Origin of the sequence: Actinomyces sp. S6-Spd3, from assembly GCF_000758755.1 — a bacterium.
GTDB lineage: Bacteria > Actinomycetota > Actinomycetes > Actinomycetales > Actinomycetaceae > Pauljensenia.
Window position 1 is genome coordinate 574160 of sequence record NZ_JRMV01000281.1, and the last position, 48116, is coordinate 622275.

Genomic DNA, 48116 nt, shown 5'->3' on the forward strand with positions numbered 1-48116 from the left:
GAATCCTTCAGCGCCTCGGCACGAGCAATAATTTCTTCCTTCACGCGCTTGGCCTGGCCTTGGCGCTCATCAAGTTCAGAGAAGTACTGACGGCGACGGCGGTCAAACTGCGTACGGGTTGCCGAGAAACGCTTCCAGAGCTCGTCCTCAGTGCTTTTATCGAGGCGCGGACCCCTGCGCTGCATCTGCTTCCACTCTTCGAGGAGATCTCGAAGCAGCTGACCTGATTGCTTCCAATGAATCTTCGAAGATTCCTTTGCCAAAATCGCTTCAGCACGCTCGACCAGAGAGATACGTTCGGCAAGTGCCTGTTCCTTTGCGAGGCGACGCTCTTCCTTTGCCTCTTCCTTACGTGCCTGGGCACGTTCTTCGACAGCGGCTACGCGCGCACGCAATGCCGGCAAATCGCCAATTGCGTTAGGAAGGGCAACTGCCTCCTTGAGGGTTGCTAAAGTCTGGTCAATTTCCTTGGGACCAAGTGAAGCGAGTCGATCTTCGAAAAGCTTGATCGTAGCTTCAAGATCTGCGTAACGACGCGTATACAGAGCAAAGGGATCTGCGGGCAGGCCTTCGGGGAAAGAGCCAATCATGCGCTCTTCTTCGCCGTCCTTAACCCACACATTTCCCTGCGAGTCAATCCGACCAAAATCGGTCGACATTTCCTGGGTTCCTGGTTGTTCGACAGTACGTGCAGCGGCAACTTCAGGCTCAACGGCCTGCGGTTCAGGCGAAGTGGTCACGATATTCCTTAGAGGTTGGGACAGTTTCCCATCCGACGCGGTGCGTGGGGGCTCCACACAGGCATACCATCAACGGTACGCATCCATCCTAAATGAAATAGCCGCCAAACTCATAAAAAAAGGTGTGACGTTTCACTAGGATTCCACGAAGCGATACGCACTTACTGCGCCGCAGAGGTCGATACTCGCACCGCTTCGAAAACCCCGTCAACCCGACGCAAAGCAGATAGCACAGCATTGAGGTGACTGATCTCTGCCAATTCAAAGCTGAAACGCGCCGTCGCAACTTGATCACGCGTCGACACCGTCGATGCCGAAAGAATGTTCACGCGATAATCGGTCATCACCTTCGTCATATCAGCCAAGAGTCCTGGCCTATCCAAGGCTTTCGTCTGAATCTGAACGAGATACTGGGCATGTGAGTGCTCACCGCTCCACGACACGTCCACGAAACGCTCCGGATGTAGTCCCTGGAGACGGATCGCATTGGGGCATGAACTCTGATGAACTGACACACCCTGGCCGCGGGTAATAAAACCGATGATCTCATCGCCCGGCACAGGCGTGCAGCAACGTGCAAGCTTGACCCAAACGTCATTGGCATTCATACCCGCGACAGAGACGCCCTGTCCCTTCGCACTGTACTCGCCAATTGTCGCTCGATGGCTTCCGGGGGTAATCGCTTCGGAGAGAGTTTCCTCTGTTCCGTCTCCCCCACCGAGGTTTTCAACGAGCTTCGTGACGATGCTTTGCGCGGAAATATGACCGTCACCAACGGCTGCATACAGTCCAGAAATGTCGGGATATCCCAAAGAGGTAGCAACAGAGAGCAGTGAGTCGTGACTCATCAAACGCTGCAGAGGCAAGTTCTGCTTACGCATAGCACGCGCAATGTGTTCCTTGCCCGCTTCGACGGCCTCTTCCTTACGTTCGCGCGAGAACCAGCCCTTGATCTTTGAGCGCGCTCGTGGCGATGCAACAAAGGCCAACCAGTCTCGCGACGGACCCGCTTTATCAGATTTCGAAGTGACAACTTCAACGGTCTGGCCCGATTCAAGTCGCGTATCAAGAGGCACGAGGCGCCCATTGACCTTCGCGCCGACCGTATGGTGACCGACTTCGGTGTGCACCGTGTAAGCGAAATCAACCGGCGTTGCCCCTCGCGGAAGGACAACGACCTCGCCTTTGGGGGTGAAGACATAAACCTCTTCACCGGAAATCTCGTAGCGAAGAGAATCTAAGAATTCTTCGGGATCGCCGGTTTCCCGTTCCATATCGACGAGCGCACGAAGCCAGTTCATCTGTTCGTCAGCACTCATTCGATCCGACTCAAGCGAATTCGCGTTCGGATTCTGCTTGTACTTCCAGTGTGCGGCGACGCCGTGCTCGGCGTGCTCGTGCATCTCGTAGGTGCGGATCTGAATCTCAACCGGACGCCCGCCGGGACCAATCACCGTCGTATGCAGCGACTGATAGAAGTTGAACTTCGGCATGGCGATATAGTCTTTGAAGCGCCCGGGAATCGGGTTCCATCGACCGTGGAGCGCTCCCAAAACCGCATAACAGTCGCGAACTGTCTCAACCAGCACGCGCACCGCGACCAGATCAAAGATCTCATCGAAGGCTTTATTACGAACGATCATCTTTTGATAGATCGAATAGTGGTTTTTAGGTCGCCCGCTCACGGTACCTTGAGTTCCGGACCTGCGTAGATCTTCTTCAATCTGGGTGATTACTTCGCGTAGGTAAACGTCTCGCTCGGGAGCGCGCTCGGCAACGAGATGATCGATTTCCTCGTAGATTTCGGGATAGAGGACCTTGAAGGAGCGTTCTTCAAGCTCCCATTTGATCATGTTCATTCCGAGGCGGTGTGCCAGCGGAGCGTAAATCTCAAGCGTTTCGCGCGCCTTCTTCTTTGCAGATTCGACCGGTACGAAACGCCAGGTACGAGCATTGTGGAGGCGATCAGCAAGTTTGATGAGCAAAACACGGATGTCACGACTCATCGCGATAATCATTTTGCGCAGAGTCTCCGACTGGGCGTTTGCTCCGTAACGGATTTTGTCGAGCTTTGTCACGCCGTCGACGAGCTGTGCGATTGCGGGACCAAAATCCGCGGTGAGCTGTTCCAAGCTGTAGTCGGTGTCTTCAACGGTGTCGTGCAAAAGAGCGGCAGCAAGCGTTGGCGAGGTCATACCAACCTCAGCCAAAATCGTGGCGACGGCGACCGGGTGAGTAATGTAGGGTTCCCCGCTCTTACGCATTTGCCCGCGATGGGCTTTTTCTGCCGTACGATACGCTCGCTCGATCAGTGAAATATCGGCTTTCGGGTGATTTGCACGGAGGGCGCGGATCAGAGGTTCAATCTCGGGTGTCGTCGTCTTTGAACGAGCACCGAACCATACAAGTCCTGAACGCACACGTGACCCGGCCGCGGGCGGCCGGGTCACATCGTCTTTTTGCTCACTCATTCCTCAATGATACAAGTGATCTGCGGGAATGAAAGGCCCGAATTAGAAAACGACAGCAGTTTCAACCTTCACGTGAGGCTCCAGCTTTGTACGTCCCTTCAACGCCTCAAGCTCAAGCAAAATAGCAACGGCTTCAATCTTCGCGCCACACTGCTCAAGCAGTTTCACAGATGCCGCTGCAGTTCCACCCGTCGCCAACACATCGTCGACGACAAGAACACGTGCACCTTCACGAACGAGGCCCGGATTGAGCTCCATACGTGCGCTTCCGTACTCGAGATCGTAGTCGATACCGATCACCGGACCGGGAAGCTTGCCTCCCTTTCGGACCGTGATCATGCCAATTCCAAGAGCGGTAGCCAAGGGAGCAGCGAGGATGAAGCCTCGTGATTCCAAGCCTGCTACTGCATCAATACGACCGCGGTAGTGATCTGCGAGAAGCTCGACGAGCTTCGCAAAGGCTTCTCCGTCTGCAAGCAGCGGTGTGATGTCGCGGAACAGCACTCCTTCCTCGGGGAAGTCTTGAACCTCTCGCAGGTGGCTCAAGACCAAATCACTGACAACTTTGCCGAGCTCAGCGCTCATCGGCGGGCCTTCTTCCTCTTGGGTTGGGCATCATTTGCGAGGCGTCGACCGGGCTGGACCGGTGCAACGCGGACATGGTCGCTGCTGCCGCCGTCGCGTTCACGCCGACGGGCAACAATTTCATTGTGTTCCTTTGTAGAGGCACGGCGTTCTTCAAGCATAACCAGCAAAGGCGAGGCGATAAAGATCGACGAGTACGTACCGACGATCATTCCGACAAACAGGGCAAGCGAGATATCGGTCAGCGTTCCCGCTCCCAAGAGCAAAGATCCGATGATCAAAATGGATCCCACCGGGAGCAAGGCAACGATGGAGGTATTCAGCGAACGAACCATCGTCTGGTTCACAGCCAAGTTCACCATGTCGCCATAGGTGTAGCGGTTCTGATCATTGATTCCCTTGGTAAGCTCACGAACCTTATCGAAAACCACGACGGTGTCGTAAAGTGAGTAGCCCAAAATTGTCAGGAAGCCGATGACCGTTGCCGGCGAAACCTCAACGCGGGTAACCGCGAAGAAGCCAAGAGTCATCGCAATATCGTGGAAGAGCGCAAAAATCGCGGCAACCGACATTGTCCATGACCGGAAGTAAACCGTCATCAAAACGGCAACAAGAGTCAAGAAAATGATCAGTGATTGAGCAGCCTTCGCCGTCACGTCACGTCCCCAAGAGGGGCCAATTGAAGCGGATTGAACATCGCTGGCGTTGACGCTGTACGCCTGAGCCAAAGCCTCGCGAACCGCAAGAGTCTTCTGAGAATCCAAGGATTCCGTCTGAACACGGATACCGTCGACGCCCACCGAGGAGACGCGAACTTCAGAGGCCAAGTTGGCCTTCTGGATTGCATCGTATGCCGGCTGCTGCGAGGTGTTGGTCAGACCGGTCAGTGTAAATTGCGAACCGCCGGTAAATTCGAATGAACGGTTGAGGCCAAGAATGGCAATCAACACGATGCACACAGCAATAACGGCGTAAGCAGCTCGGACAAAGATCCGACGCTTAGGCACGATCGCATATGACTTCTCACCCGAGTACAGGGCATTGCCCCACTGCGCGTAACTCATCATTGGTCTTCTCCCTCCTGCTTGTCCGAAACCTCAGGTGTGGCAGTTGCCTCCGCCTTTTCTTGCTCCGCCAAACGGGCAGCACGTTTGCGCTCGGCAAGTGACAAGACTTCACCATCTGCGCCCAGCTGCTCAGATTCGGAACCCTGCGCTGAAACAACCACACGGCCTCGGCCGGCATAAGTAATTGCCGAGCGCGCACCCAAGTGCTCGGGATCGAGACCCGAGAGCTTGTGTCCCCCACCGAAGAACTCGGTGCGAATGAGAAGCTCCATCATGGGGTGCGTGAAGAGGAAGATCACGACCAAGTCCACGACCGTTGTCACACCCAAGGTGAAGGCGAAGCCTTGAACACCACCGACAGCGAGGACGTAGAGAACAACAGCTGCAACAAGGTTGACCGCATCGGAGACCAAAATGGTTCGCTTCGCACGATCCCAGCCTTCATCAACCGCGGCACTGAGTGGACGTCCATCGCGGACTTCATCTCGGATACGTTCGAAGTAGACGATAAAGGAGTCCGCAGTAACACCGACAGAAACGATCAAGCCCGCAATGCCAGCAAGTGACAATCGATAACCAACGGCCCATGAAAGAACCGTGATGACCAGATAGGTTAGGCATCCTGCGACAAGCAGCGAACCTGCTGAAATAACGGCAAGGCCACGGTATTGCCAAATCATGTAGAGGACAACGAGAAGCAGACCAATGAGGCCAGCCCACAGACCCTTTTCAAGATGCTCAGAGCCGAGCGTTGCAGAAATCTGCTGTTCCGATTGAACTTCGAAGTTCAAGGGCAAAGAACCGAAGCGCAACTGGTTGGCCAAGGCTGAGGCAGTCTTCGCGGTGAAGTTACCCGAAATCTGGGCCTTACCGTCCGTAATGACCGCATTCATCGAGGGAGCAGTAATCACCTGTCCATCCAGCACCACCGCAAAGTGGTTGCGATCAGGCTTGCCGTAGCTCTTACCGCCCTCAGTATCTTGGCTGAGATCGTAGAGCCGCTTCGATGCCTCAGCGAATTGCTTCGCGCCCTCGTCGTTGAACGTGAGGTTTACGATCCATTCACCGGTCGTGTGCCCCTGTTGGTTCACGCCCATTCCGGCGCTTGCATCGGCAAGATTGGCACCCGAAACGTCAACCGGACCAAGAAGGTACTTAATGTTCCCATCCGCGTCACAAGCAGCGTAGGGCTTATCCGCGGGGGCTTCGGTGCGTCCGCCACGAGCAGTGGTGCAGTCCAAAGTGAAAAGGTCATAGCGAGCCTGCTCGGTGGCCCACTTCAGATCCGAGTTACTCTGGGGATTCTCGCTGGGTGTATCAGAAAGAACGCCGTCTTTATTGATATCGGCAAGTTCCTTAGCGCGTTCTTCGCTCAGTGCGGTAGTGACTAAGCTCGGGCTTGCAGACGCCGAAGGCGATGCGCTCTCCGAAGGAGAAGCGCTCTGAGACGCCGATGCAGACTCCGAAGGAGAAGGAGACTCACTGTTCTGAGGACTCGTCACTTCCGCACCCTGGCTTGCAGAAGGCGTAGGTGTTCCCTCCGACTGCTTGACTGCGGGAAGCATCGCCAGAACCGGACGGAAGTTCATCTGCGAAGACGAACGAATCAAATCCAAGGTTTCCTGGGAAGGAGTACCGGGAATCGACACAGAAATATTGCTCGAACCCAGAGAGGAGATTTCCGACTCTGACACACCGGATGCGTCAATACGCTGGCGAATGATGTTGATCGCCTCGGTGATATCGCTTTCAGTAACCTCTCGGTCGCCCTGTCCCGTCGAAACTGGGGTCAAAATGAGCTGCGTTCCACCTTGCAGGTCCAAAGCCAAGGAAGGAGTGTAGGAAGCACCCTTGTTCGTCAGTTTTCCGACGACAAGCGAGGCTGTCCCGAGAACAAAAATAAAGATGAGAGTAAAGAGTGCGCGCCATGGATGGCGCTTTTGAGTTTTCACGATGGGCTGCCTTTGGGTCCCTTAGGGGATTACTTCGTGTCGGTGGGGTTTTCCTGCGAATCCAAGCCGAGGATGGGTTCTTCTTCCGGCTCTTCTTGCGTATCGTCCTGGTTGTCAGACTCACTGCCTTGGAAGGGAAGTTCTTCAGCAACTTCAAGAACTGCGCGCTGATCCCAGTAGGTTTCGGAGCCGCCGGGAGTTTCAAGAATGATGATCTCGCCGTCTTTGTCAACAAAGCGTCCCCAGAATCCGCAGCGCATGCGAACCCACGCACCCGGAACCATCATTTCGTTGCGACGTCGTTCTGCTTCTTTTTCTTGCTCCATCATGCGCTTGCGGGCACGAGCATTCATCACAAACATGGCAACGACTGCGATGGCAAGGAAGAGCAGGAATTTATAATCCACGGTGTGTCTTTCTTCTAGGGGCAGATACGCACGATAACTATCCGCATACAGTCTAATAGCTACGCTTGGTTTTCGGTGACATACCGTCCGGGTTCACAAAAATCACTCAAAAAGCGTCGATTCAGGCGGCGGAGTAAGCCCTAAGTGTTTCCAAGCCTTCGCCGTCGCCATGCGCCCGCGTGTCGTCCGCAAAATGAAGCCTTCACGCACCAAATAGGGCTCCGCAACCGTCTCGACAGTTTCTGCTTCTTCTCCAACCGTGACAGCCAAAGTGGTCAGTCCCACCGGTCCCCCGGCAAAACGACGGCACATCGCATCCAAAACGGCGCGGTCAAGTCGGTCCAAACCAAAGGCATCAACTTCAAAAAGCTCGAGAGCTCCCCGAGCGGCCTCAAGAGTGAGTTGCCCATTTCCACGTACCTGCGCAAAATCGACGACTCGCCGCAGTAGACGGTTTGCGATACGGGGAGTGCCTCGAGAGCGTGAGGCAATTTCATGGGCAGCCTGTGCATCGATGGGTGTAGCGAGAAGATCAGCAGAACGCTTCACGACCATCTCTAGGTCTTCAGTCGAATAAAACTCCAGATGTGCCGTAAAGCCGAAACGATCGCGAAGAGGCGCCGGCAAAAGCCCCGATCGCGTCGTTGCTCCGACGACAGTGAAGGGGGGAAGGGTCAAAGGAATTGAGGTTGCCCCGGGTCCTTTTCCTACCACCACGTCAACGCGGAAGTCTTCCATCGCCAGGTAGAGCATTTCCTCGGCTGTGCGTGCAAGACGATGGATTTCGTCAATAAAGAGGACATCGCCTTCTTGAAGGCCGGACAAAATCGCCGCAAGGTCACCGGCATGTTGGATAGCGGGACCAGAAGTCAGTCGCAGTGAGGTTCCCATCTCCGCTGCAATAATCATGGCCAGGGTCGTCTTTCCTAGCCCGGGAGGGCCAGCAAGAAGCACATGGTCAGCGCTCGCGCCTCGTGCCCGAGCAGCATCCAGCACCAGTTGAAGCTGATTGCGCACGACACTTTGACCAACAAACTCACTGAGACGCTTGGGGCGAAGTGCGGCCTCGGCAGCCCTCTCGAGTTCTCCGGCATCCGGAGCAACAATGTTGATCGAGGGCTCAAATTCATCGGCCATTAGCGCCTCCCAGCTTCATGAGTGCAGCCCGCAAAAGATCGGAAGCGTTAAGCCCGTTTCCACCGAGCTCAGACAGGACGCTCTCCGCCTTTGTTTCATTCCATCCAAGCCCGATGAGCGCGGCCTTCACTTCTGCTTCAACCACCCCGGCTGAGGGGGCCGAGGCCTCGGGAAGCTGCGCAGGAAGGCCAAGTTTGTCGCCCAATTCGACGAGCATTCGCGAGGCGACTTTCTTTCCAACTCCCGGAATGCGCGAAAGCGTTGCGGTATCTTGATCAGCAACGGCTCGGCGCAGATCATTCGGGCTGAAGACCGACAGAGCAGCTAGTCCAATTCGAGGTCCAATTCCGGTCACGGACATGAGAATCTCGAAGACTTTTCGTTCTTCTTCGGTCTTAAAACCATAGAGAGTCAATGCGTCTTCGCGAACAATTAAGTGGGTGTAGAGCTCAACCTCATCACCCTTGTGCAACTCGCTTGCCAAGGGCGGAACAATGAAGACCTTAAAGCCAAGTCCCCCGTAGACCACGACAACATCGTCGACGCCAACTTGCGCCACTGTGCCGAGAACTCTGGAAATCATGACTTCACCTCAAATCGATGGGACCGAACATACGTACGATACCCTAGCTACGCCGCCGCCTGGGATCGACCGCGCCGGTGCGGCGCTGAGCCGCTTGCGCTTGTGCCCACATTTCTTGTGCGGCAGTCAGCTGTCCGCGCGCAGAGAGCTTTCCTGAAGAGGAAACTGCAACCGTCGAATCCGATCGAGCTCCAAGAAGTCCGGTCCCCCGCCACGCATGGCAGATCGCTATCGCGAGGGAGTCCGCAGCATCTGCAGGCTTGGGTGGCTTATCTAATCCGAGAATACGAGCAACCATATGCTGGACTTGCGCTTTGTCGGCATTGCCGTTTCCCGTGACGGCACTTTTCACTTCGGATGGAGTATGGATCGCCATCGGCAGCCCCGCGCGCCCCGCTGCAGCAAGGGCTACGCCCATAACCTGCATTGTTGTCGAAACGGAACGCAAATTGTCTTGTGCAAAAACCTGCTCGATGGCAACCACCTCAGGATGGTAGAGCCCAATGACGCGATCAATCGCATCGGCAATCTTCGCCAATCGAAAATGCTGAGCAAGCTCAGTTGACGAACGCGCGACGCCAACGAAAACCATCGAGGCACGACGAGTCGCATCGACGTCTACAACGCCGAGTCCACACCGCGTAATACCTGGGTCAATACCCAATACCCGCATCTTCAGGCTTCTCCGCGGATCATCCGTACGAAAAGGTCATGGAATCGTGAGTCTGAGCCAATCTCCGGGTGGAAAGAGGTTGCCATGGCCTGGCCGCTGCAAACAGCAACAATGGGGCCATCAGGTAGATTCCCCGCGCGGGCAAGAACCTTCACGTCATTGCCGACCGACTCGACCCAGGGAGCACGGATAAAGACCGCCGGGAAAGGTGCGCCTTCAATCCCGTCGATGAAAAGATCTTCTTCGTACGAATCGACCTGCCGCCCAAAAGCATTGCGGCGCACAACCATATCGATCGCGGCAAAGGAACGCTGGTCGTCTCGGCCGTCAAGGATATGCGTAGCGAGCATAATCATTCCCGCGCAGGTCCCGTAAACGGGCATCCCCTCCGCGATTTTCTTCGATAGCGGATCGAAGAGGCCGAAAGACAGAAGCAGATTCGACATGGTCGTCGATTCCCCACCGGGAATAACGAGGCCGTCGACAGCGTCTAGTTCACTTTGACGTCGCACAAGGACAGCGCGGGCGCCGGATTCTTCCAGCGCCCGCACATGTTCTGCGACATCGCCCTGAAGGGCAAGGATGCCGACCGTTACCATCCGCGTTCAGCCAATCGATGGTCGACGGGAAGATCGTCAACGTTGATGCCAACCATTGCCTCACCGAGGCCTCGGGAAACCTCAGCAATCACGGCGGGATCATCGTAGAAGGTCGTTGCCTTGACGATTGCGGCCGCACGCTTCGCGGGATTGCCGGACTTAAAGATGCCGGAGCCCACGAAAACGCCTTCTGCGCCGAGCTGCATCATCATTGCAGCGTCCGCGGGAGTAGCAATACCGCCAGCGGTGAAAAGAACCACGGGAAGGCGTCCTTCACGAGCAACCTCAGCGACCAGCTCATAGGGAGCCTGCAGTTCCTTCGCGGCAACGTAGAGTTCGTCTTCAGGCAGTGAGGTGAGACGGCGAATTTCGTCACGGATCTTACGCATATGCGTAGTCGCGTTCGATACATCGCCGGTGCCGGCCTCTCCCTTGGAGCGAATCATTGCGGCGCCCTCGTTGATGCGACGAAGAGCCTCGCCAAGATTGGTCGCACCACAGACGAAGGGAACGGTGAAGTTCCACTTGTCGATGTGGTGGGAGTAATCCGCAGGGGTCAAAACTTCTGACTCGTCGATGTAGTCGACGCCCAAAGACTGAAGAACCTGAGCTTCGACAAAGTGGCCAATGCGAGCCTTTGCCATGACCGGGATCGAAACGGCATTGATGATGCCGTCGATGAGATCCGGGTCAGACATGCGGGCAACGCCACCTTGAGCGCGGATATCAGCGGGAACGCGCTCAAGTGCCATAACGGCAACTGCACCTGCGTCCTCGGCAATCTTTGCCTGCTCAGGAGTAACGACGTCCATAATGACGCCGCCCTTGAGCATCTGAGCCATGCCCCGCTTCACCTGCGGAGTTCCGACCTCGCGTGTGGTCGTCTGCTCAGTCATCCTTTACTCCTCTTCTTCCAGCTGGGCGCGCACCTCATCGGAAAGAGACATATTCGTGTAGATGTTCTGCACGTCGTCTGAGTCTTCGAGTGCATCGATCAGCTTGTTGACCTTAAGAGCGCCTTCGAGGTCAAGTTCAACCTCGGTAGAGGCAACGAATTGAGTTTCGGCCGAATCGTAGTCAATACCGGCTTCCTGCAGCGCAGTGCGGACCGCAACGACATCACTGGGATCACACTCGATGACAAAACCCTCGCCGAGGTCTTCGACTTCCTCTGCTCCAGCGTCAAGAACAACTTCCATCAGCCGGTCTTCATCAACGCCCTCAGCGGCAGGAACCTCAATGACACCACGCCTTGAGAAGAGATAGGAAACAGATCCGGGATCGGCAAGAGAACCGCCCTGACGCGTGAAACCAAGGCGAACATCGGATGCCGCACGGTTACGGTTATCGGTCAAGCACTCCACGAGGAAAGCAACACCATTGGGGCCGTAGCCTTCATACATGATGGTCTCGTAGTTTGCGCCGCCTGCTTCTGCACCCGAGCCGCGCTTGATGGCGCGCTCGATGTTGTCTGCGGGAACAGAGTTCTTCTTCGCCTTTTGAATAGCGTCGAAAAGGGTGGGGTTACCGGCAGGATCGCCACCACCTGTACGAGCAGCAACTTCAATGTTCTTAATGAGTCGTGCGAAGAGCTTACCGCGCTTGGCGTCAATCGCCGCCTTCTTGTGCTTGGTAGTCGCCCACTTAGAGTGTCCCGACATTACTTCTCCCTTTTGGGCTGGATTAATACTGTGTCAGTCTACAGCGCATCCACAAACTTCCCCACCGGGCACGCGTTTTATGGGACAATGCCACAGATCTGTCAGTGAGCTTGCACTGCGAACCAGACGCATCATCGTGGGAGGATTCACCATGGCTTTGGGACACGGTATTGAGCACGCGGTGTGCTCAACGCGAGAGTGTGAGAATCCCGCGGAATTTCTCATTGAGTGGTCGAATCCCAAAATTCACACCGGCCGCACGAAAAAATGGCTCGCGTGCCCAGATCACAGGCAGTTTCTCATCGACTATCTCAGATACAGAAATTTCCCTTACGAGGTCAGCGATTTCCCTGTCTCCCCCACGCCTTCAGATTTCCCCGCCCGCGAACAATAATTGCCGAGGCCGCGGGGGCTACGCGCTTTAGCCCAGTTGATGCCCGTCCCAGCTCAGCGCCTTCAGATTGGCAACTTCGCCAATTCTCAGCTGACGAAACTCGTCAATATTGGCCTCAAAAACCGCCATTCCCGTATTTGACATGAACTGGGTGGGGCTCACACCCAGGCGAATATCTTCGCTCAGCACTGCGGAAAGAACTCGGATTAACCCGCCGTGCGCAACGATGCCGCCTACTGCCTCGTCTCCCCCCGAGCGGTAAGCACGCTCCATGACATCACGAATAATCGGCACGACGCGACCAAGAAACTCGTATCCATCTTCTGCCCCGGGCATGCGATGAGCAAAGTTGGCGTTCATCCACGCATAGCATGCTTCGACATAGACACGGATTGCAACCGGGGAAGAGGACATTTCATAGTCCCCTGCTGAGACCTCCCGGATCTGCGCGCTCACCTGGGGTTTCACACCATAGCGCGTACACAGGGGAGCTGCGGTCTGTCGCGTCCTCGTCATTGCTGAGACTGTGAGGGCATCGAGGCGGTCACCGACTTCCTTGGAGAAGCGTTCGCTCAGCGATTGGGCTTGTGATTGTCCGAGGTTTGTCAGGGGAAGTCCGGGAAGCCGCGTATCCAATGCCGCCGAGAGATTGGCAGCTGTTTGCCCGTGTCGAATAAGTACTAGCTTCACGCGTTTTCTCTTCTCCTAGGTAATATCCCAGAACAGTTTCTCAAAAAGTGTGCGGACTTTGCGCGAGGCGGACAGCCACTGATCAATCATCTGAGAGCGACTCTCACGCGAATACCCCATCAGCATTGCCAAAGCGACAAGTTGATCAACGTTCGATGGTAGAACATCATTCTTGGACGCCGATGGGCCTGTTGCGATTACTTTCAAGCGTCGAAGACGCTGTGCCATCGTCCATGTTGATTCGATGAGATTGTAGGACTGAGAGGATAGATGTCCGTCTTTACACAATGCATCAAGGGCACGTTTGGTTGAGGCAACTCGAAGAGAAGGATCGTCATATCCCCATTGCAGTTGGAAGAGCTCCACGAGCCATTGGATATCCGATAGCGCACCCGGACCGAGCTTCACGTGCATTCGCGGATCGATTCCACCGGGAATTCGTTCGCGTTCAACACGCACCTTCATGAGCTGAATCTCTTGCTTCTCGGTGGGACTCAGAGCGTTCGAATAGCAATATTCTTGGACGAATTCCCATAAACGATGCGCATTCGGACCACCTGCAAGGGGACGAAGGCGCACGAGCATTTGTTTTTCCCAGCTTTGCGCCCATTTCTGGTAATAATCAATGTAGGATTCGCAGCTGCGAACTAAGGCACCGTTTTTCCCCTCCGGGCGCAAGTTGAAATCAAGAGCCACGGCAAGTGCCCTGCTGGGGCGCGCAAGCAGCTGCTTAAGTCGAGTCAAAAGAGTGTGAGCTACACTCGCCTCTTCACTACTGGCCTCGTCATTCATGATTGCGATGACATCAAGGTCAGAGGTGTACGTTAATTCTTGCGCACCGTAGCTCCCCAGAGCACACAGCTCTAGGCCGAGTACCCCGCACTCATCTGCTTCACGTTCGATCAGGGTTTCAAGCGACGATTGAAGGCAAACATCCGCGATACTCGAGAGCGCTTCACCGATGCCCGAAGTGTTCCCTGTAACTTCCCGCAAGGCGATTCGAAGTACTTCTCGAGTCCGAATTAAACGGATTTTTTCGACAGCGTCTTCGGTGCTGGCCGCGCGCCTTGCGGTTGCAAGCATCTGTCCGCGAAGAGTTTCTTGAGATGGAGTCTCCAGTAACTCTGGCGAATCAAGCCAGGACACCGCCTCGGGAAAGAGACGGAGAAGCGCACCAAGCCACTCGGAAGCAGAAAGAACTCGACACAGCTGCGACGCAGCGAAATCACTGTCTCGCAAAAGCGCCAAATACCAGTGCGAATCGCCGATTTCTTCGGAAAGCACACGAAAGTTCAATAAACCCATGTCGGGGTTGGCCCCATCGGCAATCCACGATAAAAGCACTGGAAGCAAGTGGCGTTGAATCATCGCACGTCTGCTGGTTCCCGTGCTCAAAGATTGAATGTGCCCCATAGCGCTACGTGGGTCCAGATAACCGAGTGCCCGCAAACGTTCCATAGCCTGTTGCGGATCCAAACGGATCAGGTCATCATCGGCCTGCGCGCTGGCTGCAATGATCGGCCGGAAGAATACAGAATGATGAAGAGCGCGTACCTGTCGGCGAAGTGAACGCAAATACTCGTGAAGATCATGCGTGCTTGTATCAGTGCCATATAAAGATCGCACAAGGCGCTCAAGTTGAGATTGAGAGTGCGGAAGATTGTGTGTGCGATGCATACGCAAAAGTTGCGAGCGATGTTCCAGAGTACGCAGATAGGCGTAGCTCTCGCGCAAGCTTGCCGCGTCACTGCGGGCAATGTATCCCTCGGCGCTCAGTGCGTCGAGTGCATCGAGGGTTGAGGCTTGGCGAATACGCTCATCGTTTCTGCCGTGGACCAGTTGCAAAAATTGAACAGAAAATTCGATATCGCGCAATCCGCCGACGCCAAGTTTGAGTTCTTGATCCCGATTCTTTTCTGGAACGGAACGCTCGACCTGCAGGCGCATACTGCGAACTTCATCGACAAATCCGTCACGCGCAGAGGCCTCCCAAATGAAGGGAGAGGCAAGCCGTAGAAATTCCTCACCTGTGCGTTGGTCCCCCGCGCAGGGACGCGCTTTAAGAAGAGCCTGAAATTCCCAGTTCTGAGCCCAACGTTTCCAATAGCTATGGAATGAATCGAGGGTACGCACGAGCGCACCATCGCGCCCTTCTGGACGAAGATTTGCGTCTAAACTCCACAGGGGTGCTTCACTGGCCGGACTTGAGCACACTGCGTTGATGATATTGGCCATCTTGGTCGCACGTTCAAGCATTTCAGCGCTTTGTGGCTCTCCCCCGTTTTGCTGAGCGGGAAAATCACCGAGGACGTACATGACGTCAACGTCGGAAATATAGTTGAGTTCCTGTCCCCCCGTTTTCCCCATTGCAATGACACATAGAGGGATCTGCCTGCACCTGTCTTCAAGACATTGCGCGATGTAGAGAGCAGCTTCAAGGGCTGCATCTGCGAGATCTGAAATCCGACGAGCAACTGATTGGAAATGCTGCGGAGCACAGGGATCTGGGGACAAGAGATCGTCGGCAACTATCTCAAAGAGTGCGCGCCGATAAGCGCTACGCATGACGCACGCCGCAAAGCTCCACGCGTTTGAGTCTTCGCCTGCGCAATCTTCTTCCCAACCCTGCGGAAGTACCCGGCGCAGATACTCAACTATCCCGAGGCCGCTCGGCGGTGGCGGCATCGTCAAAAAATCGGGGTGCTGTAGGAGGTAGTCACCCCACCACGAGGAAAAACCTACGACCGCGGCAAATCGACACGCGGCCTCGGCATCAGAATTCAAGGCCTCGATGAGTTGCGGGCACTGATCAGCAGCACGCGCGCACACGAGCGCGAATTGCTCGATATCCGCGCACTTTTCAAGAGCATGGCCAAGATCTTCAATAAGCAGACCACTCTCGTCGAGAAGCGCACGGACGCGCTCGGGTTGATGTACGCCCCAGCGACGAAGATCCTGGTCAGAGATCATCCATTGACCTTAAGGAATTGCCGCAATTCCCCGGGGGTAATCTGACGACGGTATTCGCGCCACTCACTCTCTTTTTCACGCAAAACGTGCTCAAAAACCTGCTCACCCAAAGTTTCAGCGACAAGTTCTGATTCGCGCATCGCACGCAAAGCATCAGAAAGAGAAGAAGGCAGCGGGTGAATTCCCAAAATCTGTCGCTCGGTATCACTGAGCTGCCAGACATTGTCTTCGGCCTCGTCGGCGAGTGACATTTTCTTCTCGATGCCATCAAGTCCGGCCCTAATGAGTACAGCAAAGGCAAGGTAGGGGTTGGCAGCTGGATCGAGGCCTCGGAATTCAATACGCGCACTGGTGGTCTTCGTGGGCTTATATGCCGGAACGCGAACGAGTGCCGAGCGATTATTGTGTCCCCAGCAGATGAAGGAAGGCGCTTCTCCCACGCCCCACAATCGCTTATAGGAATTCACGTGTTGGTTGGTAATTGCTGCAATCTCACGCGCGTGGTGAAGCAAGCCAGCGATGAAATAGCGCCCAATTTCGGAAAGCTGGTAGCGTCCCGAAGGATCATAGAAGGCGTTCTCATCACCTTCAAAAAGCGAGAGGTGCGTGTGCATTCCCGAACCTTGCTGATCGGCGAAAGGCTTGGGCATAAAGGTTGCGAGCATTCCCTCCGAGAGTGCGACCTCTTCGATGAGGGTCTTCGCCGTCATGATGTTGTCAGCAGCGCGCAGCGCGTCAACTGCACGCAAATCCACCTCATTTTGTCCAGGACCCGCTTCATGATGTGAGAACTCGACTTGAATTCCCGTATCTTCCAGGGCATGAACAATCTTGCGGCGAAAATCGTTGGATAGCCCGCGCGTGACATGGTCGAAATAGCCAGCCTGGTCAACGGGTTCGAGGTGGTTGATATCCACGGGCTGGCGTAAAAGATAGAACTCGATCTCAGGATGAGCGAAAACAGAAAACCCCATCTCCGAGGCGCGCTGAACCGCGCGTTCGAGCGCGCCTCGGGGATCGGCGGGAGAGGGCAGCCCATCGGGAGTCAGAACATCGCAGAACATTCTTCCGTGGACGTCGCCCTCACCTTTGTTATGTAACCGTTGGAAGGTTGCAGCATCAGGACGTAAAAGCATGTCGGATTCGTAGACACGAGTCAGTCCTTCGATTGAAGAACCATCGAATCCGATCCCTTCAGCAAATGCCTCTTCGAGTTCTCCCGGGTCGATGGCGACCGATTTGAGAACGCCTGCGACATCCGTGAACCATAAACGAATCAGACGAATGTCTTCTTGAGCAACGCTACGAAGGACTTGTTCCTGATGCTGTTTCATCTGTCTTCCTTAGGAACGACCGAAGCCCTTTGAGATCGCGTCAAGGGCACCGGTGAGATCTGAGGGCAGCACCCACAGTTTCGAGGCTTGACCATTAGCAATACGAGGCAGCATCTCCAGGTACTTGTAGGAGAGCAGTTCCGGCGTAGCCTGTCCCTGGTTAATGGCCGTAAACACGACAGAGATGGCTTCCGCCTCGCCCTGTGCACGCAGGATCTGTGCCTGGCGAGCGCCTTCAGCCTGGAGGATGAGGGCTTCCTTCTCACCGCGGGCCTGCAGCACTTGCGCTTCCTGCTGTGCCGAGGCCGCGAGAACGGCAGCCTGCTTTGCACCTTCAGCCTTCTTGATCTGCGCTTCACGCTCTGCTTCAGCAGTCAAAATCGTTGCACGCTTCGTACGCTCAGCAGTAATCTGCTGCACCATCGCGGACAAAACATTCGGCGGCGGTTCAATCGACTTGAGTTCAACGCGTGTCACGCGAATACCCCAGGGGCCGGTTGCCTCGTCAAGAACACCACGGAGTTGCTTGTTAATCGATTCGCGGCTGGTCTGGGTTTCTTCCAGGTCCAAGGAGCCGATGAGATTACGCAAGGTTGTTGCGGTGAGCTGTTCGATCGCCTGGAGGAAGTTAGCAACCTCGTAGGTCGCGCTCCGAGGATCAGTGATCTGGAAGTAGATCACAGAGTCGATCTCGACCATTGCCTGGTCTGCAGTAATGACCGACTGTGAGGGGAAGTTCACCACCTGTTCGCGCAGGTCGATTCGTGCCGCAACACGATCAACAAAAGGCACCAGAAGGTGAAAGCCGCCGTGCAGAACTGAACGGAAACGACCGAGGCGTTCGACAACGAAAGCCTCAGACTGGGGAACAATTCGGACGGCTCTCAGCAGCGAAATTGCTACAAAGAGGACGAAGACTACTGCGACGATCGCAACTACGGATCCGAGAAAATCGTCTGCCATAATCCACACTCCTTTCTTGGAAATATTTTGATTAATTCAATGGCTGATTTGTCAGTGGACGAACAACCGCGGTTGCGCCTTCAATAGCGACAACCTCAATTTGAGTACCCACGGGGATAAGCTCGCCTGTGCTCCGTGCGCTCCATTCGCCTCCGGAGAACTGAATGCGACCATCGCGTTCCCCCACGAGTTGCGTCACGTAGCCGCTCTTTCCGATCAGCGCATCCGCATTCGTTCGGACGTCATCACCCGATCGCTGGATGCGTCCTTTCATGAGCGGGCGCATGACAATGAGCAAGAGAAGCGAAACCACAACGAAAACTACGACTTGCGCAATGAGGCCACCACCGAAAAATGCGGTAATCGCTGCAGCAACGGCTCCAATGGCGAACATCAGGAACACGAAAGTAATGCTGAGAACTTCGATGATTCCAAGGAGTAGGGCTGCCAGCAGCCACATCCACCACGTCATATTGTTTCTCCTTCCAGTCAGCTAATACTCAACGAGGTAGGCCGCGCGCAAACCAGCGACCGTGGTCATTTTCTACGCTCAGCGCCAGTTCAAAGGCTTCAGATAGAACTCGTCCGGTTAGGACTTCCCCAACAGGGCCAGCGGCAAAGACTTCACCGGCTTTCATAACCAGTGCGTGCGTAATCCCCTGAGGAATCTCTTCGAGGTGATGCGTCACCAAGACGACCTGAGGGGCAGCGCGGCCAGAGATGATCTCGGCCATTGCAGCGATGAGCAATTCTCGCGCACCCAAATCAAGTCCCGCCGCGGGCTCGTCGAGAATCAAAACTTCTGGATCCGACATCAGTCCGCGGGCAAGGACAATTCTTTGCCTTTCCCCCTCGGAAAGAGTATGGAATGGGCGATCTTCAAGTTGGGCAACGCTGAAGAGAGCGAGCAGGTCACGTGCGCGCGCGGTATCAACGTCTTCGTATTCCTCGCCAAAAGGCGATGAAACGCCCCACGCGGCAGATCGAACAACATCAATCACTCGCGTACTTGGACGCAGCCGTTGTGTACTCGAAAGAGATACCAAAGAGCAACGAGCTGCCAGTTCCTGGGGTTGGCATGATTCGAGTGGAACACCATCAAAACATGCTTGCCCAGAAGATGGCGCAACTTTTCCGCTGGCGACGCGAACAAGGGATGTTTTCCCTGCCCCGTTTGCCCCCAGAACTACCCATTGTTCTTGGCGCGAGGTACGCCAAGAAACTTCACGAAGAATCTCGGTCTCGCCACGGGTCAAGCTGACATCATTGAGCTCAATCACGGTATCCATTGTTTCAGTATCTCGCAGGATATACAGTGTGTCTTTTTCAAATCAATCAGGCTCAGTGAACGAGTTGTTTATAGAGTTCAACCGTCTTTTCACCGATTGCATCCCACGAGAAATGTTCCCGCGCACGCACAAGCCCAGCATGTCCCATTTCTCGAGCTCTTTCGGGCGAAGCCAAGACTTGAATCAAACGCTCAGCCATATCATGCTCGAAAGCTTCCGGGTTAAGGGGAGTTCCGGTCCCATCGTGTAGTTGCTCGATCGGGACAAGGTATCCCGTCTCTCCATCGACAATGACATCGGGGATACCTCCCGTTGCGGTTCCCACGACGGGCAAGCCGACGGCCATAGCTTCAAGGTTGACGATTCCAAGCGGTTCATAGACCGAGGGAGTAACAAAAACAGTCGCGCAGTCCAAGAGTGCGATGAGGTCGGCGCGCGGAAGCATTTCTGAAATCAAAATGACACCATTGCGAGTGGCTTGAAGCTCTGCAACGAGTCCTTCAACTTCGGCTGCAATCTGTGGGGTATCGGGAGCTCCAGCACACAAAATGACCTGAACATCGTCGGGAAGCAAACGCGCAGCGCGCAAGAAGTACGGGAGTCCCTTTTGGCGAGTAATGCGACCAACAAAGATCACCGACGGCCGCTTGGGATCTACTCCCCACTGGGCCAAGACCTTCGCCTGGTGTTCCTTTTCTTCCGGCGTTGTGGGCACATGCCACTGCGACAGATCAATTCCGTTGTGGATTACGTGCACACGATCGGGATCAACCGCAGGATAAGCGCGCAAAATGTCTTCACGCATTCCGTGCGATACAGCAACCACCCCAGCTGCGGCCTCGTAGGCGGAACGCTCAATGAAAGAAGACACGCGGTAACCGCCACCGAGCTGTTCAGCTTTCCACGGACGCAAAGGCTCAAGGGAATGTGCGGTAATCACATGCGGAATGTCATTCAATAAAGCCGAAATATGTCCGGCAAAATTTGCATACCACGTATGAGAATGCACAAGGTCAGCGCCAACCGTCTGGGCTGCGATTTCAAGATCAACTCCAAGAGTACGAAGCGCAGCATTTGCCTGTGCGAGTTGAGGCAGATCCTCGTAGCCGAAGACGCCTTTTTCGCCTTCGCGAGGACCATCAAAAGCCTGAACCCGCAGGTCATCAACCCGAGGGCGAAGAACTTTGGCCAATTCGGTAACGTGGACTCCCGCTCCCCCGTAGACATGTGGCGGGTATTCTCGGGTCAGCAAATCAACGCGCATGTGAGCTCCTTTGACGCACGGATGTCTCTAGCTTAGCGGAAATGTTGCGTGAACTATGTTCTTCGCCACGTTTTAAAATCGGCCACCAAAAGTGTGCGTTTACGCATACTCTTGTGTCATGGCTAAAAATCATGTTCTTGCGATCGTTCTAGCCGGAGGCGAGGGTAAACGGCTCATGCCCTTGACCATGGATCGGGCAAAGCCGGCCGTTCCCTTCGGTGGTCACTTCCGTCTCATCGATTTTTCTCTCTCGAATATGGTCAATTCGGGATACATGAAAATCGTCGTCCTGACTCAATACAAGTCACACTCGCTTGACCGCCACGTCACGCGAACTTGGTATACCTCTCCTCTCCTCGGTAACTTCATTGCACCCGTGCCCGCTCAGCAGCGTCGCGGCCCGCACTGGTACCTGGGAAGCGCCGATGCGATCTATCAGTCGCTCAACATCGTCGACGATGAAAATCCCGATTACATCGTGATTACAGGTGCCGACAATATCTACCGCATGGATTTCTCACAGATGGTCGAGCACCACATCGAGTCGGGTCTTCCTGCAACCGTGGCCGGTATCCGTCAGCCCATCGAGCTAGCGCCTTCTTTGGGTGTCATCGAAGGTAAGGACGGGCACGTCGATAAGTTTGTTGAGAAGCCGCAGAACCCGCAAGGCCTTCCCGATAACCCCAATCAGGTCCTTGCATCCATGGGTAACTACGTCTTCACAACGGCAGAACTCATTGCCGCGCTTCGTGAAGACGCAGAAGATCCTCTCTCCAAGCACGACATGGGTGGCAATATCATCCCTTGGTTCGTCGAGCGCGGTATGTGCGGCTACTACGACTTCAAGGATAATGACGTCCCCGGATCTACCGATCGTGACCGCGATTATTGGCGCGATGTTGGTACCCTGGATGCCTACTACGAGGCCAATATGGACCTCATTAGTGTTCACCCGGTCTTCAACCTGTACAACAGGGATTGGCCGACGATGACGCTCTTGGATGGTTCCCTGCCTCCTGCAAAGTTCGTTTATGGCGACGAGCATTCCCGCATGGGTCACGCTGTGGATTCCTTCGTCTCCCCCGGTGTGATTATCTCCGGTGGCGAGGTCTACCACTCGATCATTTCTCCCAACACTTACGTCCACTCGTGGGCACAGGTGACGGATTCGGTCATCATGAACGGCACCCGAGTGGGCCGTCATGCAATCGTTTCGAAGACGATTCTCGATAAGGGAGTCGTCGTCGAAGAGGGAGCGGTTGTCGGTGTTGACCTCGAACACGACCTCGAACGTGGCTTCACAGTCACTGAATCGGGTATTACTGTCGTCCCCAAGGGAGTCGTCGTTACTCGCTAAGAGTTGCGCATGAGACGTTTACTGGCCTCCGAAGGTAATGTTCGGAGGCCAGTAAAGTTATTCGACGACGAGAGTCCTTCCATCCCAACCATCAAGGCAGACGCGAATCAGTTCGATGAGCTGGGTTGGATAGAATTCATAGTCATTTGATTGAGCCTCAAAATCATGGATATCCCACCAGCGGTATTCATCAATGACGCGTTGTTCCTCTTCGGTCCAGCGGGAATCACTCAGTTGCTGGCGGTGCGTACGCGCATAAAAGATCTCTTCGTCTTGACGCGCAAGGACTGTTTCAAAATCAAAAACTGCACGGCGACGAGCGATAGGTCCGATCAATAATTCCGGGGCTAAGCGGATTCCAGTTTCTTCAAAAAGCTCGCGCGACGCACATTGTCGAGCGTTTTCTCCATCTTCGATTCCCCCGCCAACGGTGAACCACCACGAGCGCTCGGGATTGTCCGCGTCGTGGCCTCGGACCAGAAGCACACGGTCTTCTTCATCAAAAAGAATGACTCGCGCCGCACGTCTATGCGGGATTCCTTCCGCGTCCCGAGGCCAATTGTGCGCGCTCACGCCCCCACCTGGGCTGCCGTTTGGGACAGTTGCGTCAATGAGAGGAATCGACTCCGTTCCTGGATCGCTTTGTCGAGGAGGGCGCGGTCGTAAGCATCACGCCCGGGGTCCGGCCGGCGACGTTTTTCGCGATTCGCTTCATCGAGGCCAACGGCAGCAAGCGCGTTCAAGAACCGATCCATGGACTTGCGAGCTTCCGATCCGGATTTCGCGGCCCACTCAACCGCGTTCCGTCGTTGAGCGCGATCGCTCACCATACCCACTTCAACGGGCAGGACCCAGCCTCCGACGACATAGGGAATGAGGCCTCGCTGAATATTCGACAATTCTCGGGAGTATTGGATCAGAAGGAATACAAACCAGGCGACGAAAAGGGGCACTTCAAAGAACAGGTATGCAACATACCAGCTTCCTTGATCGTTCACGCTTGCAAGGAAATTCCAGAAGGCATGGAAGAAGACTGCGGTGAGGTATCCGAGAAATACGCGGATTGTGCTCCACAGCGGACCGTAGCAGCGAATAATCACCAAGGCGATAGCCATTCCCGTGAAAGAGGTTGCCATAGGGTGAACGAAAGGCGAAAGGATTCCACGGTTAAATACCGTCGAAGTCAACATCAAGCTGCCTGATGAACTGGACTTCAGGAAATACTGAATATTTTCAATAAATGCAAATCCGGCGCCGACGATACCACCGGTAATCAATCCGTCGAGCCGAGAATTAATTGAGTTTCTTCGGGCAACAATAAAGATGATGATGCCGAGGCCCTTGAAGAGTTCTTCGGCAAAAGGCGCGACGATCACAGCGACCAGCACCGTCGCTATATTCGCGTCGCCCAAAGTGCGTGCAAGATCAAGATTCAGGGTGGTATTGACGACAAGAGATGATGCCGTCGCAACACCTGCCCCCCAGATGAAGCACAAGAATTTTGCCTTCCAGCCTTCCCGTTCCCAATGATCGAGGTAATTCAAAACACCCAGAACAATTCCAAGCGGGATCAGGGCGAGAAGAGTCATCGTTGCAGCGGATACAACGCCTCCGGTGCCGACATATGTCGCCATGAGCACAATGACACCGAGGGTTCCCAGCAGCGTAAAGATAATTTCTAGATAAGGCAGGGTCTTCACTCGCTGCGGGATATGCCAACTCGGGGCAAGTTCAGGAGCAGGGTCTTCAGGCCGAATGAGTTCAGATTCCGTGGTTTTAATCTTCTTCAGACGGTAGTCCTCTCCCGGACCACCCCATCGCACCGTAGTATCACTCATTTAATAGCCAAGTCCATCTTCAAGGGTGTCATCATCAAAGTCGACGCTCACAGCATAGGGGGCATGCCCCGCCAAATGCGCCAGCCTGACCCAGGTACGCTCCCGAATTTTGCGTGTCTGGCTGACGTAGAGGTTATGCATTGAACGCGCTAATTGCACTTTGTACGATACCTGATCGAGCTGGTGAAGTTCGCGAGACCAGTAGGGATCGTTTTCCATCCTCTCGCGCACTTCAGTATTGATCGCACTTCGGAGCACACGTGAAAGCGTTGATTGTGCCTCAAGGTAAGCCAAAGACTGAGTTCGCGTTTCTTCATCCGATGCTGCTGCTTCAGCACTTCTTCTATCCAGACCATCGGCAACGAGTGGAAGATCCTCACGCCGTACACATGCGCAAGCAGCCGAAGAAACCTCGGCCGATACCGCAGATGGCAAGTCCGGATACTCAGCAATCCTTTGCCCGTATCGTGCACGCTCATCGAGAAGCAAAGCGAGCGAATCCCGCGTCGTCAAAATACGCCAATGTAAACGATCCAGACGAGTCGCAAGAATCGCAGACTGGCGAATGACGAAGGCTAGGCAACCGACAGTCAGAATCGCGATAAGGAGCATGAGTGGGTTATTCACTGTCATCTCCCCCGTTTCGGCCCCGGAGCAAATCTAAAGCCGAAGGATCAGCAGGTTGTCCCTGAGCTGAGACCAAAACGGTCTGATAGAGAGCAAGAACCTGATCTGTCACGGTATCCCATCCATAGCGACGGCTTGCATTCAGGCCGCGTTGCGCAAGTGCACTACAGCGCTCAGAGTCCTTGAGCAGTGCAACGAGCTGGCGAGCAAGATCAGCGCTATCACCCGTTGCAAATAGCGCTCCTGATTCGCCTTGGTCAAGCACAGCGCGGAATGCCTCGAGATCAGAGGCAAGAACGGTACAGCCCGCCGCCATCGCCTCGACCAAAACGATCCCGAAAGACTCACCACCAGTCTGCGGTGCGACATAAACAGTCGCGCCTTTGAGAAGCGAGGCCTTATCTTCATCGCTCACTCCCCCGAGGAACTCGACTGAATCGCCAAAGCGCTCCAGTTGTGCTTGGAATTCGTGAGCACCGCCTCGCCCAGCGATCAAGAAACGAGCCCCGGGGATCTCCTGAAGGACCGCGCCGATTGCATCGGCGAAAACAGGAAGTCCCTTACGCGGTTCGTCCAAGCGTCCCAGGAACACAACAACCGGGCGATCGACCGTTGCAGCCCACTCTTCCTTAGGCTCAGCCTCGGCAAAAAAGCGGGTGTCGACACCGTTGGGAATGATCACAGCGTCGCCGCCGTGATGTTCTACAAGGGTGCGACGCGCCTCGGCAGAAACAGCAATTCGCGCGGCAAGCTTCTCAAGAAGCGGATCAAGAGCAGGAGAAGAAACTGAGCGCGAGAAAGAATAGTCCAGCGCCGCGTGGAATGTCCCAATGACAGGAACGGTTGCGGCTCGAAGAGCCAGCATCGAAATCGATGGAACCTCGGGTTCATGAACGTGAAGTACGTCGAAATCGCCTTCTTCAAGCCATTTCTTTGTTCGCGCATTCGCAATGGGGCTGAAAGAAAGACGCGCAACGGAACCATTGAAAGGAATAGCGACGGATGACCCAACCGCGGTGATCCACTCTGGTAAATCCGTTGTATTTTTCGCCGGGGTAAGAACCTTGACCTCGTGGCCGCGTTCAAGCAGTTCAAGGGCGAAATCGCGAATGTGGAATTGAACGCCGCCGGGAACGTCCCAGGAGTAGGGATTAACTATTCCGATCTTCACCTAGTGCCCCTTCTGCGCCGCGCGCTGACGCGCTCTCTCCAACCGCTCCGGATCTAAATCCTCAACAAAGACTGCTTGCATCATATGCCACTCGCGAATCCTACGTTGAAGAATCGGTGTTAACGCATTCACCCATCGCTGGGTCAGTTCGGGAACGTCGGGATCTTCGGTATCTGGATCGTAGAGGTTTTCGGTAATTTCCAAACGAACGAATTCTGGGCGGCCCGAATCATCGACATCGGAGACAACCCCGGCAACCAAGGGTGCTCGTAGCGCGCGAGCAAGCGCCGCAGGACCGGCTGCGACAAGCGCTTTGCGGGAACCGAAGTCCACCTCGATCCCTGATCCGGAAATATCGCGATCCGCAAGAAGCGGGACAACGAGGCCTGCGCGTCCTTCAGCCCGATCACGAAGGGTGTGGAAGACGCTGTCCCCCGGCGACACACCGATAATTTCCATGCCAACATTGCTCCGCAGGTTGACGAAGGCATCGAAGAGTTCTGGTGGATTCAGTTTCTCTGCAACGGTAAGAATCCCCAGTCCCTGAGCACAAACCGCTGCGCCTACACGATCGAATGTCCCCGAATGCGCAAGAGCAAGCACGACCGGACCGGAGGAACTCAGTTCGATCAGCCCTTGGGCTTGACTTAAATCGACGCGGCTGCGCAGCGCTTCGCCGATGCGTCCGCCAAAACTAAGTTGTTCGACGTAGGCATTGACGTGTGAACGCACAGCTTCGCGCAACTGGACGCGCGAAATTGGGTGTCCTAATAAACGCTCATGGTTTGCGCGCATTCTTCGCACGCTCGAACCGTTGAGAAGACACATCAGATCCGCCGCGCGACGGCCAAGCCATCGGACGCATCCGAAAGGAAGATGTGGAACGACTTTAAACGCCCACACAAGGCCGCGACCCGACATCATGACTCCGTGGGTTGTTCAATGTGGCGAGCAGTGAAGTGCACGCGTTGAATAACGGTCACCAGAGAAGCGAAAGCAACCCAGCATAGACCTGCGGCAAAGAAGAAGACTGGAGCACCCCAGCCGTAAAGAGCGGCTCCCAATAAAGCAACAATCAATCGATCAGTACGCTCGGCAATCCCAACCTTGGCAATAACACCGACAGACTCTGCGCGCGCACGAGCATAGGGAACGGTCGCCGCGCCAACAATCGCAATCAGGCCCGCGATAATCGCCACTGTTCGAGTTGTCGAAGGCTCCATGGTAAAAACGGCAAAAGCAACAAGAGAAGCAAAAACAGCGCCATCGCCCAGGCGATCCATCGTCGAGTCAAGGAAAGCACCAAAAGGCGAAGAGGTCCCACTCATTCGTGCAAGGACTCCGTCAATAGAATCGCAAAATAGAACGACTCCTAACGCGAGCGCCCCCTGCCAGAGATAGCCCCTTGGCAAAGTAGAAACTGCAACCGCGATCGTGACGAGAGTCCCCGTAACGGTCACCATATTTGGTGTCACGTGTGCTGCCAGCAGAAGCCTGGCAAGCGGAGTGAAGATCGTTTTGGTAATTGAACGTCCGTGGTTTCCGAGCACTAGTTCTCCTGTGACGTTGGCCAAGCCGCCGCTAGACGCGCACGCGCGTCTTCAAGTAGTTCAGGCACAGCTTTCGTGCGCGCAATGATGGGGAAGAAGTTCGCGTCTCCTGCCCACCTGGGAACGACGTGTTGGTGGAGATGAGCAGCAATCCCCGCTCCCGCTACCTCGCCTTGGTTCATCCCCAAATTAAATCCAGCGGGGTTGGCGGTTTCGCGTTCCACTCGCATTGCCGTTGCGGTCAGGCGCCCCAATTCAATGCGTTCTTCATCGCTCAGCTGCGTGTAGTCAGAGACATGGCGATAGGGACAGACCAAGAGGTGCCCAGAGTTGTACGGGAAGAGATTCATCAAAACGAAGCACGTGTCCCCGCGATAAACGATGAGCCCTTCCTGGTCAGTGCGCGATGGCGCAGCACAAAAAGGACACTCTTCCGACGAGGAATCGGCGGGTTTGTGATCGCCATGTATGTAGGCCATCCGATACGGCGTCCACAAACGATCAAAACCGTCGGGAACACCAGCAAGTGCCCGTGAGTCCTCGGTCGGAAGAGTGTCACTCATTGTTATCAGTCCTCAGCGCTGGGATCAGCGTTATTGCGGGTCGCGATGTGGTGCGCGATACGCTCAACCGCCTCGTCGACGGGAACACCGTTGAGCTGGGAGCCATCGCGGAAACGGAAGGACACTGCCTGCGCTTCTTGGTCTTCCCCGCCCGCGATCAAAGTGAAGGGAACCTTCTGCTTTGCGGCGTTACGGATCTTCTTGCCAAAGCGATCATCGGAATGATCAACTTCGACGCGAATACCACGCTCTCGCAACCGCTGAGCAACCGTATCCACGTACTCATCGAAGGCCTCGGCAACGGGAACAAGGCGTACCTGCACGGGCGAAAGCCACGCGGGGAATGCTCCTGCATAGTGTTCGGTCAACACGCCGATGAAGCGCTCGATCGAGCCGAACTTCGCCGAGTGGATCATGACCGGTTCACGGTGGCTTCCGTCAGGAGCGGTGTATTCCAGTCCAAAACGGTGCGGCTGGTTGAAGTCGTACTGAATAGTCGACATCTGCCAGGTACGTCCGATCGCGTCCTTCGCCTGAATGGAAATCTTCGGGCCGTAGAATGCAGCACCACCCGGATCGGGAACGGTATCCAAACCGGTTTCTTCTGCGCAGCGACGCAAGATCTCGGTGGCTTCCTCCCACTGTTCATCGGTTCCGATGAACTTGTCCTTCTTCTTTCCATCGGTGTCGCGGGTAGACAGCTCGAGGTAGAAGTCGTTCAAACCGAAATCGCGAAGAAGCGTCAAGATGAAGTTCAACAGGTGCTTAATTTCATCACCGGCTTGCTCGGGCATCACATAGGAGTGTGAATCATCCTGAGTGATCGAGCGAACGCGAGTGAGTCCTTGAAGAACACCGGACTTCTCATTGCGGTAGACGGTACCGAACTCGAAGAGGCGCAGCGGAAGTTCACGGTAAGAACGGCCTCGGCTCCTGAAGATCAGGTTATGCATCGGGCAGTTCATGGCCTTGAGGTAGTAGAGCTGACCGTCATCATCCATGGGCGGGAACATCCCGTCCGCATAGTAGGGAAGGTGACCCGAGGTATGGAAGAGATCTTCCTTTGAGATGTGGGGAGTACCCACGTAGAGGAATCCGTTCTCAATGTGGGCTTCGCGCACGTAATCTTCCATGACACGCTTGAGGACGCCGCCCTTGGGGTGGAAAACAGGCAGACCAGCGCCGAGTTCCTCTGGGAAGGAGAAAAGATCAAGCTCAGCACCGAGGCGACGGTGATCACGTCGCTCAGCTTCCTTGAGTCGTTCTTGATAGGCGACTAGATCTTCCTTCGAGGCCCACGCAGTTCCGTAAATTCGCTGCAGTTGGTCGTTGGCTTGGTCACCGCGCCAGTATGCGGAAGAGGACTTGGTGAGCGCGAAACCGTTGCCGATCAGCCTGGTTGAAGGCAGGTGGGGGCCGCGGCACAGGTCCTTCCAAGCGGTTGTGCCGTCACGGCGCACATTGTCGTAGATTGTCAGTTCAGAGCCGCCAACCTCGACAGAAGCATCCTCTGCTCCCCCACCCTTAGTGGTGATGAGCTCAAGCTTGTAGGGCTGATCGGCAAGTTCTTCGCGGGCTTCGTCTTCACTGACCACGCGGCGACGGAAGGTCTGGCCTTCTTTGACAATGCGCTTCATGCGCTTTTCCAGGTCGCGCATGAGTTCAGGAGTGACCGAATCGATATTCCCGAAGTCATAGTAGAAACCATCGGTGATGAAGGGGCCGATTCCAAGATTCACGTCCGGGAACACTTCCTGAACCGCCTGAGCCATGACGTGTGTGCAGGAGTGACGCAGGATTTCCAGACCGGCTGGAGAGTTCAGGGTAATTGCTTCCACCGTTGCGCCGGATGGGATTTCACGGGAGAGATCCCATGCTTTTCCATCGACTGTCATAGCGACGACGTCGCTACGCGAGGCATAATGCTGCAAACCGGTGCAGCCTTCTTCAATTTCTACAGCAACGCCATCAATAGTTGCGTTGATAACAGGCACGAGCTGTGCTCCTTCGGGTTTCTGGCGACAAGCGCCATCTCTACCTGTCAACTGCACGCATACGAAGGCGCGTCAAACGCTCTTATCGAGAATCGACAGGCTTGGACCCTTCTATCGTAGCCGCCGAGGCGGCAATGTCACGAACGCAGTGCGCGCTTGAGTGAAAGCAAGTTACGCAGCCCCGCGTAGAGTCGCGGGCGCAAAGGAAGATCCCACGCTCCGGGGACATCCGTGTAGCCCTTGGCAAAGTTCAGCTTGTACTTGCCAACGGTAAAAAGCTCCGGCACGCGAGGCGAGTGCATGCCCATAAGATCGATACCACCCTGCGGATCAAGATCGGGGCCAAGAGTGAGTGCGCATTGAACATCCAGCTCTGGCATCGCGCCAAGTTTGCGCGCCAGCGCTGTCGTTGCACCGTAATAGCATTCGGCCTGACGATCGTTCACCAAAATGAGGTTCCACGCGGCAACCTTGCCATCGACGCGAAGGACATATAGGTGCGAATGTTGTTCGCCCAAAACCTTGAGCATCGTTGCATAGACCTCGGGAGGATGCGGGTGGAAACCGTCGCGCTGCGCGGTTTCCTTCAAAACTTCGTAGTATTCACTGAAGTCCTGTGCGGCGGCTTCGCGTTCGTCAGCAATGCTGGTTTCGACCTGCGCAAGGGCCTTTCGGGAACGTCGAAGCTGGCGACGGCCTTCCTTCGTCATATCAGCAAGAATCTTCTCCTCATCACCACCGTGGGACCGAATGATGACCGTCCGATCGTAGGTGATGATCTGCATGACATCTCGAAGATCGTCTGCGGAGAAAGTCGCATGCAAACGAATAAAGACAACCGAAGAGTCTTTTTCGCGAACATAGCGGGCCAAAGCATCGCGGAATGCGCGCTCACGTGCAGGGGTTGCTTCCTTCAGCCACACAGGGCCGTGTTTCGCCCACAGATAGCGCGCTCCTCGCATTGAGTACTCGTAGAGCGCAACCAGGGCGATTCGCTTTCCTTCCTCGCAATACTCGAGGCGACCCCAAAGTTTACGTCCTTCAACAGCTTCGTATTGCTCCCAAATTGCAGATTGTTCAACCGGAAGCGGGGTTACGCCGGCAGCGCCGATACGCATTTCTTCAGCTGTAATCGAGCGGAGCTGTACCTGTGACATGACAAAAATCCCCTTAGAATGAACGATCGTTCGCTTGAGGGTAATACCGATGGAACTTGCGATAGTGGTTGAGCTTTTGCAGATGCAAAGTGACCGATCGGCGAAGATCCCTATCACGCGAGTAGAACAGCGGGTCAAATCGCTTTCCACTGCGAATCAAACCACGCACCCGTTTCGCGAGCTCGGGATCGCGTAGGTAGCGCATGAGCAGACGATCGGGAACCATCGAGTACAAGATCTCCTCGTGGACCTCATCGCGCTCCCGTGAAAGACCTTTAACTAAGTCGTCAACCATCGGAATCATTGGGTTGTGCCCAGCGGCGGTCATGTACCAGCTGTTACGACCAATTCGCGGATTGACTTCAAAGAAGAGCGCCCGTCCATCGCGTGGATCAATTTTCACGTCAAAATTCGCAAACCCACGGTAGTTGGCAGCCTCGAGAATACGCTGAGCATCCGCCCACAACTGCGGGAAAGATTCAGTAATCATGGCAACCGGATTGCCGATCATGGTCGGCGCATGGTCCTCAAGAAGCACGCGCGCTGACCCGATCAGCGTCATGCGTCCCTTCGAGTCCACATACGCGGTCACCGAGCGCATCTGCGTGTTGTCACCAGGAATCAGCTCCTGAACAACGAAGTCTCCCTTAAAACCGACCTCGCCCAAACGTGCCCACAGTTCATCGAGTTCTTGGGCACTCTCGACAAACCAGATCTTGCGCTTTCCTTCGAATTCCAGCCCATCGTAGTCATTGCCTCGAGCAGCTTTAGCGACCACGGGAAAGGCAAAGGGAATCTTAGGCGCAACCCAGGCCTCGGCAGTGGAGAAATCACGGAAAGAAACAACGACGGTTGCCGGCGTAGGAACGCCCAAATCGTTGCATAAGCGAGCGAATGCCCCCTTGTCGGTCACATAGTCGATAACTTCCATGGAGGGGAAGGGCAATGCGTAATGAGCGCTGAGCGCATCCCAATTCCTCGCGACGAACTCGGAATGGAGGTCATGATTGGCGACCAGAACCAAAGCATGATCGGAATAGGTCGATGCAATGCGCATCAAAGTCTCAAGCAAAACCTCATCTGAGGCATGCGCAATGATCGGCTCGACATGGCAAAACGACGAGCGCGCGATTGAAACCGTCGGAGCATGGGAAAGGACGATCGAAGTAGCCCCGTAGGCCTCGTGGAAAGAACGCGCCAAAGCGTAGACTCCAAAATCTCCGCCCAAAAGAACAGGCTGCACAGGAGCGTCGGCCACAGTCATCGTTTCTCTTTCGCTCGATAGAGGTGAACCCCTCCAGCATAGCGGAAGGGGTTCACACACAGGGGACTACGCGCTCAGACATTAAAGCCGATCGCGCGAAGCTGTTCACGTCCATCGCTGGTGATTCGATCTGGACCCCAGGCTGGCATCCAGACCCAATTGATCAGAACATCGTTGGAAAGCGGAGCTAACACCATCTGAGCTTGACGTTCGATCACATCGGTCAGGGGGCAAGCAGCGGAGGTCAGCGTCATATCAATGACAACGGCATCATTGGACGAGATGTTGATCCCATAGACCAGGCCAAGGTCAACAATATTGATCCCAAGTTCGGGATCGATAACGTCCTTAAGCGCCTCGAGGACATCGACTCCAGCGATAGTCCCATCTTCTCTGATATCAGTGCCCTCAATATTGAAAATGTTCCCAGGAGCGGGCGCATCGCTGTGAGAGGCAGCTGACTCTGGCAGAGCCGAGGCCGCAGGAGCAAAGCGTTGCTCAACGGCATCGTTTTGTGCCATCGGGTTGGAAGAAGTATCCATTACTCGTTTTCTCCTGCAATATCGGTTCCAAGCTGAGCGAGAGCATCGCGCAGCGCATACCAACCAAGAAGCGCGCACTTGACACGATTGGGGAACTGAGAAGTTCCCTCCAAGGCAGCCGCGTCTTCTAATAGGTCCAAAGTGTCTTCATCCACGCCTTGCCCTCGTGAATGCATCATTGTTTCCATCGCGGAATAGAGCTCACGTACTCGAGCAAGATCCGCACCTGCAACCATGTCAGAAAGCATCGAGAGGGATGCCTGAGAGATCGAACAGCCGTCCCCATCCCACGCTAAGGACTCGATGACACCGGAGTCACTCAGTGTCACGCCCAAGGTCGTTTCGTCTCCGCAGGTTGGATTGACCTGATGAGAAGAGGCGGATAACTCAGTGGGATTACCGCAGCCGTGACGCTCACGAGCATGATCGAGAATCACCTGCTGGTACATCTGTTCCAAGCTTGACATCAGCAACCTCCAAAATAGGAACGAACCTGGCCAAGTGCTTCAATAAAACGGTCGACCTCTTCACGTGTCGTAGTCGGCCCGATTGAGGCGCGCGACGAAGAACGAACACCAAAGAAGCTATGAAGCGGAATCGCGCAGTGATGGCCGACTCGCACCGCAACATCATGAGAATCAAGAACTTGACCCACATCATGAGGATGAACTCCATCAACGGCGAAAGCAACAACACCGATACGTTCAAATTCTGAGCCGGGCCCAAGAACACGTACTCCGTCGATTCCGCTAATTCCGTCAAGCATGTAGGCGGTTAAAACGCGCTCGTGTTCGGCAACGCGGTCCATGCCAATAGCGGATAGGTATCGTAGCGCCGCACTCCAGCCAACAATTTGAGCGATGGGCTGGCTACCAGCTTCAAATCGTTCAGGAGCCGGCATGAAACTCGAGCTCTCCATAGTGACGTTTTCGATCATTGAACCACCGGTGAGAACCGGAGGCATCGCGTCGAGGAGCTCTCTCTTGCCCCAAAGCGCGCCGACTCCCGTTGGGCCGAGCATCTTATGCGAAGAAAAGACGGCGAAATCGACGCCCAAGTCGCGAACGTTGATTGGCATGTGCGCACTGGACTGACAGGTATCCAAGAGAACCAAGGCGCCACACTCGCGTGCCCGAGAAACAATTTGGTTCACGGGTGAGACAGCACCGGTCACATTTGAGACATGGGTAAAGGCGACTACTCGCGTACGCTCGTTAATGACATCGAGTGTATCGGTATCGATTCGTCCGTCCTCATGCAAATCAAGCCAGCGCAGTTCGGCACCGGTTGCCTGACACAACTGCTGCCAGGGAACAAGGTTCGCATGGTGTTCAGCCCTAGTTACGACAATGCGATCCCCCGGAGCGAGCGCAAGAGGGTTGCCTGCGCTCTCCCCCAGCCCAGTCGCATTGCGAATCGCCAAGGCCACAAGATTAATCGCCTCGGTTGCATTCTTCGTCCACACGATTTCGTCGGCTCGCGCACCGATAAAGCTTGCAAGGACCGAGCGACCTTCTTCAAAAGCGGCAGTTGATTCATCGCCAAGGAGGTGAGTTCCCCGATGCACTGCCCCATTAGTCGAGCGATAAAAGTCAGTGATTGCTTCAATCACTGGTGTCGGCTTTTGTGAAGTCGCACTGAAATCGAGATAAGCGATCGCCTGGCCGCCGCGGCCGACACGTCCCAAGATGGGAAAGTCGGCACGCAGGCGGCTCAGCTCACGAAGCGAAAAATCTTCAGACACGGATCAGGGTCACTTCTCCAAGTAGGAATCGTAGCCGTTCTCTTCAAGCTCATCGGCCAGTTCAGGACCGCCCTGCGCAGCAACCTGACCGTTCACGAAGACGTGAACATGGCTGGGCTTGATGTAGCGCAAAATGCGAGTGTAGTGGGTAATGAGCATGACGCCGCAACCGGTGTTTCCATGGACGCGGTTCACGCCTTCAGAGACGATACGCAAGGCATCAACGTCAAGACCGGAGTCAGTCTCATCCAAAATCGCGAAGGAAGGCTTGAGGAGCTCCATCTGCAGGATCTCAAGGCGCTTCTTTTCACCACCGGAGAAGCCGACGTTGACATCACGTTCGGCGAAGCTGGGATCCATGCGCAGGTTTTCCATTGCCTGGTTGACGTCCTTGACCCAGTGACGCAGCTGAGGCGCTTGGCCGTCGATGGCGGTCTTGGCGGTACGCAGGAAGTTCGAGACGGAAACACCCGCAACCTCAACCGGGTACTGCATTGCCAAGAAGAGGCCCGCCTTGGCGCGCTCATCGACGCTCATGTCAAGAATCGAGGCGTCATCGAGGTAGGCTTCACCGCTGGTGATCTCGTAGGCGGGGTGCCCCGCGAGAGCATAAGCCAAGGTGGACTTACCAGAGCCATTGGGGCCCATGATTGCGTGAATCTCACCGGAGTTAATGGTCAGATTAACGCCCTTCAAAATTTCCTTCGGGCCTTCAGCGGTCTCAACCGATGCGTGAAGGTCTTTAATCGTCAAAGTCGACATTGTTATTCTCCTCTTCGGCGCTAGACGCCGCACTGTAGTTCTCGTACTACTGTCGTGTAGCCTCAGGCGCCAAGAGCGGCGCGTTCCAGTTCCTTTTCGATGGCGTTCATCAGGTGTTCCTGCACCTGGGGCACGCCGATTTGCTCAATGAGTTCGGCAAAGAAGCCTCGCACGACCAGACGTCGTGCATCGGCCTCGGCAATTCCGCGGCTCATGAGATAGAAGAGTTGTTCATCATCGAAGCGTCCCGTTGCCGAGGCGTGGCCTGCTCCGATGATTTCACCATTCTCGATCTCCAAGTTCGGGACAGAGTCTGCCTTCGCACCTTCACTGAGCACAAGATTGCGGTTGAGCTCGTAGGTATCGGTTCCATCGGCAGCTTCACGAATGAGGCAGTCCCCGATCCACACCGAGTGAGCGTCTTTCCCCTGCAACGCACCCTTGTAGGTCACGCGAGAGTAGCAATTAGGCTGCGAATGATCAACGAAGACTCGGTGTTCCAAGTGCTGACCCGAATCAACGAAGTACAGGCCGAGCATGGTGAGCTCGCCACCGGGGCCTCGGTAATCGGTGTCGGAGCAGATACGCACTAAGTCGCCACCCAAGGTCACGATGATGTGACGGACCTTCGCGTCGCGTCCGATCGCAATACGGTGGTTGGAGGCGTGCAGGAATTCATCATCCCATTCTTGAATGGAAACGATCGTAAGGTCCGAGGCGTCACCTGCCTCGATCTCAACGGTCTGATTGAGCGCGCCATGCCCGCCGCCTCGATGATTCATGACAATGGTGGCGACCGATTGCGACTCGACGCGAAGGGCTAGATGCTGGACTCGAGTCGCCTCGTCTCCATCAATGTCAATCATGATCGGAGCCGATAGCTCGGTCTTCTTCGGAACCGTAACAATCTGTGCGCTTGTGAAGGCGTTCCATGCCACAACCGAAGTACGGTCTCCGGGCGCAAGCACGCTACCAAGACGTTGATCATCACGAGTAACTTCTTCAACAAGGACTTCTTCGGGAGCATCGATACGCACACCCAAAGATTCAGACTCAAAGTTCTGAGTTTCGAAGAGTTTCTCAATGCGACGCATTGGAGTAAAACGCCAGTCTTCTTCACGTCCGTGAGGGACGGCGATATCGCTCAGCGAAAACGAGGTCGGGCGATCTCCACGCGAGGAATGTGCCACCGGGGCTCCCGCTCCATGAGAATGCGGACGGGCCATGGTCTCTTGGGTCGTCATCAGCCAACAGATCCTTCCATCTGCAATTCAATAAGTCGGTTTAATTCGAGGGCGTATTCCATAGGAAGTTCCTTGGCAATCGGCTCAACAAAGCCGCGCACGATGGTCGCCATGGCCTCGTTCTCATCCAAGCCGCGGCTCATCAGATAGAAAAGCTGGTCCGCAGACACCTTAGAGACCGTTGCCTCGTGTCCCATTTCAACGTCGTCCGTGCGCACGTCGACATAGGGGTAGGTATCGGTACGCGAAACCTTGTCGACCAAAAGCGCATCACACAGAACATTCGACTTGGAATGACGTGCTCGCGCATTGATTTGCACGAGGCCACGGTAGGAGGTACGCCCACCGCCGCGAGAGACCGACTTTGAGACGATCGAAGAAGACGTATGCGGCGCCATGTGCACCATCTTTGCGCCTGTATCTTGCTGCTGCCCGGGACCGGCGAAGCCGATCGACAAGGTCTCGCCGCGGGCATGTTCACCCATGAGGAAGCATGCCGGGTACTTCATAGTGATGGCGGCACCCATATTGCCGTCAACCCATTCCATGGTCCCGCCCTCTTCAACCATGGCACGCTGAGTCACCAAGTTAAGGACGTTAGTCGACCAGTTCTGAACCGTCGTGTAGCGAACGCGAGCGCCCCTCTTAACGAAAATCTCGATGACACCGGAGTGCAAGGAATTCTCGTCATAAATCGGAGCGGTACAACCCTCAACATAGTGGACGTAAGAACCCTCGTCCGCGATGATGAGCGTTCGTTCGAACTGTCCCATTGCCTGAGTGTTAATGCGGAAGTAGGCCTGCAGAGGAATGTTCACATGCACACCCGGCGGAACGTAGACGAAAGATCCACCCGACCACGCAGCTGTGTTGAGTGCAGAGAACTTGTTGTCACCGGAAGGAACACACTTACCGAAATATTCTTCGAAGATTTCGGGATGTTCACGCAAACCAGTGTCTGTGTCCGTGAAAATCACACCTTGACGTTCAAGATCTTCTTGAATCTGCTGGTAGACGACCTCGGACTCATACTGAGCCGCGACACCCGAAACAAGGCGGTTCTTTTCGGCTTCTGGAATGCCCAGACGATCGTAGGTATCGCGAATTTCTTCAGGAAGGTCTTCCCAGTCATTAACCTGACGATCAGTCGGACGCACGTAGTACTTGAATGCATCGAAATCAACGTGCGACAAATCCGGACCCCAGGTGGGCATCGGCTTGCGTTCGAAGAGTTCCAACGCCTTGAGGCGGCGTTCACGCATCCACTGAGGTTCATCCTTTACATCGGAGATGTAACGAACGACCGACTCGTTGATCCCAAGAGGGACGTCTTTCGAATAGTCATCGTTATCGTGCCACCCATACTCATAGGCGCCGATGGAACTGATGATCTCATCGTCACTCAGAGTAGTTGCGTCGGTGACCGGTGGTGACTGGGTCATATTTTTCCTCGTCAATTCGGTTATTTCTGGAGTGCGAGCTACTTGCGAAGAGCGGCTCGCGCTGCGGGTGAGATCACGGGCGTTGCCACAGGAATGTGGGTTGTACACACATGTTCTCCGCCTGCAAGGGTTGCAAGTCGTTGGACATGAACATTGAGTAGTCGCGAGAAAGCGGCAGTTTCAGCCTCACAGAGCTGCGGAAAGTCACCGGCAACTTGCCGGATCGGGCAGTGGCCTTGACACAGTTGCACAGCAAATCCGCCTCCGCCGATCTCTCGCACTGTTGCAGCGTAGCCATCAGCAGTCAGGGCGTCAGCAAGCGCTTGAGCGCGCAAGCGAGGGTCATGTCCAGCTTCGCGAACAGTCGAGGCGTAGCGCCTTTCAATTTCGCGCGAACGAGCAGCGGCAAAAGAGTCAATGGCTTCTCCCCCACCAACTTGCCCGAGATAACCCAATGCCTTGACGGCCAGGTCAGAGTAGCTATCGGAAAGCTTTTCGTGAGCACGCGCGGTTGCGACGTAATGACGGGCCGGACGTCCCCTGCCGCGGCGACCAACCTGAGCAAACTCATGCTCTGCAATTTCACTGTCGGAAAGCAGAATCGTCAGGTGCCTGCGCACCGCAGCGGTTGTCAACCCAAGGATCCGTGCAATCGTTGATGCTGTGACGGGCCCCTTTTCGACAACAAGATCACGCACCTGCTGCCGGGTGCGCGCATCACTGATTTCCACGCTGCCCTCCAAGCGAATCTACATTCACAACTCTTGAATCTCAGGAAAATCATACGCTCTTTAAGCAACATTTTCGTTGCGAAATACCCGGTAGAACAGGCGACTCATGTCACAGAATTTGGGCCGAAGGTCCTGAATCTATCGAAGCCAAGGGGATGATACCCCTCTGAGTTCCCATCCGCGCCTGCGTGCTGCTTCGGTTGCAAGAACAGCGCAGACCGTCGAGGCGTTGTGCAAACGCCCCTGCAATGCCGCAGTGACGGCATCATCGAGCTTGACCCACTGATATTCGAAATCAGCCTCTTCATCTTCTCGATCGAAGGGAGTCTGTGTCTGTGAGAGCTCGCGTGCGAGGAAAATACGGATCGATTCCGACGAGCAGCCCGGGGAATTAAAGATATCCAGGAGAACATCCCATTGCTCCGCAACAAGGTCTGCCTCTTCGGCGAGTTCTCGCTGAGCTCCAACCAGCGGGTCTTCTCCCGGAATGTCGAGGAGTCCAGCCGGTACTTCCCATAGCTTGGCGCCGACCGGGTGACGGTACTGACGTTCGAGGAGAATCTCTTCTTCTCCCCCGTCACCGCGAAGAGCGACGATAACGACCGCCCCCGGATGAGACATGTACTCGCGAAGGATCGGTTCCTGTGCTTCATTCAGGACTAATTCGTCGCGCTGAATACCGAAAACCTTTCCAGAAAAAACCTCGCGCGACGAAAGAGTCTGAACGGGAACGTGTTGGTCACGAATCTCAGTCATGGTCATTCCTCACTGGGCCGGAGGGAAAATTGCACTTGCGCCGCTACCGACACCGAAGGAACGTGCGCTTGAGTGGGCATCTTTCAGCGCCAAAACCGCCGAAATTGTTCCCTGCGTAGTTCCGACTTGATCAACGGTTGTTGCCGGAACATTCCCGCGACGCAGAGCTGTGAGAGTAGAACGATCAGTCGAAGCATCACCCAAGATGAGGCCACCGGCAGGCGCATTCCCAATAGTCTTTGCCAGGCCTTCCCATGATGCCTGTGATGCGAGCGAGGAAGGATCTGCCGTCTGCGTATTTGCACTAGTGTTGCCACGAGGTGCGACGACAACGATAGCCTGGGCACCGCCCTGCGGATCCTTGGTCATGCGCATAACGGGAGTATCTCCCCCGGTAAGAATCTGCTTGACAAGATCAGGTTCAGATCCGCTCTGAGTCAGAGAGGTGACGATCGCCTGTCCGATGACTGCCTCTGCACCGGCATCACCGGCAAGACCGGTCAGGTGCGAAGCCAAAGGAGTTGCAAGGGTGTTGCGGAAAGTTGCAGAGTCGGCGCTGAGCCACGTGTTGGTAAGCTCAACCTCACCAACGACCTGAGCGCCTGCAGTTCCAAGCGTATCTCGCATGGAAGCAACATCTGAGCTATCACTTCCAGGAACAGTCACGATCGCAACTGAAACGCCGTTGAGCGATCCTGCAAGGCGCCCCTGGGCGAGCTCTGCAACAGCGCGAGCTTCAATTTTGCTATTGTTCTGAGCCTGCGCCAGTGCCTCATTTGACGAGGCCGTCGAGGTAGTGGGCGTCAAACCGGAAGAAATACGCGATTGCAGCGGCCCTGCACCCAGGACAACCCCCAAGCACAGTGCAACAAAAACCGCGATCAAAGACACGATGTGATAGCGAAAGTTGACCATGTTTTCTTCCTTAGAACGTGACAGTTTCAGTCCAGTGGACTAGATCGGAACTAGCAGAATTTGACGGGGACCACAATTGCGAGATCCAATTCCAGACACTCATATAGAGGTCATGCCCCCACGGAGTAGCCCAAAGTGCCACTCCCATCGACGCGAAAAGCACGCATGCAAGGAGGAAGAGCCATCCGCCTCGAATACGACTCCGGTATGTTGCACTCACTGCATGGGCTGGAATCAACAAATCACCAGCTCGCAAGCGAATCAAAAAAGCGGGAGTAACGACGGAACGAGGCAGTTCAAGGTAGTCCTCGAGTTCGCGCGCATCGCCAGCGACGACAATCGCTGCGGGATCCATAAAGCTCAGAAGACTAATTGCGACATCTTGAGCCGAGGCACTGAGATCGATCTGATGGTAGTCGATCCCCATACGATTCAAACGGTCGCGCCCCTGATCTCCTTCATGTGCACGAGGAACGACAATCTCTGCACCTGAACGAATGATCTTGTCAGGCACCTCGGTCATGTCTCCAACGATAATGGCGGGTTTAAGATGCGCACGCTTTGCGCGCAATGCGCCGCCTTCAACTGCCACCACAAGCGGTTGCGTATCGCGAATCCACTGGCCAAGATCACGCAACTGCTGGCTCGCACGCGGGGAATCGCAGACGAGCAGGACCTGACGGCCACTAACCTGCGTCGCAAGCTCCGGGTAGCCCTCCCCTCGTAGGACGCCCGCACCTTCATATTCCAAGAATGTCGAGGTCGAGGCCTCGAAAGCTTGAAGTTGGTCGGAGAGAGCCTGATCCACATCAGGAATGTCTGAGGGAAGATCCTTCAGCGAGTCATAGCGGTGCCCCTGAGCGACTCGCTTGCCTTCTCGTAGGATGTCCGTTCCCTTGACTGTAATCGAATCACCATCTTTAAGCGCCCAGACATCAGATCCACAATCATCGAGGAGAACGATACCCGCATCGATCAGTGTCTGAGGGCCTCGGCTACGCACGCGTCCAGTGACCGATAGCGCCGCATTGATGACGAGCTGCACGCCACTTTCAATGAGGAGCTCGGCATCTGCCTGTGTAAGATCGTTATCCTCGATGAGCAGGAAATCGCCTTCATCAATTGTCGGAATCTTCTGATGGAGATCGCGCGCAATCCATACGCGGCCCTCAACCGAGGTACTCCTGCTACCTGAAAGTCCTGATTTTTCTTGGCTCACGCTTCCGATTGTGGCATGTCCAGCCCCAAGAGTTCATAAGCATGCCGGCGCGCCGCCTCAGAGTGCGCATCCCCACTCATCATCCGCGCAAGCTCCCCTGCTCGCTCTTCTCCTTCGAGCACGCGGATACTGGTACGTCCATCATTCTTCTCAATTAAAAGATGGTGATCCGCATAAGCAGCAACCTGCGCAAGGTGGGTGACGACAACGACTTGATGATGCTCAGCAAGACGCGCAAGACGGGCTCCCACTTCTACAGCGGTTTTCCCGCCGATTCCAGAATCGACCTCGTCAAAAATAAAGGTCACATCGGAGTCAGATTCACCCAAAAGCACTTCTAAAGCCAGCATGACTCGCGAGAGCTCACCGCCGGATGCCCCGACGCCAAGCGGGCGTGGCGGGGCTTGTGGGTGGGGTTGCAAAAGCATGACCGGATCTTCCAAACCGGTGGATGAGGGCGAATGCTCCTCCCATGACACAGTAAAATTCGCATCCGGCATCGAAAGTGCGTGAAGTTCACTCGTGACTTTCGCGCTCAATTCCGCGCCAAGTTGTCGGCGTGACGCAGCGAGTCTGTCGCCCCATTCAAGAACAGCTGTTTGAGCCTGCGCTAAAGCCCGCTCAAGGGATTCGGGGTTATCATCTTCACCGGTTAGCGCCTGCAAGCGGGCACGAGCTTCCTTCTCCCATTCAAGAAGTCCGCTAATATCTGCTGCTCGCCCTTCCATCAACTGGCGCAAAGATGCACGACGGGCGTGTAGTGCCGCTAGCGTTTCAGGATCGGCCTCGACGGTAGAGAGATAGTGCGCTAGGTCGTCACGTACTGCCGATAATTCAAGGGCGGATTGCTTAAAGCGTTGGCCGATAGCGGTCAGCGAATGATCGAAACGCGCCGCCGTACGTAGGCAATCCAGCGCCCGTCCAATGAGATCAATAACCCCATCCGTGTCCTCGTCTCCTTCTAAGAAGGCAAGCGAAGCTCCAACATGGCGACGCAGGTCCTCCGTATTCGTCAGGCGTTGGATCTGCGAAAGCATTTCTTCCTCTTCGCCTTCGTGTGGGCGGAGGGCATCGAAAAGTTCCAGAGCCTGGCTCAGGCGGGCAATCTCTTCTTCCCGCTCGCTACTAGAGCGGCGCACCTCACGAAGACGATTGGCTATCTCCACCGCTTTCTTCCACGCATGCCCGTAGGAGGCCAGCAATTCTTTATGCTGAGCATCTCCATAGGAGTCCAAAGCGTCTCGCTGAGCTGATTGCGAGCGCAGACGCAACTGATCAGATTGGCCGTGAATCGTCACCAAGGAGCCAACAATTCGTGACAGCGCTGAGGCCGGCATTGCGCGCCCGCCCAAGGCAGCCCGAGAACGCCCGTTCAATGGAACGGTACGAGAGACATACAAAAGACCGTCATCAACAGCCCCGCCCATCTCGTCAATTTCTTGAGCGATCGATGGAGGAACTGAAAAAACGCCATCGACGCTCGCCCGTGCAGCGCTCTCGTCCTCCCCTTCTCGGCGGACCATCTGCGGGTCGGCGCGCCCACCCAGCAAAAGATTGAGCGAGGTCAGCACCATGGTTTTACCAGCACCGGTTTCCCCAGTGAGCACCGTAAAGCGCGGGCCAAAGTCAACGTGTGCGCTTTCAATGACGCCGAGGTTGTCGATGTCCAATGACTCGATCATGAAGCGTTCCCCTCCGGAGTTCTCCACCCCCGCACGGGTAGGTTAAACCTAGTCACGAGGCGCTCAGAAAAAGGAGTGTGTGACATCCGGACCAAGCGAACCGGGTTCGCCGAAACCTTGGCAATGACAGATGTTCCCGAAGGAGCCACGGTACGCCGGTGCCCATCACACCACACTTCCGGCGCGCTCCAATTCTCTTCATTGATGAATACTTCGATTGTTGAACTAGGCCCGACAACAAGAGGACGAGTAAAGAGACCGTGCGCTGCAATCGGAGAAATGACAACAGCCTCAGTATCTGGCCAGACAACCGGCCCGCCTGCAGAGAAGGAGTAGGCCGTTGACCCGGTCGGCGTTGACAAAATCATGCCGTCAGCACCGTAAGTAGAAACATCCTGTCCGTCGACAACGAGAATCAGATGAACCGGGTGCGCTGGATCGGTGTGCTTCACGACTGCGTCGTTGAGTGCCCAGTCTTCGATGGTGTTATCGCCGGGAAGCTTGATGGAGACATCAAGTGTTGAGCGCTTTTCAACGTCAAAATCACCCGTAGCAAGACGATGCATGAGCTTCGGTATCGACTCGGGAGAGGCCTCGGCAAGGAAACCCATATGGCCGGCGTTAATTCCCAAAAGAGGAATGTCGTAACGACGAGCACTTTCTGCCGCGGCAAGAATCGTTCCATCGCCGCCCATCGCCAAAACAAGTTCGGGAGAATCGCCGTCTGCTACTTCTGATTTGAGCGGGTCTTCGCTCACAACCGCGATACCGAGCTGTTCCAACTCGCGCATTGCGACTTCAGTTGCTGCAATAGCAGCAGGGCGTTGAACGTGGCGAACTAAGAGAATTTTCTTCACGAGGCCGATCCCTCCTGCGTATCGCGGGCAGAGTTCGCCGCGCGCGTGCGTCCAGCAGGCCCCTCGAGGACTGCTCTGTCGATAGCTCCTGGAATTTGATCTTCTTCAAGAGCATTGGGATGGTCAGCGCGCATATAAACAAAATACTCGACGTTTCCAGAAGGTCCGGGAAGCGGCGAGGCCTCAACGGCGGCGATCCCAAGGCCCAGATTTCGCGCGCACTCGATAACTTTGGCAATGGTCTCTCGATGGTGATCGAGATTCCTCACCACTCCACCACTTCCGAGACGGTCTTTACCAATTTCGAATTGCGGTTTAACCATGAGGAGGAAATCTGCTTTCGGGTCCGCTACAGCAACCAGGGCAGGAAGCACGAGGGTCAAGGAAATAAATGAAAGATCCCCCACGACCAACTGCGGTGCCGGGTCGATATCTCCCGTTTTCATGAGCCGTACATTCGTCCGGTCCATGACTTCCACACGGGGATCGCTTTGAAGACGCCACGCTAATTGGCCGTATCCAACATCAACTGCAACGACACTCGCCGCACCTCGACGAAGCAGGACATCAGTAAAGCCCCCAGTCGAGGCCCCCGCGTCCATGCATCGCCGTCCTTCAACAGTAGGTGCACGATCTGCCAGGGCATCGAGGGCACCTGCAAGCTTAAAGGCGCCTCGAGAGACGTAGTCCGGATCATCTCCCTGAGTGATGACCAAAGCCTGCGCCGGATCCATTTGGCGTGCGGGTTTTTCAACAACCTGTCCGTCAAGAAGGACGCGTCGCTGCGCAATCAACTCTTGTGCGTGAGAACGCGAGCGCACCATGTTCCGCCGAACAAGTTCTGAATCGATACGACGCAATTTCATGGGGCAATGCGCTCCTCAAGCTTGCGCCGAAGGCGCAGATCGAGCTGTTCAAGCAGCTCGATCTGCTGCGCGACTGGGAGTTCATCGAAGTTATCGGGCAACGACGAGCTCCCCGTCTCGCTCACTTCAGACGGCATAATCAGTCGTCCTGCTCGTCAAGATCAGCGGTTTCTGCGAGAAGTTCTTGGAGGTCTTCTTCGCCGGGAAGAAACTCAAGTGCCTCTTCACCTTCCGCAGTCTGTTCAGCAATAGAAACAGGCGCCTCAACAGTTTCTTCTTCGAGCGCCTCGAAGACACCAGAGGGGTCATCGTTGGCAACGACCGTCACAGTCGGGCAAACCACGTCAAGATCGGAAGAAGAATCCCACGCTGCAGCGGCAAGCGCACGATAGGAATCGATCGTGATGACTGCGCCTTCACGCAATTCAACGTCATCCAGGGTCAGATGGCCGTCGCGTCGCAGGCGCGCGACCTGCGAGACGCCGCAGGTCCAGGTTCCATCCGCGTGGTGCTTCGGCGACGGGTGTTCTTCAAGCAATCCGCGCATATCCATTGCGAGATAACTGGGGCGCTGGCCCCTGGGCGCACAAATTACCGCGCGAGCGTCGTGGACACCGGTAAGAACATGCAGTGCCGGGATTCCGGCCGCAACAGCGCCGAGAATATCGGTTTCGAGGCGGTCTCCGACTGCAATTGGATTCTCACTATCAAGGAGCTCGGCAGCGCGCTGATAGATACCGGGTTCAGGCTTGCCTGCAGCAACCGGACGCTTCCGGGTCGCGTAGCTCACCGCACGCACAAGCGCGCCATTTCCAAGTGCGAATCCGCGTTCCTGCGGGAGTGTTGCATCGAGGTTCGTCGCAAAATACTGCGCGCCGCGCTGCAAGGCAAAGGCGGCCTCGGTAAGTTGAGCCCAGGTCACCGAGGCATCAAAGCCTTGGACAACCGCCGCGGGTTCCTCGTCAGCACTGTCAACGAGAACATAGCCGGCTTCGCGGAGTGCTTGACGCAAGCCTTCTCCGCCAACCACGTATACCGATGCTCCCTCGTCGAGGTGCTCGCTCATCACAGCAATAACGTCCATCGCCGAGGTCATGATGTCCTTCGGCTCGGCTTTGAAGCCCAGTTCCTTGAGCTGTTCGGCAACAGTGAGCGGAGTACGCGAAGCATTGTTCGTTACGAAACCGATCTTCAGGCCGGCTTCGCGCGCTTCTTCAGCGGCCGTAGCTGCGTGTTCGATAGGAAGCTTGCCAGAGTAGGCAGTACCGTCAAGATCCAGAAGAGCCGCGTCAAAGTTCGTGTAGAGCGCTCCCTTCGAGCCTTTCAGCGGTGAACGTCGATCATCGACATCCGCATCGGCAAAAAGACCAACGTCAACAATGTCGGGATCTTCTTCCTCTTCAGGAATGTTTGCCTCAACCTGATCAGCTTCCTCATCTCGGCCAAGTTCGCGCAAACGATCTGCCTGAACCGACATCAGGCGGCGAAGGAACTCAGGATCAGCATCCTCACCAAGAGCAGCGATCGCGTCATCGACAATAACGAGGCCGACTTCATTTTGCCCCAAATCTGCGCGCGCACCTGAGGAGACGAGAACCAACTCAACCTGCTCTGCAAGGTCGAGCTGAGAGGTATCCGTCTGGTCAATGATTTCAATCGCTCGCTCAGGACGCCCAAGTCCGCGTTCGCAGTCGGCTTCAATGGCGCGCAAAGAGAGGTCTCCGCGCAAGCGACGCATCGCACGCACCTCACGCAGTGCTTCTTCGTAGTGTCCTGCAGCGTAAGCCGTCAGCGCCGAGGCCTCACGGACAACGTCGACACGGCCTGCGCGAGAAGCTGCAGCTTTCGCGTGCTTGTATGCGAGCTCAGGATCGAGGTCGATCAACTGACCGGCCATAACAAGGTGTCGAGCGACAATGTCGCTGTTGATCCCCGAAAGCGTTGCCAGGGAACGCAACGCATCTTTATCGAGTTCTTCAGCTGATACGCCGGCGGGGATAGTTGGTTCATCTCCGTTGGGTGCGGTGTATTCGTCGCGCGAACGAGGTGCGCTGCTGCGCTTCGTATCTCGGAAATCGCGTCCTGTGCCTCGGCGGTCGTCGCGTCCTGAGAAGCGACGGTCGCGAGAATCCCTATCAAAACGCCCCGAACGCTCGCCGTCAAAGCGACGCTCACGAGAATCAGAAGAACGGAAATCACGCTCAGAACGGTCAAAACGGCGACCATCGCGCTGATCGCCACGATCAAAACGCGAACGATCGGAACGCTCACCCCCACGACGGTCATCGCGATCAAAACGACGGCTCCCTCGGCGGTCGTCGCGTCCTGAGAAGCGACGGTCGCGAGAATCCCTGTCAAAACGCCCCGAACGCTCGCCGTCAAAGCGACGCTCACGAGAATCAGAAGAACGGAAATCACGCTCAGAACGGTCAAAACGACGACCATCGCGCTGATCACCACGATCAAAACGCGAACGATCGGAACGCTCACCCCCACGACGATCATCACGATCAAAACGACGACCATCAAAATTGCCACGGTCGCGATCGGAAAAGCGTCCCTGACGGTCGAAACCTTGCCCACCATCACGCGAGGAACGTCGATCAGAAGAATTGAAACGGCGCGGTCCACGAGAAGAATCGCCGCGAGAGTATGAACCGCCGTCTCCCCTTGATCCACGTCCGCGACGCTGCGAGGAGTCAAACCTATCTGCCACAATTCCTACTTTCTTCGGGCCCTTCGACCGCACCTATCTTGAATTAAAACTATGAACGCATCCAGCATAATGGGCGAGTAGCAAACAAGCCAGCGCGCTTGACAACCTGTGGATTGCCAAAAACTGTGGGATTGGCCTCGTCGACCGCGTTGCGTAAATCGTATCTAAGTGTCGTATCACCCAACCTAGGCATCGTCGCGGTAGTCGGCCGCTCGCTCGCCTTGCGAGCATCAGTATATAAAGGTTTGGCCCCGGGACCGTGTGGGTTCCGGGGCCAAGCCGTTGAGTGTGTTGTGGCGGTGTCCTACTCTCCCACACCCTCCCAGGTGCAGTACCATCG

General features: G+C 55.4%; 45 protein-coding genes (1 of these 45 cut by a window edge). 1 reads left to right on the forward strand and 44 read right to left on the reverse strand.

Annotated features, from left to right (window positions below; translation table 11 throughout):
• The 19 genes from HMPREF1627_RS09710 to glgA all read right to left on the reverse strand — a co-directional run.
• Positions 1–740 carry the 5' portion of a DUF349 domain-containing protein gene (locus HMPREF1627_RS09710; protein WP_034503469.1) on the reverse strand. The gene continues 574 nt to the left of window position 1, outside the view, so only the first 740 of its 1314 coding nucleotides appear in the window; it begins with the start codon at positions 738–740; the stop codon falls past the left edge of the window.
• A 161-nt stretch (positions 741–901) separates the two neighbouring features.
• Positions 902–3211 (reverse strand): RelA/SpoT family protein, encoded by a 2310-nt coding sequence (locus HMPREF1627_RS09715; RefSeq protein WP_034503471.1) that lies wholly within the window; start codon positions 3209–3211, stop codon positions 902–904.
• Positions 3212–3253: 42 nt separating this feature from the next.
• On the reverse strand, positions 3254–3796 hold the full coding sequence (locus HMPREF1627_RS09720) for an adenine phosphoribosyltransferase (RefSeq protein ID WP_034503472.1): 543 nt from the start codon (positions 3794–3796) through the stop codon (positions 3254–3256).
• Positions 3793–4863, reverse strand: a complete 1071-nt coding sequence (secF, locus tag HMPREF1627_RS09725) for a protein translocase subunit SecF (protein WP_034503474.1) — start codon at positions 4861–4863, stop codon at positions 3793–3795. The genes HMPREF1627_RS09720 and secF overlap by 4 nt, the downstream gene beginning before the upstream one ends.
• The gene (gene secD, locus HMPREF1627_RS09730) at positions 4860–6815 is read right to left on the reverse strand and encodes a protein translocase subunit SecD (protein ID WP_034503476.1); all 1956 of its coding nucleotides are present in this window, start codon (positions 6813–6815) and stop codon (positions 4860–4862) included. The genes secF and secD overlap by 4 nt, the downstream gene beginning before the upstream one ends.
• Positions 6816–6844: 29 nt before the next feature.
• Entirely contained in the window at positions 6845–7222 is a 378-nt protein-coding gene (locus HMPREF1627_RS09735) for a preprotein translocase subunit YajC (protein ID WP_034503479.1), read from the reverse strand.
• A 102-nt stretch (positions 7223–7324) separates the two neighbouring features.
• Positions 7325–8359, reverse strand: a complete 1035-nt coding sequence (ruvB, locus tag HMPREF1627_RS09740; RefSeq protein WP_034503482.1) for a Holliday junction branch migration DNA helicase RuvB — start codon at positions 8357–8359, stop codon at positions 7325–7327.
• Complete coding sequence (gene ruvA / locus HMPREF1627_RS09745) at positions 8349–8942, reverse strand: Holliday junction branch migration protein RuvA (RefSeq protein ID WP_034503484.1); 594 nt, start codon at positions 8940–8942, stop codon at positions 8349–8351. The genes ruvB and ruvA overlap by 11 nt, the downstream gene beginning before the upstream one ends.
• 43 nt (positions 8943–8985) lie before the next feature.
• Positions 8986–9615, reverse strand: coding sequence for a crossover junction endodeoxyribonuclease RuvC (ruvC, locus tag HMPREF1627_RS09750; protein WP_034503487.1), 630 nt, complete (start codon positions 9613–9615; stop codon positions 8986–8988).
• Between the two features lie 2 nt (positions 9616–9617).
• Complete coding sequence (gene pdxT / locus HMPREF1627_RS09755; protein ID WP_034503489.1) at positions 9618–10214, reverse strand: pyridoxal 5'-phosphate synthase glutaminase subunit PdxT; 597 nt, start codon at positions 10212–10214, stop codon at positions 9618–9620.
• A complete protein-coding gene (pdxS, locus tag HMPREF1627_RS09760; RefSeq protein WP_034503492.1) occupies positions 10208–11110 on the reverse strand; it encodes a pyridoxal 5'-phosphate synthase lyase subunit PdxS in 903 nt (300 codons plus the stop codon). The genes pdxT and pdxS overlap by 7 nt, the downstream gene beginning before the upstream one ends.
• Positions 11111–11113: 3 nt before the next feature.
• The gene (locus HMPREF1627_RS09765) at positions 11114–11875 is read right to left on the reverse strand and encodes a YebC/PmpR family DNA-binding transcriptional regulator (RefSeq protein ID WP_034503495.1); all 762 of its coding nucleotides are present in this window, start codon (positions 11873–11875) and stop codon (positions 11114–11116) included.
• Positions 11876–12296: 421 nt separating this feature from the next.
• Positions 12297–12959 carry a histidine phosphatase family protein gene (locus HMPREF1627_RS09770; RefSeq protein WP_034503498.1) on the reverse strand — a complete coding sequence of 221 codons (663 nt, stop codon included), beginning with the start codon at positions 12957–12959 and terminating at the stop codon, positions 12297–12299.
• Positions 12960–12974: 15 nt separating this feature from the next.
• Entirely contained in the window at positions 12975–15929 is a 2955-nt protein-coding gene (locus tag HMPREF1627_RS09775) for a bifunctional [glutamine synthetase] adenylyltransferase/[glutamine synthetase]-adenylyl-L-tyrosine phosphorylase (protein WP_034503501.1), read from the reverse strand.
• Positions 15926–17263 (reverse strand): glutamine synthetase family protein, encoded by a 1338-nt coding sequence (locus HMPREF1627_RS09780; RefSeq protein ID WP_034503504.1) that lies wholly within the window; start codon positions 17261–17263, stop codon positions 15926–15928. Before HMPREF1627_RS09780 ends, HMPREF1627_RS09775 begins: the two co-directional genes overlap by 4 nt.
• A gap of 9 nt (positions 17264–17272) precedes the next feature.
• Positions 17273–18226, reverse strand: coding sequence for an SPFH domain-containing protein (locus tag HMPREF1627_RS09785; protein ID WP_034503507.1), 954 nt, complete (start codon positions 18224–18226; stop codon positions 17273–17275).
• A 31-nt stretch (positions 18227–18257) separates the two neighbouring features.
• A complete protein-coding gene (locus tag HMPREF1627_RS09790; RefSeq protein WP_034503510.1) occupies positions 18258–18698 on the reverse strand; it encodes an NfeD family protein in 441 nt (146 codons plus the stop codon).
• 28 nt (positions 18699–18726) lie between these two features.
• On the reverse strand, positions 18727–19515 hold the full coding sequence (locus tag HMPREF1627_RS09795) for an ABC transporter ATP-binding protein (RefSeq protein ID WP_034503513.1): 789 nt from the start codon (positions 19513–19515) through the stop codon (positions 18727–18729).
• Between the two features lie 52 nt (positions 19516–19567).
• Positions 19568–20779: a glycogen synthase gene (gene glgA / locus HMPREF1627_RS09800; protein WP_034503516.1), complete on the reverse strand. Its 1212-nt coding sequence runs from the start codon at positions 20777–20779 to the stop codon at positions 19568–19570.
• A gap of 118 nt (positions 20780–20897) precedes the next feature.
• Between glgA and HMPREF1627_RS09805 the strand changes: the two genes are divergently transcribed.
• Positions 20898–22136 carry a glucose-1-phosphate adenylyltransferase gene (locus HMPREF1627_RS09805; RefSeq protein ID WP_034503520.1) on the forward strand — a complete coding sequence of 413 codons (1239 nt, stop codon included), beginning with the start codon at positions 20898–20900 and terminating at the stop codon, positions 22134–22136.
• A gap of 57 nt (positions 22137–22193) precedes the next feature.
• On the opposite strand, the gene HMPREF1627_RS09810 is transcribed toward HMPREF1627_RS09805, so the two are convergent.
• The 25 genes from HMPREF1627_RS09810 to HMPREF1627_RS09925 form a co-directional block, all read right to left on the reverse strand.
• Complete coding sequence (locus HMPREF1627_RS09810) at positions 22194–22709, reverse strand: NUDIX hydrolase (protein ID WP_034503523.1); 516 nt, start codon at positions 22707–22709, stop codon at positions 22194–22196.
• Positions 22706–23974, reverse strand: a complete 1269-nt coding sequence (locus tag HMPREF1627_RS09815) for a PrsW family intramembrane metalloprotease (RefSeq protein ID WP_034503527.1) — start codon at positions 23972–23974, stop codon at positions 22706–22708. The genes HMPREF1627_RS09810 and HMPREF1627_RS09815 overlap by 4 nt, the downstream gene beginning before the upstream one ends.
• Positions 23975–24601, reverse strand: coding sequence for a hypothetical protein (locus tag HMPREF1627_RS09820; protein ID WP_034503529.1), 627 nt, complete (start codon positions 24599–24601; stop codon positions 23975–23977).
• A complete protein-coding gene (locus HMPREF1627_RS09825; protein WP_034503531.1) occupies positions 24594–25772 on the reverse strand; it encodes a glycosyltransferase family 4 protein in 1179 nt (392 codons plus the stop codon). The genes HMPREF1627_RS09820 and HMPREF1627_RS09825 overlap by 8 nt, the downstream gene beginning before the upstream one ends.
• Positions 25773–26696, reverse strand: a complete 924-nt coding sequence (locus tag HMPREF1627_RS09830) for a lipid A biosynthesis lauroyl acyltransferase (RefSeq protein ID WP_324606568.1) — start codon at positions 26694–26696, stop codon at positions 25773–25775.
• The gene (pgsA, locus tag HMPREF1627_RS09835) at positions 26693–27322 is read right to left on the reverse strand and encodes a phosphatidylinositol phosphate synthase (RefSeq protein ID WP_034503535.1); all 630 of its coding nucleotides are present in this window, start codon (positions 27320–27322) and stop codon (positions 26693–26695) included. The genes HMPREF1627_RS09830 and pgsA overlap by 4 nt, the downstream gene beginning before the upstream one ends.
• Entirely contained in the window at positions 27322–27885 is a 564-nt protein-coding gene (locus HMPREF1627_RS09840; RefSeq protein ID WP_034503537.1) for an HIT family protein, read from the reverse strand. The genes pgsA and HMPREF1627_RS09840 overlap by 1 nt, the downstream gene beginning before the upstream one ends.
• Before the next feature lie 5 nt (positions 27886–27890).
• On the reverse strand, positions 27891–29879 hold the full coding sequence (thrS, locus tag HMPREF1627_RS09845; protein ID WP_034503539.1) for a threonine--tRNA ligase: 1989 nt from the start codon (positions 29877–29879) through the stop codon (positions 27891–27893).
• Between the two features lie 137 nt (positions 29880–30016).
• A complete protein-coding gene (locus HMPREF1627_RS09850) occupies positions 30017–31036 on the reverse strand; it encodes a lipid II:glycine glycyltransferase FemX (RefSeq protein WP_034503541.1) in 1020 nt (339 codons plus the stop codon).
• Between the two features lie 13 nt (positions 31037–31049).
• Positions 31050–32300: a carboxylate--amine ligase gene (locus tag HMPREF1627_RS09855; protein ID WP_034503543.1), complete on the reverse strand. Its 1251-nt coding sequence runs from the start codon at positions 32298–32300 to the stop codon at positions 31050–31052.
• 74 nt (positions 32301–32374) lie between these two features.
• A complete protein-coding gene (locus HMPREF1627_RS09860; RefSeq protein WP_034503545.1) occupies positions 32375–32842 on the reverse strand; it encodes a metal-sulfur cluster assembly factor in 468 nt (155 codons plus the stop codon).
• The gene (gene sufU / locus HMPREF1627_RS09865) at positions 32842–33309 is read right to left on the reverse strand and encodes a Fe-S cluster assembly sulfur transfer protein SufU (protein WP_034503547.1); all 468 of its coding nucleotides are present in this window, start codon (positions 33307–33309) and stop codon (positions 32842–32844) included. The genes HMPREF1627_RS09860 and sufU overlap by 1 nt, the downstream gene beginning before the upstream one ends.
• Positions 33309–34586, reverse strand: a complete 1278-nt coding sequence (locus tag HMPREF1627_RS09870; RefSeq protein WP_034503549.1) for a SufS family cysteine desulfurase — start codon at positions 34584–34586, stop codon at positions 33309–33311. The genes sufU and HMPREF1627_RS09870 overlap by 1 nt, the downstream gene beginning before the upstream one ends.
• A 9-nt stretch (positions 34587–34595) precedes the next feature.
• A complete protein-coding gene (gene sufC / locus HMPREF1627_RS09875; RefSeq protein WP_034503551.1) occupies positions 34596–35348 on the reverse strand; it encodes a Fe-S cluster assembly ATPase SufC in 753 nt (250 codons plus the stop codon).
• 62 nt (positions 35349–35410) lie between these two features.
• Positions 35411–36592 (reverse strand): Fe-S cluster assembly protein SufD, encoded by a 1182-nt coding sequence (gene sufD, locus HMPREF1627_RS09880; RefSeq protein ID WP_034503553.1) that lies wholly within the window; start codon positions 36590–36592, stop codon positions 35411–35413.
• Positions 36592–38034 (reverse strand): Fe-S cluster assembly protein SufB, encoded by a 1443-nt coding sequence (sufB, locus tag HMPREF1627_RS09885; RefSeq protein WP_034503555.1) that lies wholly within the window; start codon positions 38032–38034, stop codon positions 36592–36594. Before sufB ends, sufD begins: the two co-directional genes overlap by 1 nt.
• 38 nt (positions 38035–38072) lie before the next feature.
• Positions 38073–38765 carry a helix-turn-helix transcriptional regulator gene (locus HMPREF1627_RS09890; protein ID WP_034503557.1) on the reverse strand — a complete coding sequence of 231 codons (693 nt, stop codon included), beginning with the start codon at positions 38763–38765 and terminating at the stop codon, positions 38073–38075.
• Positions 38766–38903: 138 nt separating this feature from the next.
• Positions 38904–39521, reverse strand: a complete 618-nt coding sequence (locus HMPREF1627_RS09895) for an NUDIX domain-containing protein (RefSeq protein WP_081940820.1) — start codon at positions 39519–39521, stop codon at positions 38904–38906.
• Positions 39522–39530: 9 nt separating this feature from the next.
• Positions 39531–40436, reverse strand: a complete 906-nt coding sequence (locus tag HMPREF1627_RS09900) for a copper transporter (protein WP_034503562.1) — start codon at positions 40434–40436, stop codon at positions 39531–39533.
• A 10-nt stretch (positions 40437–40446) separates the two neighbouring features.
• A complete protein-coding gene (gene steA, locus HMPREF1627_RS09905; protein WP_034503564.1) occupies positions 40447–41655 on the reverse strand; it encodes a putative cytokinetic ring protein SteA in 1209 nt (402 codons plus the stop codon).
• Positions 41652–43337, reverse strand: coding sequence for a DNA repair protein RecN (gene recN, locus HMPREF1627_RS09910; protein WP_034503566.1), 1686 nt, complete (start codon positions 43335–43337; stop codon positions 41652–41654). Before recN ends, steA begins: the two co-directional genes overlap by 4 nt.
• The gene (locus HMPREF1627_RS09915; RefSeq protein ID WP_034503568.1) at positions 43334–44194 is read right to left on the reverse strand and encodes an NAD kinase; all 861 of its coding nucleotides are present in this window, start codon (positions 44192–44194) and stop codon (positions 43334–43336) included. The genes recN and HMPREF1627_RS09915 overlap by 4 nt, the downstream gene beginning before the upstream one ends.
• Positions 44191–45060: a TlyA family RNA methyltransferase gene (locus HMPREF1627_RS09920; protein ID WP_052040923.1), complete on the reverse strand. Its 870-nt coding sequence runs from the start codon at positions 45058–45060 to the stop codon at positions 44191–44193. The genes HMPREF1627_RS09915 and HMPREF1627_RS09920 overlap by 4 nt, the downstream gene beginning before the upstream one ends.
• Complete coding sequence (locus HMPREF1627_RS10580; protein ID WP_173656062.1) at positions 45057–45197, reverse strand: hypothetical protein; 141 nt, start codon at positions 45195–45197, stop codon at positions 45057–45059. The genes HMPREF1627_RS09920 and HMPREF1627_RS10580 overlap by 4 nt, the downstream gene beginning before the upstream one ends.
• A gap of 2 nt (positions 45198–45199) precedes the next feature.
• Positions 45200–47776, reverse strand: a complete 2577-nt coding sequence (locus HMPREF1627_RS09925; RefSeq protein ID WP_234305311.1) for an HAD-IIA family hydrolase — start codon at positions 47774–47776, stop codon at positions 45200–45202.
• Between the last annotated feature and the right edge of the window lie 340 nt (positions 47777–48116).

Bases quoted from the DNA above. Each gene is read 5' to 3' on its own strand.
- HMPREF1627_RS09715 (WP_034503471.1), bottom strand. From the start codon at position 3,211: ATGAGTGAGCAAAAAGACGATGTGACCCGGCCGCCCGCGGCCGGGTCA.
- HMPREF1627_RS09720 (WP_034503472.1), bottom strand. From the start codon at position 3,796: ATGAGCGCTGAGCTCGGCAAAGTTGTCAGTGATTTGGTCTTGAGCCAC.
- secF (WP_034503474.1), bottom strand. From the start codon at position 4,863: ATGATGAGTTACGCGCAGTGGGGCAATGCCCTGTACTCGGGTGAGAAG.
- ruvB (WP_034503482.1), bottom strand. From the start codon at position 8,359: ATGGCCGATGAATTTGAGCCCTCGATCAACATTGTTGCTCCGGATGCC.
- ruvA (WP_034503484.1), bottom strand. From the start codon at position 8,942: ATGATTTCCAGAGTTCTCGGCACAGTGGCGCAAGTTGGCGTCGACGAT.
- ruvC (WP_034503487.1), bottom strand. From the start codon at position 9,615: ATGCGGGTATTGGGTATTGACCCAGGTATTACGCGGTGTGGACTCGGC.
- pdxT (WP_034503489.1), bottom strand. From the start codon at position 10,214: ATGGTAACGGTCGGCATCCTTGCCCTTCAGGGCGATGTCGCAGAACAT.
- pdxS (WP_034503492.1), bottom strand. From the start codon at position 11,110: ATGACTGAGCAGACGACCACACGCGAGGTCGGAACTCCGCAGGTGAAG.
- HMPREF1627_RS09765 (WP_034503495.1), bottom strand. From the start codon at position 11,875: ATGTCGGGACACTCTAAGTGGGCGACTACCAAGCACAAGAAGGCGGCG.
- HMPREF1627_RS09775 (WP_034503501.1), bottom strand. From the start codon at position 15,929: ATGATCTCTGACCAGGATCTTCGTCGCTGGGGCGTACATCAACCCGAG.
- HMPREF1627_RS09780 (WP_034503504.1), bottom strand. From the start codon at position 17,263: ATGAAACAGCATCAGGAACAAGTCCTTCGTAGCGTTGCTCAAGAAGAC.
- HMPREF1627_RS09785 (WP_034503507.1), bottom strand. From the start codon at position 18,226: ATGGCAGACGATTTTCTCGGATCCGTAGTTGCGATCGTCGCAGTAGTC.
- HMPREF1627_RS09790 (WP_034503510.1), bottom strand. From the start codon at position 18,698: ATGACGTGGTGGATGTGGCTGCTGGCAGCCCTACTCCTTGGAATCATC.
- HMPREF1627_RS09795 (WP_034503513.1), bottom strand. From the start codon at position 19,515: ATGGATACCGTGATTGAGCTCAATGATGTCAGCTTGACCCGTGGCGAG.
- glgA (WP_034503516.1), bottom strand. From the start codon at position 20,779: ATGCGCGTTGATTTGCTGACCCGAGAATACCCGCCACATGTCTACGGG.
- HMPREF1627_RS09805 (WP_034503520.1), top strand. From the start codon at position 20,898: ATGGCTAAAAATCATGTTCTTGCGATCGTTCTAGCCGGAGGCGAGGGT.
- HMPREF1627_RS09815 (WP_034503527.1), bottom strand. From the start codon at position 23,974: ATGAGTGATACTACGGTGCGATGGGGTGGTCCGGGAGAGGACTACCGT.
- HMPREF1627_RS09830 (WP_324606568.1), bottom strand. From the start codon at position 26,696: ATGATGTCGGGTCGCGGCCTTGTGTGGGCGTTTAAAGTCGTTCCACAT.
- HMPREF1627_RS09840 (WP_034503537.1), bottom strand. From the start codon at position 27,885: ATGAGTGACACTCTTCCGACCGAGGACTCACGGGCACTTGCTGGTGTT.
- HMPREF1627_RS09850 (WP_034503541.1), bottom strand. From the start codon at position 31,036: ATGTCACAGGTACAGCTCCGCTCGATTACAGCTGAAGAAATGCGTATC.
- HMPREF1627_RS09855 (WP_034503543.1), bottom strand. From the start codon at position 32,300: ATGACTGTGGCCGACGCTCCTGTGCAGCCTGTTCTTTTGGGCGGAGAT.
- HMPREF1627_RS09860 (WP_034503545.1), bottom strand. From the start codon at position 32,842: ATGGATACTTCTTCCAACCCGATGGCACAAAACGATGCCGTTGAGCAA.
- sufU (WP_034503547.1), bottom strand. From the start codon at position 33,309: ATGTCAAGCTTGGAACAGATGTACCAGCAGGTGATTCTCGATCATGCT.
- sufC (WP_034503551.1), bottom strand. From the start codon at position 35,348: ATGTCGACTTTGACGATTAAAGACCTTCACGCATCGGTTGAGACCGCT.
- sufD (WP_034503553.1), bottom strand. From the start codon at position 36,592: ATGACGACCCAAGAGACCATGGCCCGTCCGCATTCTCATGGAGCGGGA.
- sufB (WP_034503555.1), bottom strand. From the start codon at position 38,034: ATGACCCAGTCACCACCGGTCACCGACGCAACTACTCTGAGTGACGAT.
- HMPREF1627_RS09895 (WP_081940820.1), bottom strand. From the start codon at position 39,521: ATGACTGAGATTCGTGACCAACACGTTCCCGTTCAGACTCTTTCGTCG.
- HMPREF1627_RS09900 (WP_034503562.1), bottom strand. From the start codon at position 40,436: ATGGTCAACTTTCGCTATCACATCGTGTCTTTGATCGCGGTTTTTGTT.
- recN (WP_034503566.1), bottom strand. From the start codon at position 43,337: ATGATCGAGTCATTGGACATCGACAACCTCGGCGTCATTGAAAGCGCA.
- HMPREF1627_RS09920 (WP_052040923.1), bottom strand. From the start codon at position 45,060: ATGAAATTGCGTCGTATCGATTCAGAACTTGTTCGGCGGAACATGGTG.
- HMPREF1627_RS10580 (WP_173656062.1), bottom strand. From the start codon at position 45,197: ATGCCGTCTGAAGTGAGCGAGACGGGGAGCTCGTCGTTGCCCGATAAC.